Source organism: Alteromonas sp. S015 (assembly GCF_036864485.1).
In the GTDB taxonomy this organism is placed as follows: Bacteria; Pseudomonadota; Gammaproteobacteria; order Enterobacterales; family Alteromonadaceae; genus Alteromonas.
Window position 1 is genome coordinate 115,344 of record NZ_JAZETO010000008.1, and the last position, 57,671, is coordinate 173,014.

The 57,671-nt window shown below is 44.6% G+C and carries 46 protein-coding genes and 8 tRNA genes (2 of these 54 cut by a window edge); 40 read left to right on the plus strand and 14 right to left on the minus strand.

Features of this window, described 5'->3' with window-relative positions; translation table 11 throughout:
- The 7 genes from V7R42_RS15650 to V7R42_RS15680 form a co-directional block, all read left to right on the plus strand.
- A protein-coding gene (locus V7R42_RS15650; protein WP_334021166.1) for a RodZ domain-containing protein crosses the window boundary here: on the plus strand, positions 1-712 show its 3' portion. The gene continues 326 nt to the left of window position 1, outside the view; only the last 712 of its 1,038 coding nucleotides appear in the window; its start codon lies beyond the left edge, outside the window; the stop codon is at positions 710-712.
- Positions 713-720: 8 nt separating this feature from the next.
- Positions 721-1,839 carry a flavodoxin-dependent (E)-4-hydroxy-3-methylbut-2-enyl-diphosphate synthase gene (ispG, locus tag V7R42_RS15655; protein WP_334021167.1) on the plus strand — a complete coding sequence of 373 codons (1,119 nt, stop codon included), beginning with the start codon at positions 721-723 and terminating at the stop codon, positions 1,837-1,839.
- An 82-nt stretch (positions 1,840-1,921) separates the two neighbouring features.
- The gene (hisS, locus tag V7R42_RS15660; protein ID WP_334021168.1) at positions 1,922-3,205 is read left to right on the plus strand and encodes a histidine--tRNA ligase; all 1,284 of its coding nucleotides are present in this window, start codon (positions 1,922-1,924) and stop codon (positions 3,203-3,205) included.
- Positions 3,206-3,217: 12 nt separating this feature from the next.
- The gene (locus V7R42_RS15665; RefSeq protein ID WP_334021169.1) at positions 3,218-3,838 is read left to right on the plus strand and encodes a YfgM family protein; all 621 of its coding nucleotides are present in this window, start codon (positions 3,218-3,220) and stop codon (positions 3,836-3,838) included.
- A 43-nt stretch (positions 3,839-3,881) separates the two neighbouring features.
- Positions 3,882-5,141, plus strand: a complete 1,260-nt coding sequence (gene bamB / locus V7R42_RS15670; protein WP_334021170.1) for an outer membrane protein assembly factor BamB — start codon at positions 3,882-3,884, stop codon at positions 5,139-5,141.
- A gap of 317 nt (positions 5,142-5,458) precedes the next feature.
- The gene (der, locus tag V7R42_RS15675; protein ID WP_014979823.1) at positions 5,459-6,904 is read left to right on the plus strand and encodes a ribosome biogenesis GTPase Der; all 1,446 of its coding nucleotides are present in this window, start codon (positions 5,459-5,461) and stop codon (positions 6,902-6,904) included.
- A gap of 305 nt (positions 6,905-7,209) precedes the next feature.
- Positions 7,210-7,389, plus strand: coding sequence for an exodeoxyribonuclease VII large subunit (locus V7R42_RS15680; RefSeq protein ID WP_334021171.1), 180 nt, complete (start codon positions 7,210-7,212; stop codon positions 7,387-7,389).
- Here V7R42_RS15680 and V7R42_RS15685 read toward each other — a convergent pair.
- Together V7R42_RS15685 and xseA are read right to left on the minus strand one after the other, a co-directional pair.
- Positions 7,386-8,396: a hypothetical protein gene (locus V7R42_RS15685; RefSeq protein ID WP_334021172.1), complete on the minus strand. Its 1,011-nt coding sequence runs from the start codon at positions 8,394-8,396 to the stop codon at positions 7,386-7,388. The two genes, V7R42_RS15680 and V7R42_RS15685, sit on opposite strands and share 4 nt — an antisense overlap.
- Before the next feature lie 162 nt (positions 8,397-8,558).
- Positions 8,559-9,911 (minus strand): exodeoxyribonuclease VII large subunit, encoded by a 1,353-nt coding sequence (gene xseA, locus V7R42_RS15690; RefSeq protein ID WP_334021173.1) that lies wholly within the window; start codon positions 9,909-9,911, stop codon positions 8,559-8,561.
- A 100-nt stretch (positions 9,912-10,011) separates the two neighbouring features.
- Between xseA and guaB the strand changes: the two genes are divergently transcribed.
- The 3 genes from guaB to V7R42_RS15705 all read left to right on the plus strand — a co-directional run bounded on the left by guaB (position 10,012) and on the right by V7R42_RS15705 (position 14,124).
- Positions 10,012-11,481, plus strand: a complete 1,470-nt coding sequence (guaB, locus tag V7R42_RS15695) for an IMP dehydrogenase (RefSeq protein WP_334021174.1) — start codon at positions 10,012-10,014, stop codon at positions 11,479-11,481.
- A 70-nt stretch (positions 11,482-11,551) separates the two neighbouring features.
- Positions 11,552-13,129 (plus strand): glutamine-hydrolyzing GMP synthase, encoded by a 1,578-nt coding sequence (gene guaA / locus V7R42_RS15700; protein WP_334021175.1) that lies wholly within the window; start codon positions 11,552-11,554, stop codon positions 13,127-13,129.
- Between the two features lie 395 nt (positions 13,130-13,524).
- Positions 13,525-14,124 (plus strand): hypothetical protein, encoded by a 600-nt coding sequence (locus V7R42_RS15705; protein WP_334021176.1) that lies wholly within the window; start codon positions 13,525-13,527, stop codon positions 14,122-14,124.
- Positions 14,125-14,343: 219 nt separating this feature from the next.
- On the opposite strand, the gene V7R42_RS15710 is transcribed toward V7R42_RS15705, so the two are convergent.
- On the minus strand, positions 14,344-15,165 hold the full coding sequence (locus V7R42_RS15710) for an SDR family oxidoreductase (protein ID WP_334021177.1): 822 nt from the start codon (positions 15,163-15,165) through the stop codon (positions 14,344-14,346).
- Between the two features lie 75 nt (positions 15,166-15,240).
- Positions 15,241-16,389 carry an iron-containing alcohol dehydrogenase gene (locus V7R42_RS15715; protein WP_334021178.1) on the minus strand — a complete coding sequence of 383 codons (1,149 nt, stop codon included), beginning with the start codon at positions 16,387-16,389 and terminating at the stop codon, positions 15,241-15,243.
- A 159-nt stretch (positions 16,390-16,548) separates the two neighbouring features.
- Here V7R42_RS15715 and V7R42_RS15720 point away from each other — a divergent pair, with 159 nt between their 5' ends.
- From V7R42_RS15720 to V7R42_RS15735, 4 genes are all read left to right on the plus strand, one after another.
- Positions 16,549-17,418 (plus strand): AraC family transcriptional regulator, encoded by an 870-nt coding sequence (locus V7R42_RS15720; RefSeq protein WP_334021179.1) that lies wholly within the window; start codon positions 16,549-16,551, stop codon positions 17,416-17,418.
- A gap of 214 nt (positions 17,419-17,632) precedes the next feature.
- Complete coding sequence (locus V7R42_RS15725) at positions 17,633-18,826, plus strand: MFS transporter (protein ID WP_334021180.1); 1,194 nt, start codon at positions 17,633-17,635, stop codon at positions 18,824-18,826.
- Positions 18,827-19,035: 209 nt separating this feature from the next.
- On the plus strand, positions 19,036-20,658 hold the full coding sequence (locus tag V7R42_RS15730) for a methyl-accepting chemotaxis protein (RefSeq protein WP_334021181.1): 1,623 nt from the start codon (positions 19,036-19,038) through the stop codon (positions 20,656-20,658).
- Between the two features lie 143 nt (positions 20,659-20,801).
- Positions 20,802-21,704, plus strand: a complete 903-nt coding sequence (locus V7R42_RS15735) for a histone deacetylase family protein (RefSeq protein ID WP_334021182.1) — start codon at positions 20,802-20,804, stop codon at positions 21,702-21,704.
- Between the two features lie 86 nt (positions 21,705-21,790).
- Here the strand turns inward: V7R42_RS15735 and V7R42_RS15740 are convergent, their stop codons facing one another.
- From V7R42_RS15740 to folD, 6 genes are all read right to left on the minus strand, one after another.
- On the minus strand, positions 21,791-22,798 hold the full coding sequence (locus V7R42_RS15740; protein ID WP_334021183.1) for a phospholipase A: 1,008 nt from the start codon (positions 22,796-22,798) through the stop codon (positions 21,791-21,793).
- 29 nt (positions 22,799-22,827) lie between these two features.
- Complete coding sequence (locus V7R42_RS15745; protein ID WP_334021184.1) at positions 22,828-23,676, minus strand: MBL fold metallo-hydrolase; 849 nt, start codon at positions 23,674-23,676, stop codon at positions 22,828-22,830.
- A 36-nt stretch (positions 23,677-23,712) separates the two neighbouring features.
- Positions 23,713-25,431: a proline--tRNA ligase gene (locus tag V7R42_RS15750; protein ID WP_334021185.1), complete on the minus strand. Its 1,719-nt coding sequence runs from the start codon at positions 25,429-25,431 to the stop codon at positions 23,713-23,715.
- A gap of 182 nt (positions 25,432-25,613) precedes the next feature.
- Complete coding sequence (gene tsaA, locus V7R42_RS15755; protein WP_334021186.1) at positions 25,614-26,333, minus strand: tRNA (N6-threonylcarbamoyladenosine(37)-N6)-methyltransferase TrmO; 720 nt, start codon at positions 26,331-26,333, stop codon at positions 25,614-25,616.
- A gap of 235 nt (positions 26,334-26,568) precedes the next feature.
- On the minus strand, positions 26,569-27,147 hold the full coding sequence (locus V7R42_RS15760; RefSeq protein WP_334021187.1) for a DUF1415 domain-containing protein: 579 nt from the start codon (positions 27,145-27,147) through the stop codon (positions 26,569-26,571).
- A gap of 105 nt (positions 27,148-27,252) precedes the next feature.
- A complete protein-coding gene (gene folD, locus V7R42_RS15765; protein WP_334021188.1) occupies positions 27,253-28,107 on the minus strand; it encodes a bifunctional methylenetetrahydrofolate dehydrogenase/methenyltetrahydrofolate cyclohydrolase FolD in 855 nt (284 codons plus the stop codon).
- Between the two features lie 524 nt (positions 28,108-28,631).
- Here folD and V7R42_RS15770 point away from each other — a divergent pair.
- From V7R42_RS15770 to dapE, 15 genes are all read left to right on the plus strand, one after another.
- Positions 28,632-28,708, plus strand: a tRNA-Pro gene (locus V7R42_RS15770).
- 24 nt (positions 28,709-28,732) lie between these two features.
- Positions 28,733-28,809: transfer RNA gene (locus tag V7R42_RS15775), tRNA-Arg, on the plus strand.
- Positions 28,810-28,897: 88 nt separating this feature from the next.
- Positions 28,898-28,973 (plus strand) — tRNA-His (locus V7R42_RS15780).
- Between the two features lie 7 nt (positions 28,974-28,980).
- A tRNA-Leu gene (locus V7R42_RS15785) sits at positions 28,981-29,065 on the plus strand.
- Positions 29,066-29,107: 42 nt separating this feature from the next.
- Positions 29,108-29,184, plus strand: a tRNA-Pro gene (locus tag V7R42_RS15790).
- Positions 29,185-29,353: 169 nt separating this feature from the next.
- A tRNA-His gene (locus V7R42_RS15795) sits at positions 29,354-29,429 on the plus strand.
- Between the two features lie 6 nt (positions 29,430-29,435).
- Positions 29,436-29,520, plus strand: a tRNA-Leu gene (locus V7R42_RS15800).
- 42 nt (positions 29,521-29,562) lie between these two features.
- A tRNA-Pro gene (locus tag V7R42_RS15805) sits at positions 29,563-29,639 on the plus strand.
- 350 nt (positions 29,640-29,989) lie between these two features.
- Positions 29,990-31,294, plus strand: coding sequence for a trigger factor (gene tig / locus V7R42_RS15810; protein WP_014950148.1), 1,305 nt, complete (start codon positions 29,990-29,992; stop codon positions 31,292-31,294).
- Between the two features lie 98 nt (positions 31,295-31,392).
- A complete protein-coding gene (gene clpP / locus V7R42_RS15815) occupies positions 31,393-32,022 on the plus strand; it encodes an ATP-dependent Clp endopeptidase proteolytic subunit ClpP (RefSeq protein WP_321824667.1) in 630 nt (209 codons plus the stop codon).
- 75 nt (positions 32,023-32,097) lie between these two features.
- Positions 32,098-33,372 carry an ATP-dependent protease ATP-binding subunit ClpX gene (gene clpX / locus V7R42_RS15820; protein ID WP_014950146.1) on the plus strand — a complete coding sequence of 425 codons (1,275 nt, stop codon included), beginning with the start codon at positions 32,098-32,100 and terminating at the stop codon, positions 33,370-33,372.
- A gap of 341 nt (positions 33,373-33,713) precedes the next feature.
- Positions 33,714-36,065, plus strand: coding sequence for an endopeptidase La (lon, locus tag V7R42_RS15825; RefSeq protein WP_334021189.1), 2,352 nt, complete (start codon positions 33,714-33,716; stop codon positions 36,063-36,065).
- Positions 36,066-36,387: 322 nt separating this feature from the next.
- On the plus strand, positions 36,388-36,660 hold the full coding sequence (hupB, locus tag V7R42_RS15830) for a nucleoid-associated protein HU-beta (RefSeq protein ID WP_012518978.1): 273 nt from the start codon (positions 36,388-36,390) through the stop codon (positions 36,658-36,660).
- A 313-nt stretch (positions 36,661-36,973) separates the two neighbouring features.
- A complete protein-coding gene (locus V7R42_RS15835) occupies positions 36,974-38,866 on the plus strand; it encodes a SurA N-terminal domain-containing protein (RefSeq protein ID WP_334021190.1) in 1,893 nt (630 codons plus the stop codon).
- 519 nt (positions 38,867-39,385) lie between these two features.
- Positions 39,386-40,561: a succinyl-diaminopimelate desuccinylase gene (dapE, locus tag V7R42_RS15840; RefSeq protein ID WP_334021191.1), complete on the plus strand. Its 1,176-nt coding sequence runs from the start codon at positions 39,386-39,388 to the stop codon at positions 40,559-40,561.
- Between the two features lie 216 nt (positions 40,562-40,777).
- On the opposite strand, the gene V7R42_RS15845 is transcribed toward dapE, so the two are convergent.
- The 3 genes from V7R42_RS15845 to V7R42_RS15855 all read right to left on the minus strand — a co-directional run bounded on the left by V7R42_RS15845 (position 40,778) and on the right by V7R42_RS15855 (position 44,538).
- A complete protein-coding gene (locus V7R42_RS15845) occupies positions 40,778-42,565 on the minus strand; it encodes a lysophospholipid acyltransferase family protein (protein ID WP_334021192.1) in 1,788 nt (595 codons plus the stop codon).
- A gap of 166 nt (positions 42,566-42,731) precedes the next feature.
- Positions 42,732-43,529, minus strand: a complete 798-nt coding sequence (locus V7R42_RS15850) for a UDP-2,3-diacylglucosamine diphosphatase (protein ID WP_334021193.1) — start codon at positions 43,527-43,529, stop codon at positions 42,732-42,734.
- Positions 43,530-43,632: 103 nt separating this feature from the next.
- A complete protein-coding gene (locus V7R42_RS15855) occupies positions 43,633-44,538 on the minus strand; it encodes a LysR family transcriptional regulator (RefSeq protein ID WP_334021194.1) in 906 nt (301 codons plus the stop codon).
- Between the two features lie 104 nt (positions 44,539-44,642).
- On the opposite strand from V7R42_RS15855, the gene V7R42_RS15860 reads away from it, so the two are divergent.
- From V7R42_RS15860 to V7R42_RS15875, 4 genes are all read left to right on the plus strand, one after another.
- The gene (locus tag V7R42_RS15860) at positions 44,643-45,542 is read left to right on the plus strand and encodes a bile acid:sodium symporter family protein (protein WP_334021195.1); all 900 of its coding nucleotides are present in this window, start codon (positions 44,643-44,645) and stop codon (positions 45,540-45,542) included.
- 142 nt (positions 45,543-45,684) lie between these two features.
- Positions 45,685-46,515 (plus strand): SDR family oxidoreductase, encoded by an 831-nt coding sequence (locus V7R42_RS15865; RefSeq protein ID WP_334021196.1) that lies wholly within the window; start codon positions 45,685-45,687, stop codon positions 46,513-46,515.
- A gap of 188 nt (positions 46,516-46,703) precedes the next feature.
- A complete protein-coding gene (locus tag V7R42_RS15870; protein WP_334021197.1) occupies positions 46,704-47,834 on the plus strand; it encodes a phosphotransferase family protein in 1,131 nt (376 codons plus the stop codon).
- Positions 47,834-48,586, plus strand: a complete 753-nt coding sequence (locus V7R42_RS15875; RefSeq protein WP_334021198.1) for an SDR family oxidoreductase — start codon at positions 47,834-47,836, stop codon at positions 48,584-48,586. Before V7R42_RS15870 ends, V7R42_RS15875 begins: the two co-directional genes overlap by 1 nt.
- A 182-nt stretch (positions 48,587-48,768) precedes the next feature.
- Here the strand turns inward: V7R42_RS15875 and rpsT are convergent, their stop codons facing one another.
- Positions 48,769-49,032, minus strand: coding sequence for a 30S ribosomal protein S20 (rpsT, locus tag V7R42_RS15880; RefSeq protein ID WP_014950134.1), 264 nt, complete (start codon positions 49,030-49,032; stop codon positions 48,769-48,771).
- Between the two features lie 450 nt (positions 49,033-49,482).
- On the opposite strand from rpsT, the gene murJ reads away from it, so the two are divergent.
- The 7 genes from murJ to pilV all read left to right on the plus strand — a co-directional run.
- Positions 49,483-51,042 (plus strand): murein biosynthesis integral membrane protein MurJ, encoded by a 1,560-nt coding sequence (gene murJ / locus V7R42_RS15885; protein ID WP_334021199.1) that lies wholly within the window; start codon positions 49,483-49,485, stop codon positions 51,040-51,042.
- A gap of 120 nt (positions 51,043-51,162) precedes the next feature.
- Positions 51,163-52,083, plus strand: a complete 921-nt coding sequence (gene ribF / locus V7R42_RS15890; RefSeq protein WP_334021200.1) for a bifunctional riboflavin kinase/FAD synthetase — start codon at positions 51,163-51,165, stop codon at positions 52,081-52,083.
- Positions 52,084-52,352: 269 nt separating this feature from the next.
- Positions 52,353-55,172, plus strand: a complete 2,820-nt coding sequence (gene ileS / locus V7R42_RS15895) for an isoleucine--tRNA ligase (protein WP_334021201.1) — start codon at positions 52,353-52,355, stop codon at positions 55,170-55,172.
- Positions 55,165-55,713 carry a signal peptidase II gene (gene lspA, locus V7R42_RS15900; protein ID WP_334021202.1) on the plus strand — a complete coding sequence of 183 codons (549 nt, stop codon included), beginning with the start codon at positions 55,165-55,167 and terminating at the stop codon, positions 55,711-55,713. Before ileS ends, lspA begins: the two co-directional genes overlap by 8 nt.
- A gap of 14 nt (positions 55,714-55,727) precedes the next feature.
- Positions 55,728-56,195 (plus strand): FKBP-type peptidyl-prolyl cis-trans isomerase, encoded by a 468-nt coding sequence (gene fkpB / locus V7R42_RS15905; RefSeq protein ID WP_334021203.1) that lies wholly within the window; start codon positions 55,728-55,730, stop codon positions 56,193-56,195.
- Positions 56,196-56,197: 2 nt separating this feature from the next.
- Positions 56,198-57,142, plus strand: coding sequence for a 4-hydroxy-3-methylbut-2-enyl diphosphate reductase (ispH, locus tag V7R42_RS15910; protein WP_334021204.1), 945 nt, complete (start codon positions 56,198-56,200; stop codon positions 57,140-57,142).
- Positions 57,143-57,527: 385 nt separating this feature from the next.
- Positions 57,528-57,671, plus strand: the 5' end (the start) of a protein-coding gene (gene pilV / locus V7R42_RS15915) for a type IV pilus modification protein PilV (protein WP_334021262.1). Its footprint extends 507 nt past the window's final position; the window shows 144 of its 651 coding nt (coding positions 1-144); it begins with the start codon at positions 57,528-57,530; the stop codon falls past the right edge of the window.

The window sequence follows — 57,671 nt, forward strand, 5'->3', positions numbered from 1 at the left end:
AAAGCGTGTCGCAAAACAGACACACGATGACCGATGGATGATGGTAACGTATGTTATCTTACTTCTTATCATTGCCGGTGTTGTCGTATGGTGGTACCAACAGCCAAGTGACGACAGAGTCGCTGAGCCGCCACTGAGCGAGGCCGTTAAGCGAGAAGCCGCCAATACACGGGCTCCGTCCCCCAATACAGGAGTGGGAAGCCCGATAAATGACACGTCTTCGTCGCAAAACCAAACAGTCGGAAGCAATCAACTAGACATGGGCGTGAACAATAGTACAGATTCAGATCCCAGCGACGCGCTAGACGAACAAAACAGTGGTTTTGCCCCAGACGGCAGCTTAAATAATGGCGCGATTTCTACACCAGATACGGAGGTTAATGACAGTAATAACCTTACCGCTCTGGTCAACTCTGATGCCAGCAACGACCCCCAACCTAATTTGAATGTAAATAGTAAATTTGATGCAGAGCCAATTGCGATGGTCTTCACTTTCGATGAGGACTGTTGGGTTAACATTAAAGACGCGTCAGGTGAAGCTATTGCCTATGGGGTAAAGCTAAAAGGACGGGTTATGGAAATTCAAGGCGTTCCTCCTGTTGAAGTTACGCTCGGAGCACCGGATAATGTGCGCATATCAGTTAACGGCGAGTCTGTTGATATTTCTTCATATCAAAACGGTAGAACAGCTCGTTTCGCACTTCCTTTATAGGTAATTAGATGTTTGCAGAAAGCCCTATTAAGCGCAGAAAGTCTACGCGTATTAATGTAGGTAACGTTCCCATTGGTGATGGTGCTCCCATTGCTGTTCAATCTATGACAAATACCCGCACTACGGATGTGGCTGCGACTGTCGACCAAATAAATCGTATCGTCGCAGTGGGCGGTGAGATCGTCCGTGTATCCGTGCCCACGATGGAAGCGGCTGAAGCATTCAAAGAAATCAAAAAGCAGGTGAGTGTGCCACTCGTGGCAGACATTCACTTTGACTACCGTATAGCGCTTAAGGTTGCCGAATACGGCGTGGACTGTTTGCGAATTAACCCAGGCAATATTGGCAACATGGAGCGCGTGCGTTCTGTGGTAGATTGTGCAAAAGATAAAAATATTCCTATTCGCATTGGTGTTAACGGCGGCTCGCTAGAAAAGGATTTACAAGAAAAGTATGGAGAACCAACGCCAGAAGCACTTGTGGAATCCGCTATGCGCCATGTCGACATTTTAGACAAACTTAACTTTGACCAATTCAAAGTCAGCGTAAAAGCGTCAGATGTGTTCTTGGCAGTAGGTGCCTATCGTTTATTGGCACAAAAAATAGATCAGCCGCTGCACTTAGGCATTACTGAAGCAGGCGGCCAGCGTGCTGGTGCAGTAAAAAGTGCAGTAGGCCTTGGAATGCTTCTAGCGGAAGGTATTGGCGATACACTCCGGGTTTCGCTAGCGGCCGATCCGGTAGAAGAAATCAAAGTAGGCTTTGATATCTTGAAGTCACTGCGAATTCGCTCTCGCGGTATCAATTTTATTGCTTGCCCAAGTTGTTCAAGACAAGAATTCGATGTTATTGGCACAGTAAACGCTTTAGAACAACGATTAGAAGATATTCTTACACCAATGGATGTTTCTATCATCGGTTGTGTAGTTAACGGTCCAGGGGAAGCAGAAGTGTCTGATTTGGGCCTTACTGGCGCACGTAATATGAGTGGGCTATACGAAGACGGCAAGCGCGTCAAAGAGCGACTTCCTAACGACGACCTTGTCGATAAACTTGAAACCAGAATTCGCGCAAAGGCGTCGCGTATGAGTGAACAAAATAAAATTCAGGTATCAGTTAAAGACTAAGACATTTTTTGTTCATTGTTGTTTACTCCCAAAGCCCCTATAATGCGGGGCTTTTCACTATTTAGCAGTATGAGAATTTCACGTGGCTAAGACTATTCAGGCAATTCGAGGCATGAATGATTGCCTACCGGAGATTTCCGGTACATGGCAAAAGGTAGAATCTGTACTTCGTCAGGTTGTGGCGAGTTATGGTTACCAAGAAATACGTACTCCCATCGTTGAAAGCACCGACTTATTCAAGCGTTCCATCGGTGAAGTGACCGATATCGTTGAAAAAGAAATGTACACCTTCGAAGATAGAAATGGCGACAGTTTAACGCTGCGCCCGGAAGGTACGGCAAGTTGCGTGCGCGCAGGAAACGAACACGGTTTATTGTACAACCAACAGCAACGTCTATGGTACATGGGACCAATGTTCCGTCATGAACGTCCTCAAAAAGGGCGCTATCGCCAATTCCATCAGTTCGGTGTAGAGACCTATGGAATGGACGGTCCTGACATCGACTTAGAGGTGATTCTTCTTAGTGCGCGTTTTTGGAAAGCGTTTGGGATTGAGCAGCACGTAAAACTGCAAATTAATACCTTAGGTTCAAACGAAGCGCGTGCGGCATATCGTGATACGCTGGTCGAGTTTTTAAAAGAGCGTGCTGATCAACTAGACGAAGATTCACTTCGTCGTCTTGAGACAAACCCACTTCGTGTGCTTGATTCCAAGAACCCTGAAGTTCAAGCTGCTATCGCCGAAGCGCCTGCGCTAATCGATCACCTCGATGACGAATCTAAAGTACATTTTGAAACTTTGTGTGCGCGCTTAACGCAAGCGGGCATTGAATTTGAAATAAACCCGCGTTTAGTGCGAGGGTTAGATTACTACAATCGCACAGTGTTTGAGTGGGTAACGGATAGCTTGGGTGCGCAAGGTACCGTTTGTGCAGGTGGTCGTTACGATGGCTTAGTAGAGCAACTAGGGGGCAAAGCAACGCCTGCGGTTGGCTTTGCTATGGGTATTGAACGTTTGGTATTGTTGTTAACTACGTTAACAGAAGAAGGTCAGGATACGAGCTTCGCAGACGTCTATGTAACAGCAATGGGCGACGAGACACAGCCTTACGCGATTGAAGTGGCGGAACATCTTCGAAATACGCTGCCTAACGCACGTATTATGATGCACTGTGGCGGCGGCAACTTTAAGAAACAACTAAAGCGTGCAGATAAAACAAGTGCACGTATAGCGCTGCTTTTAGGTAATGACGAAATGCAGTCTCGCGAAGTGGGTGTAAAACCGCTACGCGATGGTCAAGAACAAGTTACAGTTAGCTTTGAAGCCTTATCTGATAAGGTTGCAGAGATGCTGAGCGCAAAATAAAAAGAGGACATCATGGAACAGTTCGCAACAGAAGAACAACAAGTAGAAGCGATTAAACGTTTTTGGAAAGAGCACGGTACGGCGATTATCGTTGGGGCTGCACTTGGTCTAGGTGGGCTTTGGGGCTGGAGAGCGTATTCAGAGGCTCAAATTGAAAGTAAAGAGGTCGCATCTGTCGCGTATCAAAATGCTGTTGAGACTTTTGGTACTGAAGGCAGTGACGCAAAAGTTAACGCTTTTATAGAAGAAAATAAAGATAGTGGTTATGCGAGCATTGCGAGCCTTCTTGCAGCCAAGCAAGCGGTTGATGCGGGCGATTTAGATGCAGCAGCATCACACCTTAATCACGTTGTTACCTTTGCCGAACATGATGAATTGAAAGTACTTGCCTCACTTCGCTTGTCTCGTGTGCAAATTGAAATGAACCAGCTGGACGCGGCGTTGTCTACGCTTAGCAATGTAACAAATGACGCATTTTCAGCAGAAGTTTCTGAATTAAAAGGCGATGTGTATCAAAAACAAGGCAAGTTTGACGATGCTCGTTTAGCTTATTCAAATGCGTTAGAAAAAAATGCCAACAATCCGCTTTTACAAATGAAGTTAGACAACCTATCGGTATCTGCTGCGCAGTAAGCGAAACCTTCGGGCTGGTATACATAATAAAGAGGTACGCAATTTGTTTCACAACACGTGTGGTCGTAAAGGCCGATTTGTTCGCACGATAGGTATGGCACTCGCGGTGTCTATCACAATGTCAGGCTGCTCAACCATTTCAGACTGGTTTGCAGATGATGAAGAACTAGAAGTTCGTCGTTTAAAGCCTATTGAGGCTAAATTTACACCTAAACTAGCGTGGGATCGCGATATTGGTGATGGTGTTAATCACTACTTCTCTCGTCTTCGCCCTGTTTTTGCCTACGACAAACTTTATGCCGCTGACCGTCATGGCGCTGTTGTCGCGATGGACCCTACGACGGGTAAAGTGTTGTGGGAGAAAAATTTCGCACAGTTTCGTTCTGAGGGGATGCTAAGCTCAGTCACTAATTTATGGCGCAGTGGCGAGACTGCACGTATTGGTGGTATCGCTGTGGCAGACAGACACGTATTTATCGGTACGGAAAATGGCTATATAGCCGCGATGGATGCAGAAACCGGAGAATTGGTTTGGGACGCTTCGATTCCCGGTGAAATTTTAGCTGCTCCGGCTGCCGATGAGGGTATCTTGGTCGTTAATACAGGGGCTGGGAGCTTATTTGGCTTCAATACACGAACCGGTGAACAATTGTGGAGACACGAAGGCGATACGCCTCCGTTAACATTACGCGGAATATCCGGCCCAATCGCATCAAACGGCGGCGCTATTATTGGTACGCCAACCGGTAAGATTCAGGTTAACCTTATCGAAACGGGTGTACTTGCATGGGAAACGGTCATTGCAACGCCTTCTGGTGCAACAGAGCTAGAACGTATTGTTGATATTGATACAACGCCAGTGCTATTTGGTGGCACGGTGTACACCGTTTCCTATAACGGTGAATTAGCGGCAGTGGAGCTGCGTTCAGGCCGTGTTATTTGGAAACGTGAATATGCATCGTTTCGCAATCTGAATATTGACGGTAATAAGATTTTCGTCGTAGATAACAATTCTAACGTTTACGCTCTTGATAGACGAAACGGTGTAGAGCTGTGGTCTCAAGGATTACTCAAACATCGTTCACTCACCTCCGCTACACCGTTCGGCGATTATGTAGTCGTTGGTGATAACTGGGGCTTCTTACACTGGATTGAGCAAGAAACCGGTCAAGTTGTTGCACGCCTCGATGTGGGTGGCGACGATGAAGACGACGCAATCTATGCTGCTCCCTTGAAAGTTGAAGATAAGATTATAGCGGTAACACGAAATGGCGTAATAGCTTCGGTGCAAGTTCCGAAGTAACAGGACCCCATCGTTAATGTTTAAACTGAAAGGCGTTTCAAGCTTCACTTGAAACGCCTTTTATTTTTTACGCGCCACCTTCACTTGTTGCGCGGATTGGTATTACTCATTGTCCTCATTATCAATGGAATTAAGGTTTTTCCTGCGATACCGAACCCCATTGGTATTAAGTAGTGAACAAGGTATAATGCGCCCATTCTCAAAAGCCTCATAGTAATCCACCCATCGTTAGAGAATACTTCTCCCAAACGTTGCTTTTAATACGTGGTGTATGTGGTTTGTGCTTTTTAGCTTTCATGACCCTTAGGATCTGATAAATGTTACCCGTTGTTGCTTTGGTTGGCCGACCTAATGTTGGTAAATCAACCTTGTTTAATCGCCTTACAAATACTCGTGATGCTCTTGTTGCAGACTATCCGGGGTTAACTCGCGACCGTAAATACGGCCAAGCGAAATTTGAAAAGCGCCAGTTCATCGTAGTGGATACCGGCGGTATTACAGGCGATGAAGAGGGCATTGATGCTGAAATGGCACAGCAGTCTTTGTTAGCTATTGAAGAGGCTGATGTTGTTTTATTTCTGGTTGACGCAAGAGCAGGTATGTTGCCAGCAGACCAAGGCATAGCAGATCACCTCAGACGCATAAACAAGAAAGTGTTTGTTGTGGCGAATAAAGTGGATGGAATTGACGGCGATAGCGAAAGTGCTGAATTCTACTCGTTAGGTCTAGGAGACATAAAGCAAATTGCTGCGGCTCATGGCCGTGGGGTTAGTCAGTTGCTGCAAGATGCCCTAAAGCCACTTGAATCTGACTTTCCTGACATGGAAATTGTTGATGAAGAGCCGGAGGAAGAAGAAGATGCTGAAACGCAGCGACAGCGCTTACAAGAGCTGCCTATCAAGCTTGCAATTGTTGGTAAGCCCAATGTAGGTAAGTCGACACTTACAAACCGAATTTTGGGTGAAGAGCGCGTTGTCGTATTCGACATGCCTGGTACCACCCGTGACAGCGTATACATTCCTATGGAAAGGGATGAGCGAGAATATATCTTAATTGACACCGCAGGCGTAAGAAAGCGCAAGAAGATCAGTGAAGCCGTAGAAAAGTTCTCAATAGTAAAAACCCTGCAAGCCATTGAAGAAGCGAACGTAGTGTTATTGGTTATCGATGCTAGGGAAGGTATTACAGACCAAGATTTAAGCTTATTAGGTTTTGTCCTTAATTCAGGACGTTCATTAGTTGTTGCTGTAAACAAATGGGACGGACTAAGTACTGACGTGAAAGATGATATTAAACGCGAGATGGATCGTCGATTGGGTTTTATCGACTTTGCCCGAATTCATTTTATATCAGCGCTTCATGGCTCTGGCGTTGGTAATTTATTTGAGTCTGTACAAGAAGCCTATATGAGCGCAACTAAGCGTATCAATACCGCGCTGCTTACACAGATAATGGAAATGGCTCAGGATGATCATCAACCTCCGCTTGTTCGTGGTCGTCGGGTGAAAATGAAGTACGCCCACGCAGGGGGGTACAACCCGCCAGTAATTGTTATCCATGGTAACCAAGTAGATGATTTACCAAGTTCTTATAAGCGTTTCTTGATGAATTATTTTAGAAAAGCGCTAGAGATTATGGGTACGCCTATCAAGATAGAATTCAGAGAGGGCAATAACCCATTTGAAGGTAAAAAGGCCAACTTGACGTTAGCGCAGCAGCGCAAGCGTCGCCGTATGATGTCATATTACAAAGATAAAAAATAAATCTTAAACGCGAGGACGCTATTTTTGTCTTGTAGAGATAGCGCCTCTATTTAATTGACTGCGTCATAATTACAATCAGATTGTATTCTTTTCCCGCCTTTTCTATTCCTGTATTCCCGCGCTTCGCTAGGAAACTTGCCAGCGCCTTCTGAGTGGGCAATTATCTATGCGGATTGGTATAAGCACATACCTTTATACTCAACGCGCACCTTAGTATTCAAGAGATTGCAACAAGTCAAAGTTTTGGATCTATTTTTGCAAACATTTTCGAGTTAGTGGACAACGAGCAGTGTTTGGGAGTAATAGTGTCAGTAGAGAAATTGGTAGAAGTCGCTAAACCACTTCAAAAAAATCAAATGTATAACTGGTTTGATAGGTATAAATCAAAAGAACAGCAAAAAGTGTATATTCTCAATAGCAAGCCAGAAGAAACAGCAAGATTAAGCTTATCGCTTGTCAAACGGCTTACCGAGAGAAAAACTTAACGTGGGCTATTTAAAAGTAAAGAGCGCACCTTCTTCATCATTTCAGACTCTTGCGGAACTTGAACATTAACGATCAACTGATTGACAATGCTATCTGAAAAGTCAGGAGGAAACGTCGTAGATACTTTTACAATTTTATCTTGTAGCCTGAATACATAAGTCGTCGCGTAGATAGTTGGCGATGTTTCCGATACCGCGCTGAGCCCCAACCTCCATCCTTTCAACGAGCTATTTACCTCATAGCGTGAGGCTGGGCTAAGTTGAGACAAGGTCAAATGTTGTAAATCGGCCGTAGCACTGGCTTTTTGTAGATCATTTTGTAATTGTCTAGGAAGCAATTCGCTCTCGCTTGAAGAGAGCTGGTCTAAGAATGGATATACAATTACATCAACAAGCGCATCTTCAAACTCTGGGTGAACATAGCGAGTAATAGCGCCATTAAAGGGGTCTGCGTATAACTGGGTATCTAATTTAGTGAATTTGCCAACAGCGTTTGGTACCTGTAGACCGACCTCATAATCACTAGCTTCTAGAGCGTTAAATAAAAACTGACTGGTAAACAAACCTGCATGTTTTGCATGCAAAAGCCAGTGAGTAATCAGCGATTGAGCTTCTTCTTCAACGATACCCGTTTCCGTTTTCACATCAGCGTTTCCAACAACATCCGCATTAAATGAAGATGAGTCAATTTCTATTCCGCGCCACTGTAAAGTGAATTCAGCAAATTGCTTCGCATGTTGCTGATGCTCGCCGGGCATTGCACCAACGTTTGCAATCAATAACTCGTAATCGTTTCCTTCGCCATAAGGAAGTAGATGACTAAATTCTCCTGATTCGCTGAGGATCTTGATAAACCGATCGGGCGAAATAGCGTCTTCAAAACAACGGTTGGCGGTTTGTTGGGCGCTGACCTCGCTCAATGCTCGCTGCGACTCGCAAGCCTTAAGTAACGTATCGCTTGGGTAGGTTGAAAATACGGAAACGGGTTGGTTTACCATAGAAGCCATAGAAATGCCTGGTGCTAATGAAAAAACACCTACGCACAACGATGTCGCAAGCTTTAGGACAGAATACTGCGGCGATTTCAGGCCCAAAAATGCATGAGCCCGTTGGTAAAAACAGAAAGATAAAAATGTGTTTACATGAACGGGCATAATACTAAAGGCTACCTATTGCCGCTGAATGTTTGTCACTGTACTGGTTATTTCACCATCAGTCACCCTAGTTTTTATCTCATCGCCTAGATTTATTTTATTCACGCTATTAATAGCTGCTTCGTCGGTAAACGTAATGCTGTAACCACGTGCTAGTGTCGAAAGAGGGCTTACGGATTGTAAGAGGCCTACTTTACTGCCAAGTTCACTTTTCTTGCCTTTTATAAGGGCATTCACACTTGAGATAAGCTTGGTATTAGCGTAGTTAAGTTTATCTTTTGCACGCGCTACATTTGCCGATGGCGATTGATGGTTCAATCTAGACGCTAGCGTATGCAGTTGCTTCTCTGCTTTAGCTAGATCACTTTGCATTCTATGCGTCAAGCGAAGTTGTAGTCTGTCTAACGTTTGCCACTGCGTCTGAATGCGGCTTTGTGGATGCAATGCATTTAGCCGTTGTTTTTTCAATATTAACTGCTGTTTGCTGGTTTGAAGGTACTGATGAATTGCCCGTGCTAAGCGTTGTTTTTGCTGATGCAACATTTGATAAAGCGCGGTCGAGTCTTGGCTTAAGATTTCTGCCGCAGCAGAGGGGGTAGGGGCACGCACATCAGCTACGAAGTCACTAATGGTAAAATCTACTTCATGGCCTACGGCGCTAACAATAGGTAAGGTACTTGCGGCAACTTCCCTTGCTAGGCTTTCATCGTTAAAACACCACAAGTCTTCTAATGAACCTCCGCCTCTTGTAAGTAATAATACATCGACTTCTGCGCGTCTGTTAGCTGTTCTTAGTGCGTTAATAAGCTGTAGCGGCGCTGTTTCACCCTGTACCATAGAAGGGTAAACGACGACTTCGGTTTGTGGGCTTCGGCGTTTCAATACACTCAATACATCGTGAAGTGCTGCGCCACTTGACGAGGTTATTACGCCAATGCGGTTAATACGCTCAGGTAATGGGCGCTTATTAGCAGTTTCGAACAATCCTTCACTGTTAAGTTTGAACTTCAAGGCTTCAAACGCTTGCTTAAGCGCCCCTTCACCGTCACTTTCCATGTGCTCGACAACAAGTTGATAGTCACCGCGTGCTTCGTAAAGGCCTACTGACGCGCGTACAAGAATTTTATCGCCTTCTTTAGGCCGAATGCGTACGTTACGATTAGAACCTTTAAACATAGCCGCGCGCACCTGCGCTTTGTTGTCTTTCAGCGTGAAATACCAATGACCTGATGCCGCCGCAACGAAATTGGATATTTCGGCAGACAGCCAAATAAGGCCTATTTCACCCTCCAACACGGTTCTGGCTAAGCGGTTTAGCTTAGTAACTGTTAAAATTTGTCGAGACGTAGATGGCGAATTTGTAAACATAAAAAAAATCACTGGGTTTAATACATTTAGAGTTTACCTGAAAACTAAAAAACACTACAATTGCGCCGCAATTAACCCTCAACTGAATAGGTGTTGTTGCATGCTACGTATCATCCAAGAAGCCCTGACGTTCGACGATGTGTTGCTGGTTCCCGGCCACTCGACCGTCCTCCCTCACACAGCCAACTTACAAACGCGTCTTACACGCGGTGTAACGCTAAATATTCCAATGGTGTCTGCTGCCATGGACACGGTTTCTGAAGCCCGTCTAGCTATTGCGCTAGCCCAAGAGGGTGGTATTGGTTTCATTCATAAAAACATGAAGCCCGAAGAGCAAGCCAAACACGTACGTGAAGTTAAGAAATACGAAAGTGGTGTGGTATCTGACCCGGTAACGGTTGAAGAGAATGCGACCATTGGTGAAGTTATCGCGCTTTCTAAGCGTCTTGGTTACTCTGGCTTCCCGGTGACTGACAAAGATAATAACCTAATTGGTATTGTGACAGGCCGCGATCTTCGCTTTGAAAAGCGTTTGAATTTGCCTATTAGAAACGTAATGACCGGTAAGGATGATCTGGTTACCGTTAAAGAAGGTGCGAGCTCTGATGTGGTGTTAGACCTTATGCACGAGCACCGCATTGAAAAAATTCTTGTCGTCGACGACGCGTTTAAACTAACAGGTCTCATCACCGTTAAAGACTTCCAAAAAGCTGAAAACAAACCTAATGCATGTAAAGATTCGCTTGGCCGCCTTCGCGTTGGTGCAGCGGTAAGCGTTGGTCCAGGTACAGACGAACGTATAGCTTTACTTGTGGAGGCAGGTGTTGATGTTTTACTTATTGATACTTCACACGGCCATTCGCAAGGTGTTATTGACCGCGTTAAGAAAGTACGCGCTGACTATCCTGAAGTTCAAATAATCGCAGGTAACGTTGCAACGGGCGACGGTGCAAGAGCACTTGCTGACGCGGGCGTAGATGCGGTTAAAGTAGGTATTGGCCCTGGTTCAATTTGTACAACCCGTATTGTAACCGGTTGTGGTGTGCCTCAAATTACCGCGGTATCGGATGCTGTAGAAGCGCTAAAAGATACTGATATTCCAGTTATCGCTGACGGCGGTATTCGTTTCTCGGGTGACATCGCTAAAGCATTGGCTGCTGGCGCAAGCTGCGTGATGGTTGGCAGCATGCTAGCGGGTACAGAGGAAGCGCCAGGAGAAGTCGAACTTTTCCAAGGCCGTTATTACAAGTCATATCGCGGTATGGGTTCACTAGGCGCTATGGATCAAAGCCATGGTTCATCAGACCGTTATTTTCAAGAGTCTGATAACGCGGAAAAACTCGTACCAGAAGGCATAGAAGGCCGCGTAGCGTACAAAGGTCCAATTGCTAATATTATCCATCAGCAAATGGGCGGCTTGCGCTCAGCCATGGGCTTAACGGGCTGTGCTACCATTGAAGAGCTCAATACCAAGGCACAATTTGTGCGCGTAACCTCAGCCGGAATGGGTGAGAGCCACGTTCACGATGTAAGCATTACCAAAGAAGCGCCAAACTACCGTTTAGGTTAAGGCGACCGACGACTGCGAGGCTGGTACTACACCAGCCTTTGTTCTTTTATTTAACGGGTAAAAATAAAACATGACCACAAATATCCACGACCAACGCATACTTATTTTGGATTTTGGCTCGCAATACACGCAGTTGATAGCACGTCGCGTTCGCGAAATTGGTGTTTACTGTGAGCTTTGGGCTTGGGATGTGACCGAAGAGCAAATTCGCGAATTTAATCCACAAGGGATTATTTTGTCAGGCGGCCCAGAGTCAGTAACCGAAGAAGGCTCACCACGCGCGCCAGAATACGTATTTGAAGCCGGCGTACCAGTGCTAGGCGTGTGCTATGGCATGCAAACTATGGCACAACAGTTAGGTGGTGGCGTACTGGGTTCTGACAAGCGTGAATTTGGTTATGCGCAAGTAGAAGTAATTAAGCCAAGCCCGCTGCTAGATAAAATTGAAGATGCTATTGGCGATAACGGCGCAGCGCTGCTTGACGTATGGATGAGCCACGGCGATAAAGTGGCAGCTATTCCCGAAGGGTTTGAAACCATTGCGCAAACCGCCTCATGCCCGCATGCGGCAATGTATAATGCAGAGAAACAATTCTATGGTGTGCAGTTCCACCCAGAAGTGACGCATACTCGCCAAGGTATGCGTTTACTTACACACTTTGTGATGGATATCTGTAAGTGTGAAAAGCTGTGGACCGCTGGCGCCATTATCGACGATGCTATTGAGCGCATAAAAGAAAAAGTGGGCGATGAAGAAGTTATTCTTGGCCTTTCAGGCGGGGTAGATTCTTCAGTAACAGCAATGCTGCTTCACCGCGCGATAGGTGACAAACTTACTTGTGTATTTGTAGACAACGGCCTACTTCGTTTAAATGAAGCTGATCAGGTTATGGAAATGTTTGGTGACCACTTCGGCCTTAACATTATCCGTGTAGACGCTGAAGCGCGTTTCCTTGATCGCCTAAAAGGCATTGAAGATCCAGAACTTAAACGTAAAGCAATTGGTAATGAGTTCGTTCGTGTATTTGACGAAGAAGCGGGCAAGCGTGAAAACGCCAAGTGGTTAGCACAAGGCACCATTTACCCTGACGTGATTGAATCAGCGGGTTCTGCAACGGGCAAGGCGCACGTAATCAAGTCGCACCACAACGTGGGTGGCCTTCCAGAAGATATGGAGCTAGGTCTTGTTGAGCCACTGCGTGAACTCTTTAAAGACGAAGTACGCAAAATTGGCCTTGAGCTAGGTTTACCGTACGACATGCTTTACCGTCACCCGTTCCCTGGTCCGGGTCTAGGTGTTCGTGTACTTGGTGAAATCAAGAAAGAATATTGCGACCTACTTCGTCGTGCGGACGCTATCTTTATTGAAGAGTTGTACGCAGCTGACTTATACCAAAAAGTAAGCCAAGCGTTTACCGTATTCCTTCCAGTGCGCTCAGTCGGCGTAATGGGTGATGCGCGTAAATATGACTGGGTAGTAAGCCTGCGTGCAGTAGAAACCATCGACTTTATGACGGCACATTGGGCACATTTGCCATACGACTTCCTAGGTAAAGTGTCGAATCGCATTATTAATGAAATTGACGGCATAAGCCGCGTAGTATACGACATTTCTGGTAAGCCACCTGCTACGATAGAGTGGGAGTAGTTATTTAGTTAGTCGTGTTGCTAAAGGCCGGTTAGTGAACCGGCTTTTTTATGTCAAATGCCCTTGCATAAAAATGTGGATAGATCAATGCGGTTAATGATTTTACCTGTTAATAACTTCCTTCAGCATAAACAGACGATAAGAAAGAGTTCCAAGAGCCGCTTCAGTAACCTCTAAAACACCAAAATAAATTACGGAATGATACATCGTAAAAGAGAATACATACTGTCAATTTTGTTTGCAGTTTTTAATTCTAGTTAGATTCTTGAGTGACAACAAACTGAAACTATTATTTTTTTAAAGTTGGTAATATTTTTGTTTAGAGGCCATGGAGTTTTTCTTAGACTAAAGGATAAAGTTATGACAATAACGGAAGTGGTGAGATTGGATTTAAATTGAGGGGATTTGATAGCAAAGTAAACACGCAAGAGATATTCCTCCGCACTCAGGATAAAGATAGTTCTGGCAAGAAAAGAGTAGAACTAAAAACAGGAGTGCGCTGGTCTTCTGAGAACCAATTTGTTTTTACTTACGACCCTTATACCGGTAAGTTGGCAATAGAAATTATAAATGACCTGAACCCCGATGGATTCGTATTTAGTCAAACAATATCTGATGTTTGGCAAATTAATTCTCTCAAGCTAGACGTTGCTGATAGAGATGGCGATGAAATAAAATTCCAAAGTTTAAACGTAAATGGCTCAGCTATAGACCTGACTGAAATAATGTCCGATCTTGGTAATACTAGGTTTAATGATTACGTTATCACTGATCTTGCTGATATAGGTAGTGGTGTTTTGAATATATCGGGAAGCTTTTCGTTAAGCGGTAACTTTTCAAGTCAGGAGAATAGTTTAATTGCTATCTACGCACGTGGAATAGCTGCTGAAAGGTCGGACTTCAAACCTGTTCCAGCACCTCCTGTTGTCGCACTTATTATTGGCGGCGTCATTGCTTGTTTATGGAACCGGCGCCAAAAACGTTTAAAAAACTAGTGAAATAAAATGCGTTTTGTTTTTTCACTGCGATGTTATAAGACCATCTTAACAATTCTGTTTTGAATAAGGCACTATTGCTCATAGCTTTCTAATAAAAGCCTTTTGGTATTATATGTTGCTACAGCGCTTGCGAAATGTACGATAAGAATGCCAGTCAAAAGGGTGACTGGCATCCTTTATGGGTAATACTCCACTTAAAAAAATACAAAAGGCTCACTAGCCGGCATCTAAAGGGTTTACCCAAAGCTGCTCATCACCTTTTACAGTCCAAGAGCGTTCTTGAAGCATTTTAATAAAGGGTTCCATTTCGGGGGGGCATACGTTACGGAATTTAGAGTTCTCTTCTTCGGCAACGCGCACAAGATCATCTATTTGTTGCTGTGGGTCGAGTTGATTAGCCATTAATCTCGCCACATCTTCCATTACTGAAACAGGTAACGTTGTTGTTTCGGGGTTGAACCAGGTGGCCATTGTGTCTTCTGCACGATCGTTAAATCCGGTTTGATAAGCGCCGGGCAATACCGAACAAATTTCAATACCAGAACCTTGCAGTTCTACTTTCAACCCTTCAAGCAAACTTTCTAGCGCGTGCTTAGTCGATGCATATACAGAAACCGTGGGGACAGTCATAAGTCCAACGGTTGACGTTACAGTGACAATCTTGCCTTTTCCTCGCTTGGCCATTTGAGGTACAAAACCTTGAATCATGGCAAGGGTGCCAAAAACGTTTACTTCGTAGTTGTGTCTTACGTTTTCTAGCGGTATTTCAGCGGCAGGACCGCCTTCAATGACCCCAGCGTTATTGATCAATACATCGATTTCGTGCTTGAACGCTGCTCGACGCTGCGCTTCATTTGTAATGTCAAGGACAATTACATCCAGCGCTATGCCGCGTTGTTCGGCCTCGATAAGCAGCTGCGTTTTTTGGGGGGGATAATGGACTGCTGCAATAACGTTGTGACCATTAGAAGCCAACTGAAGTGCTGCTCCTTTACCAAAACCAGACCCAGCACCGGTAATAAGTATACGTTTAGACATTCGTACTCTCCATCTTGCAAAAATAACCTTGAACAAAAGAAAGGCACAAACAGAGTTGTACCTTAGCAAACAGTGTTATGCAATTGCGCTATTGAGTATCTGACGAGCCTCAGATAGCGTAACGCTCTGGTTTTCGGTGAGAGCGGTAAGGCCGTGACTCTCAAGCTTAGTAAGAACGGCTTCAACTGCTGCATTTTTGTCACCGCTGTGTTCGGTTAGTTGAGTTGCCACACCTAGATCATGATAGAAACTTTCAATTGCATCGATGGTGCGTTCAGCTAAATCAGAACCAGCAACAAGGTTAAATACGTTCTTGCCCATTTGCTCTAGCTTTTCACGCTTGTACTCAATTTGATTGCGAAGCAATGAAGGTTGAATAATGGCCAGTGAACGAGCATGGTCAACATGCCAAAGTGCCGTCAACTCATGGCCTATCATATGCGTTGCCCAATCCTGCATAACCCCTAACGAAAGTAATCCGTTTAGAGCTTGGTTTGCAGTCCACATAAGGTTAGCGCGCCATAAATCATTGTCCCGCTCGGCGTAGCTTTCCCCGAGGGTTTTAAGCGCGCGTAAAAGTGCTTCAGAATAGCCGTCTTGTACTAAAGCGCCTTCAGGCTTAGCAATATACTGTTCACAAACGTGAACCCATGCGTCAACAATGCCGTTGATTAGCTGCTTTTCAGGCAGTGTTTTCATCACATCTGGATCCATTACCGCAAACTGAGGCTGAACAGATTCTGAGGCAAATGCTAGCTTTTGTTGTGTTTCCTGTTTTGTGATCACTGAGTTACCGTTTGATTCTGAACCAGTTGCAGGGATAGTCAGGATCACGCCGATGGGGGTAGCAATTTCTGGCTTATAATCGCCAGTCAGAATGTCCCAACCATCCCCGTCATAGTGGGCTGCGGCGGCTGCGTACTTTGCACCATCAATAACCGACCCTCCACCGACAGCAAGAATAAAGTCTATATTTTGCTCTTTTATAAGAGCAACAGCTTTATCCATGGTTTCTTTTGTAGGGTTAGCCTCAACACCAGAGAACGCTACCCAAGTATGTTCGCTAAGCGCATTTTCTACCTGTTGGTATACGCCGTTCTTCTTCACAGAGCCGCCACCGTATACAACGAGTATCTTCTTCGAAAGCGCGATTGCATCAGTAATACTGGCAATTTGGCCTTGGCCAAAGAAAATTTTGGTTGGGTTTAGGTACGAAAAGTTCATGTTTGACCTCGTTGTTTTCTAAATTAACGTTCAAATTATTTACAATGTGTGCATAATAGTCCTCATGAAGTGACCTTAAAAGGTCAATAAATCCAATTAGCATGACTAATCCTACAAACATGAGGCCTCTAGGGGAAAATGATATCGTTGAAATCTCTTATGCAAAGATATGTGGAAGTAGAAGGCCTTCACGATTTAGAAGGTGATTACCCTACTAAAATTGAGAATGTGCGCTTTTATAGAAGCGCTAAGGGGCATGCGCGACAACCCACAATGTATAAGTCGGGGCTTATTGTGTTAGGCCAAGGGCAAAAAGCACTCTATGCCGGAGGAAATCGCATTCCTTACGGAGCGGGTGACTGCTTAGTCATGGGGGTACCTATGCCCGTGGAGTGCGAAGCGTTTCCTAATGAAGATGAGCCCTTGCTTGGTTTAGGTATAGAAATACCGCTGCCTATTTTGCAGAAGCAAGTTACTGCAATAAAAAGTCACTCTGCACAAATACACATGATGAGCAGAGGCAATGAGTCAAGTATTCGTAGGGAACCTATTGATAAACACTTTGAGAAAGCCTGTATTCGCTTGATGGAAGCACTTTGCGACGATCTTCAGGCAACAGCTTTGGGGCAAAATTTACTTGAAGAAGCAGTGTTTTTCGCACTGCTGAGCAATAGCGGGGATACATTATTTACGCTTGCAGACCAAGAGGGTAAATATGCGCGCATCGCCGCTATTCTGCAACATATTCACACCCACTATTCAGGAGCGTTAAACGTTGGGGAGTTGGCGTCTACCGCTAGTATGAGCATTTCTGCTTTTCACAGTGCCTTTAAAGAGGTTACGCTTGAATCACCAGTGCAGTACATTAAAAAAGTACGCTTGAACAAAGCGCGCGAATTAATTTGTTTTGAGCAAAAGAGAGTCAATGAAGCAGCAGACCTTGTTGGCTACTCAAGTGCCGCGCAGTTTAGTCGAGAGTTCAAGCGCCACTTTAATCAAAGCCCTAAAGAGGCATCATTTAGCGCGTAGCCTTAATTTCTTTCCGTTAAATCCTTCACCGCCAAAATGCAAAATTGTAGCTTTAGTCATGTTAATTGGCTTTATGGGTGTTAATAGCGGGTCTTTAAAAGACTAATATACAACCTTCTGTAGCTCAGCTACCACTAATCACCTCAACAGAGTCAAAGGTAGTGGGTCTGTATATTTGTTTTATTCAGTAGAATATTAAAGGGTAATCGCAAAAATGAAGCATCCAATTAAAGTTGAGCAGATAGGAATTCTTGCGCTCACTCTAGGCGCATTTACGCTGGGTCTAGGGGAGTTTGCAATGATGCCTATGCTGCCCTTATTTTCCGAGTCTTTTTCGGTGACACCGAGTGAGAGTAGTTACGCAATCAGTGCATATGCACTTGGTGTAGTGATCGGAGCCCCTGTGTTTATGCTCTTAACATCTAAGATGAACAAGCGAGCATCGTTAATACTGTTCGCATTTATGATGGTTATCTTCAATGGCTTAGGAGCATTTGCTCAGTCGTTAGATCAGCTGGTGATTACACGTTTTCTTAGCGGGTTGCCCCATGGCTGCTTCTTCGGTACTGCAGCTATTGTCGCGGCAAAAATGTCTAGGTCAGGCCAGACGTCGTCGGCAATAGCTAAGGTCTTCCTTGGACTTACCGTGGCCATGATAGTGGGTGTGCCAGCGGCAACCTTAATTGGTCAGAACATCGGGTGGCGAGCCTGCTTAGTGCTTATAGCATTACTGTCTCTAGCTTCGCTGCTGTTGCTTCGAAAGCTACCAGATATCACGGAAACGCAGCAATCAAACATTAAAGATGAATTTGGTGTACTTAAAAATAGTGCTGTGTTGTCGGTATCATTAGTTGTTATTGTTGGGTTTGCAGGCATATTTTGTATTTATACATATGTTGCAGATACGATATTGGCACAAGGTCAATTTCCTGAATATACCGTTTCAATCGCAATGGCAATGTTTGGTATTGGCAGTACTGTGGGCAATGTCGTGTTGAGCAAAATAGGTGATCGCTATCCTCTCGCCACGGTGGCTCTTACATTAAGTGTGGCTGCCGTATTTTCGATAATATTTGTAGTGGTACATGACAACCTGCTTTTGTTATATGGTGTAGTTTTCTTTATTGGTTGTACCGTGGGACTCGCATCAATCATACAATCTTTAATGATGAGTCTATCACCAACTGGCCATTCTATGATTGGCGCTATTGTGCAGTGCTCATTTAATACGGCTAATGCGATTGGTCCTTGGGCAGGTGGTGTCTACATTGCCTCTGGTGCCAATATTAACCAAGTAGGGAATGTAGCTGCATTGCTGTTTGGTGGCGGCGTGGTTTTATGTTCGTTGAGTACGTTAATCATGAATAAAAAGCGAGGCTACGAAGGACTTAACCAGGCCAGTAGCTAAGCTTACCTTTAGAAACGGGGCATGATTTGCCCCTCTACTCTTTTATAAAAATATTGCTGTTAAAACAACGATATAGTTGTTATGTAGTGCGTGCGGTATGAGTTGCTATATGTTGGTATGTAATTTAATACTCTGGATGTAACCGTGGTGTCATAAAAATATCATTTAATGGCGACGTCCTTCTTTAAATTTATACTATAGGTTAAGCCGTGTTCAATTACACAAGCATCAGCCGTTTGGTGATGACGCCTGTTCTCGCCAGCTTTTTAATTCTTGTACTATTAAACGGTGCCTCAATTCTAAAGTCTTTCTCGTTACTTAATTCATTCGATGAGTTAGAAAACACCCTCGTGCAGTCAGAGCGAGACGTCAATACCACGCTCAGTACGTTCAAAACCCAAGTCCAAGAATGGAAGAATGTATTGCTGCGTGGTCACAAAATAGACGACAGAGAGAAATACTGGGAGCGATTTAAACAGCGTGAAACTGACATCACTCGCCAGTTTGACCTGATGCTATCAAGTGATGTGATAAGTGAAAGCGTAAAGTCTGATATTAGGCAATTTCAAAAAGCACACGCGATAATGGCCCAAAAATACCGGGAAGGATACGATGCATTCATTAACTCAGGATTTGACCCAAAGGTTGGCGATAGCTTTGTGCGCGGTATTGATAGGGAGCCCGCTAAGCTTTTATCAAACATTGCATCAGAAATTGCAGCGGATTCAGCGAATGCGATTGCCGAACTTAAAGCGAATACACGTACTATGCTGTGGATAATTCTACTGGCGGCTATCGCGCTGTCTATACTCGCTGTTGCATATGTTATTGCGCGTTTGCGTTCTCAGGTTATTAAACCAACAAAACAGGTTGCTGCGTGTATATCGAATTTAGCCAATAGTCGCTATGACTATGACTTAACATATTCAAGTGATCATGAACTGGGCATGCTGGCAGATTCTGCACGAGCATTACAATATAAATTAAAGGACTCAGTTGCCCAACTGCAACAGGCAGAGCGAGAAATAGAAAAAGCGTTTGGTACATTGGGTAATGTTAGCCAATCTATTATGGAGGGCGCGAATGGACAGCGCGATGCGTCACGCTCTCTTGATAGCAGTACGGATAAGTTGAGAGAGATAGTTCAAAACTTAGTTGCGATTACTGACCAAGTTGCTGTAGCGACCAATAACTCTGAAAAGAACGTAGCGAGTTGTTATGCCACGTTCGAAAGCGCCAATGCAGGCTTTAAGCAGCTAGCTAAAACGGTAACTGAATCAAGTAATATCGTGTCAGAACTGCAAAGCCGAAGTACCAATATTTTGAAAGTTGTAAACGTGATCAATGAGATTGCTGATCAGACAAACCTGCTTGCTCTAAACGCTGCTATTGAAGCTGCTAGGGCGGGTGAGCATGGCCGTGGTTTTGCTGTGGTAGCTGACGAGGTTCGGGCACTTGCAGCTAAAACGCAACAGTCGACAAAAGAAATCAACGATATATTAAGCAGCTTTGAAGCTGAAGCAAAAAGCGCAGTAACCGCAATGTCGTCAGGCAAGCAGTTATCTGACAGCAACGCGGCAGAGGCCGCTACGGCGCTTGAAACACTCAATAACGTGGTGAGGGATATTCAAGAGACTGCCAGCGTTGTTGTGGCGCTTAACGAAGCGGCAGATGAACAAGAGGCTGTATTACAGCAGGTGGAAGTTATTATAAGTAACGTTGTGACATCATCTGAAAAATATCACCAGCTTGCGCAGCGTGATGATATGTCTCGCTCGATGAAAAGTATGTCAGAGAACGTGGAAAAGGTGGTGAACAGTTTGACCCGGTAATGGTGTTTTGTCAGTATTAAGGGCAGTCGGCGTAGATAATTACCCACTCAGCGAGACTTAAAAAGGAGTGCGTCTACCATGTTCGCGCTTTTTTTGTTTTATTTGTTACAAACGAACGCCCCCAAAAATTAGTACTGACAATAATGACAACACCACTCGTATTTCACCCTATTTATAGCCAGCTAGATCTTCCTGAGCGACACCGGTTCCCCATAGAAAAATATGTAGGTATTCGCGATGAATTATTAAATCGTGGCGTGGAAACATCGCGTTTTGTCACTCCATCGCCTGTTAATTTGTCTTTACTCGCTACTTATTACGACTCGGACTATGTCGATGCGCTCACTACCGGCGCACTAGATAAAAAAGCCATGCGCCGCATAGGTTTTCCATGGTCGCAGCAGCTGATTGAACGTACCCGTACTGCCGTGGCGGGTACCTGTTTAACGGCCAATCTTGCTCTAGAGCATGGAAAAGCTTTGAATTTAACCGGAGGTTATCATCACGCGTTTGTGGATTTTGGGTCAGGCTTTTGTCTGTTCAATGATTTGTATTTAGCGGCAAAAACTATGCAGCAAACTCCCTCTATTGAGAATGTGCTTATTGTTGATTTAGATGTGCATCAAGGCGATGGTACAGCCAAACTTGCTGAAAATGACCGCGATGTTTTTACTTTATCTATTCATGGCGAAAAGAACTTTCCTCATCGAAAGCAGCGTTCCGACATTGACATAGGACTTGATAAGGGCACTGAAGATGACGAGTATTTAACCACGCTTGAACAAGCGCTAACCATGGTAATGAGACAGTTTCAGCCTGATGCTATCATCTATGATGCAGGCGTTGATGTACATGTGAACGACGATTTAGGCCATTTGCATATATCCACCCAAGGTGTTTATGAAAGGGACAAGACAGTATTTGCTTTGGCTGATCGTTTAGGTGTTCCAATTGCGGCGGTCATTGGTGGAGGATATCAAAGAGATATTGCTGCGCTGGTAGATGTACATATTCAGCTTTATCGCGCGGCTGGCGTGATTGGTTAACCATGAGTGGTGTATAGTAAGAAAAATGCACGCCACACAAAAGTTGCTTGGCGTGCCCACTCTGTGTCTAAGTGATTATTGATTTTTTACAAAAAGTGCAGCTGAAAACCAATACCAATACGTTCTTGTGACCGATTGTAGTCGATAAGTGAATCGCCATAGCCGTTAAAGTACTGCAAAAGTACCTCATAGCGGTCAGAAATAGGATAGGTTAAGTCAAGCTGTATGCTGCCTCGGTTTTCGTCGAAATCAAGGTTGTTTCTCAACAGCGCCAATACCTTGAATGCACCAATTTTCCTGCCATAGCCAAACTCCATTCTACCGTAGTAATCTTGTATATCGGGGTTGTCATCACCGGTCGGATCAAGTGGGTCTGCTTTTTCATCTTCAGGGATGCGGTACCAGGTCTTTAAGTAGTAAATATCATCGTTATCGCTAAAGACAATTGATGCAAAAAGACGGTTCCAGCTTCGAGAGCGAAGCCCGCTCTGACCGTTAGACATATGATTGAAACCGACTTGGAAGGTATTAAATTTGTAGCCAAGTACGGAATAATCCGCAGTTTCCTGCCAAAAAACCTCCGGTTCGTAATTCGTTTCTCGGAAAGGTTTAGAAGCTTCGCTGTTATACAGCTGCCAGAACGATGTTAACGTAAAGCCAAAGTATAAACCGTCGAAACCTGTCTCTTCTAAGTATAGCGGTAGTTTAGCGCTAACCTGAAACTTGGCTTCTTTGTTATCTACATTCTCTTCTGTTAGTTCTTCATTGCCGAACGTATTAGGGTTGGAAACATAAGTGACAGGAAGCAAGTAGTTTTGTCTATGCTGGGTGATAGCAAAAACATTGTCTAGTGCTTCTTTATCACCTTCTAATCGGTCATCTAGTGCACTTTCCGTGATGGTGTCACGTTTGATGATATCGATAACTTCGATACCGCTTTCATCCTGTGATGCTTGATTTTCTTCATTGCCTACAGTGCGCTCTTGTTCACTGTTATCAATAGGTGGCGCTTGTTCGCTTACCGCTTTTTGAGCACAAACAGGCGTACATGCAGCAAGTGCTGCCATAAATACAAAAGGCTTTAACACAGACACCTTTAATTCTCCGTAATATGGGGTTGTTGTTATGCTTTACTGAAGTCCAGTGTTTGGCCTTCTGAAGATGCAAATACTTGTAAATTAGACTCTGCCACTGTGACGTATACATTACAATGGTTTAAGACATCATCTATATCGTCATCGGTGCGTTCTGGATCATGACTATATAGCGCTAATTTTTTTGCATCACATGCCATTGCTAGTTTTACAGCTTCTTCCGCGATAGAGTGGCCCCACCCGTTTTTAGCTGGCATGTCAGACAACATATATTGTGCATCATGTATGAGAAGATCGGCATTTCGAGCAAATTTTGCGAAATCGATAAAATCGGTTTCTTTTTTGTAAGGAGGGTAAAGCTCATTATCTGTTATGTAAGCCAGCTTTGCGTTATCGGCTTCAATGCAATAAGCGCTGCCACAGCCGGGATGATTCATGGCTAGGCGAGTTATGATTGCGCTACCCACTGAAAACCGGTTTGTGGCTTTGGGTATATCGACAAGGGATATGTTAGCTTTCAGCGCGCTTCTGGGTACTGGAAATAACGAACCTTCCATTTGCTTTAAAATTTGATCGGGTTCATCAAGGTAGGTTTGACCTGGATATATGTTGATCTCGCGAGAAGCCTGATAGATAGGCGCAAAAAAAGGAAACCCTTGGATATGGTCCCAATGATTATGACTTAACAATAGATGAATGGGTGTATCTTTTTGAACAAGGCGCTCGCCAAGTGAGCGGATCCCTGTACCGGAATCTAGAATGATATCGGTACCATCCTCAAGCTCAATATGAACGCATGCGGTATTGCCACCATAGCGGACGTAAGCTGCTCCCGGGGTAGGGATTGACCCTCTTACGCCATAAAATGTTAACCGCATACGCCCTCATCTTTATCTAATAAGCGAGCTCCGATGTTAGAGTGCGGCGACAAAATCCTTTGCTGCGCTAAGATCTAACAACTGTTTCTCACCAGTACGTCTATTTTTATACTCAACCTGTTGATTATCTAGATTTCTTTCACCAATAACAATGCTGTGAGGTATGCCAATTAATTCCATATCATTAAACATAACACCTGGACGTTCTTTTCTGTCATCAAATAACACTTCTACGCCAAGCGCAATAAGCGCTTCGTAAAGGGCTTCTGCTGCTTCTTTAATTCGATGAGATTTATGCATATTCATCGGTATCAGTGCAATTTTAAACGGTGCAATAGGGTCTGGCCACTTAATACCAAATTTATCATGGTTTTGCTCGATAGCTGCCGCAACAATGCGAGACACGCCTATACCGTAACAACCCATAGTAAGGGTTTGGTGTTTACCTGACTCACTTAGTACGCCGCAATTCATGGCCTCTGAATACTTGCTGCCAAGCTGGAAGATATGACCCACTTCAATGCCGCGTTTAATATCTAGCGTGCCTTTCCCGTCAGGAGATGCATCGCCCGCTACAACGTTGCGAATATCAATGCTTGCGATATCTCCAGACCAGTTTACGTTGATGTTCATTTTACCGCCTACGCCAGCGCCTGTAGTAAAGTCCGCGAGTGCCGCTGCACTAGCATCGACGTAAGCTGGAATGGGAAGGTTAGTTGCATCTGCAAAATAGGGCACTACACCAAGCAATTCCTTAGCTTTGTCGAATGACGCTTCAACCAATGGTGCTGCCACTGCTTGGATTTTCTCTGCTTTAACATCGTTAAGTTCGTGATCAGCACGAAGTACCAGCGCGACCCAATTGTCTTCTTGTACTTCTTCGCCTTTCTCATTAGTTGCGTTTGCAGCTTTTACCACAACAATTTTCACGGCATTGGTAGTTTCAGTATCAATACTCTTGAGAATCTTTTCGAAATCTTTGCCTTTGGCATCTTTAGTTTCAACGGCCGCACCCGAAGCAACTGCCTTCTCGGGCGCCACAGCTTCAGCCATTTCAACGTTTGCCGCGTAGTCACTTTCGCTTGAGAAAGCGATATCGTCCTCGCCTGATGCGGCAAGTACGTGGAATTCGTGAGAATGGTTACCACCAATTGAACCTGAATCTGCAATGACTGCTCTAAAGTCTAAGCCCATGCGCGAAAAAATGGCACAGTAGGCATCGTACATTTTCTGGTAAGTCTCTTCTAAACAGCTGTCTTCTAAGTGGAAGCTGTACGCATCTTTCATAGTAAATTCGCGACCGCGCATAATTCCAAAGCGTGGGCGTACCTCGTCTCTGAACTTAGTCTGAATTTGGTATAAATTAAGTGGAAGCTGCTTGTAGCTACTAATTTCATTGCGCACAAGGGCAGTAATCACTTCTTCGTGCGTTGGGCCTAGTACAAAGTCACGTTGATGGCGGTCTTTAATACGAAGTAGTTCTGGACCGTACTCATCCCAACGTCCAGACTCTTCCCACAGGTCAGCGGGCTGGACCACGGGCATAAGCACTTCAATCGCGCCTGCTTTGTTCATTTCTTCTCGAACAATATTGGCTACTTTATTAAGTACACGAAGACCAGACGGCAACCACGTGTATAGACCCGAGGCAAGCTTTCTGATCATACCAGCTCTTAGCATTAGCTGGTGGCTGATAACCTCTGCATCAGCAGGTGTTTCTTTCTGCGTGGCAAGCAAATATTGACTAGTGCGCATGTAAAGCAGGTATCCTGTTATAAATGTATTTATGACGGTTAGTGTGATGGTCTTTCGCAAAAGGCAATTCGCAAAACAAAATATAGCGAAATGCTTGAACCGAGATAGGGTGTCACACGTTTGAGCGTATTCTAATTAACTGCGAGCTATTTCGCCACAGACTGTTACCACTAATAATGCAATTATCTTAAATGAACTAGCTCCGTGATCGTAACAATCGCATCTTTTATTTCAAAACCCACATCAATGTCGTATAGCGTCACGCGGTAGGTTTTGTCGTCATTATCAAGCTGTTGTTTATAGGCGGGGCGAGGATCTTGAGATAGTACCGCGGTCACCAAGGCCGAGAAATCACGGTGCATTTTCTCAATGTCGGCAAGCATCGGCCGGATTTTATCAGCGAATAAAACGTCGCGATTAGGAATGGGGCAAATATCGTCTAGGTTATCGCTGGCGCTTGGCACACTATCAGCGTATGCGATATAGGGTTTGATATCGACAAGTGGTGTACCGTCGACGAGATCTACCCCTTCCACCGCTAACTGTGTCAGTCCGTTACGGCTAACCACGCCCTTGTTTTTCACCACAGACATGCCAATCCCGTTAGGTCTGTGGGTACTACGACTTGCCAAAACACCCATAGTGGCATTGCCACCTAGACGAGGAGCTTTTACCGTATTTTTCCAACCGCGTTCTATGTTCTGGTGAAAGATAAAAAGCAGCCATAGGTGACTGTAATTTTCTATTCCTTTAAGCATATTGATATCGTTAAAGCCATCTTCAAAGGTGATCACACCTGGGGCGTTAGCTAGGTTGGGCTGTCTTGGAATAGCAAATTTTTGTTTGAAAGGCGTAGCGACGGTCGCAATAGCCTCAAGAGAAAATAAATTGTGAGTATTCACGTTTTAGCCTTAATGAAGTCAAAAATGTGTCACGTTGTCATATTAGTCACACAATGTGCAGGTAAAGTGACCTTTCAAGTGAAAGCTTGAGTTTAATAAGCATACTGCTTGTTATAAGCGCTGCTTACTAAAGTTCCCTGGAGCGATCCAATACTTTGGGCCTGCTCTCATCACGTGGATTTTCTCCTTTTAGTGTAAGTTTTTTAATTGGCTTAGAAAGGAACCTTCACGTGTGTTAGCGAGCGGGCCTATCTTTTTTTAGCGCATCTAACACACCCTTAAAATAAGGGCAACCAAGTTCTTGTGCTTTTTCAATGTTACGACTAAATATCTTTTCAGCATCTTCTTCTTTTTTCATGTAGCGTGTGATATCCGCTTCACGAATTAGATGTAAAAGCGGGTAGGGCGAACGATTGGTATAGTTTTCAGCGTCGTTTACGTTGCTACCGTCGAACACATAATCAGGGTGGAAACTCGCTAGTTGGTAAGTACCGCTGTATCCCCAGTCATGCAGCATATTATCGCTAATAGCCAGCACATCGAGATATTCGTTAAAATCAGCAATGGTTGAGTGCGTTAGTGCGATCAGTGTTGTAGCTGTTTTGTCGTTCTCTTCTAAATGCCGTAACTCATCGTATAGCGACCGAACGACATTTCCTGCATCGCCTGAAATTACCACACACCGAATTTGGTTTGGCGTTCGTACATAACGCGCGAAGGGGCAAAAGTTGTGTTTTATCACAATATCATCGACCCACTTAAGCGTTGCATCAATTACATGCTCTTCGCACAACGGAAATGTTGGTTCTGTCATAAAAGGTGTTGGTTAATTTAAATCTGTGTTCAAAACGAAAGGAGTATAAAGCGAAAAGGCAGAAAATGAATTTCTGCCTTAACATTTTGGTTGAACCCTTGTGCCTTAAGAATGATATTTCACGTACGCTTCCAGCGTATTTTCTATCAAGCTGGCTACTGTCATGGGGCCAACGCCGCCTGGCACAGGGGTTATCCAGCCTGCTCGCTCTTTCGCTTTTTCGAAATCAACATCGCCAACCAGTGAACCATCGTTAAGGCGATTAATGCCCACATCAATAACAATCGCCCCCTCTTTTACCCAGTCGCCCGGAATAAAGTTAGGTTTACCTACTGCGACTACCAGTAGGTCTGCACGCTGAACGTGACTTTTTAAATCTTGAGTAAACTTATGACAGGTAGTCACGGTGCAGCCTGCTAACAGTAATTCCAAGCTCATCGGGCGACCGACGATATTCGACGCACCTACAATGACCGCGTCTAAACCTTTTACTGGGCGCTTCGTAGACTCAATCATGGTCATAATACCTTTGGGCGTGCAGGGACGCAGCGCAGGAATGCGCTGTGCAAGGCGGCCAATATTATATGGATGGAATCCGTCTACATCCTTATGCGGGTGAATACGCTCTAGCACTTTTTCTGCATTCAATCCCGCAGGCAAAGGAAGCTGCACCAGAATACCGTCTATCTCTTTGTCGTTGTTTAGCTCGTCCACTAAATTTAGCAAAGTTTCTTCTGTGGTATCAGAAGGAAGATCGAAAGAGCGTGAGACGAACCCCACTTCCTCACATGCTTTTCGTTTATTGGAAACATAAACTTGAGACGCAGCATCACTGCCGACAAGGACAACGGCAAGACCTGGCTGTCTTTTACCTGCTTGTGTAAGCGATTCAACGTAGGAGGATACGTGCTGGCGAACTTGTTTGGCAATTAATTTGCCGTCAATAAGATGGGCGGTCATGGTTTTTTACGATTCTTATATGGTTAAGTGGTCAACAAGTGCCCTATATTGTTTCATAAAACAGCACTAATACTCTAGTAGTTATTACCTCGCTGTTATTCGCCGCATTTGCTTGCGAATGAGCAATCTTCCGTGGGACGCAATATAATGACATTAGCACTTTGCATTGACAGCTTAGGTACAAAAACTTGGGCTTGGTTAGCAGAAAAGCGCAACACGTTTACCCGTATGCTCTAAATAATATAGTCTAAGCCACCGAACAACGCCTTTGCCTTTCACTTGTTCGTTATCGGGCAATTGTCTATAAAAAAGAATTCCTGATGTTTACTCTAAACAAAGGGAATTATGAACAACAAAAGCCTGGGATATGTCTTTTTACTGTATAAAAAAACGTGAGAATGGATGCTTTGTGAGCGGTTGTCGATTTAAATTAAAAAAGTGTTTGACGAGGTGGGGGGATGTCAGTAATATTCGCACCCCGTAACGGCACAGACGGCGAAATGCCTGATGGTCGCTACATCAGTCGGTGAGTGGCGCAGCTTGGTAGCGCACTTGTTTTGGGTACAAGGGGTCGCAGGTTCAAATCCTGTCTCACCGACCATTTTTTGCAGCGAAGATTCGCCAAGCGCCCGTAGCTCAGCTGGATAGAGCAACGGCCTTCTAAGCCGTGGGTCGCAGGTTCGAATCCTGCCGGGCGCGCCATGCGAGTCAGGTAGGCCCTGATAGCAAGGCTGAATTTTTAAAGTTACACTGCTAAAATAAAGCAGGTAAGTTGCAAACACACCCTATGGTGGGCGTAGCTCAGTTGGTAGAGCCCCGGATTGTGATTCCGGTTGTCGTGGGTTCAAGTCCCATCGTCCACCCCACTTTTTTGCGGAAGTGGTGGAATTGGTAGACACGCTGGATTTAGGTTCCAGTGCTTCACGGCGTGAGAGTTCAAGTCTCTCCTTCCGCACCATATTTTCAAGCTTTATCAAAAGCTTAGCGTAAGCATTCCTGTCGGTGAGTGGCGCAGCTTGGTAGCGCACTTGTTTTGGGTACAAGGGGTCGCAGGTTCAAATCCTGTCTCACCGACCATTTATGCTTTTTCGATTCTATAGAGAACTTAAATCAACACGAGATAAGCGCTCGAGTGTTTTAGGTATGAGTCGAAACTGACTATCAAGCAATTAAGTAATATCCTGACAGCTTGATTGACGTTTATGTGTTTCTCGATTCACGCATAAGCATAAACAGGATTACTATGGTGGGCGTAGCTCAGTTGGTAGAGCCCCGGATTGTGATTCCGGTTGTCGTGGGTTCAAGTCCCATCGTCCACCCCACTTTTTGCGGAAGTGGTGGAATTGGTAGACACGCTGGATTTAGGTTCCAGTGCTTCACGGCGTGAGAGTTCAAGTCTCTCCTTCCGCACCATATTTGAAGTTTATTCAGCGCTTCTCAATAAGATATCTCTGTCGGTGAGTGGCGCAGCTTGGTAGCGCACTTGTTTTGGGTACAAGGGGTCGCAGGTTCAAATCCTGTCTCACCGACCACTATCTTTCTTCTCTCAATCTATCCTTTGTTCAGCGAATTCGCCCAAACTCCCTATTTATTGTTTATTTGCGCCATAAGTTTCGTCATTTGGTTAAAATGCGTTCAAATGGTTGTTACAAACTTATGTTTGCCTCTCGACTCTTGTGGTATGCGGCTGTATACTACCGCGTCTTTTTTTAACCAGTACGTTTGTTTCGGGTTGGGTTTTTTTGCACAATATTGTGTCCTGACTCTGATTTTATAAACGTCGAATAATGACCTCTACCCCGGAGTGATATGCAACTACTGCATGACGGGAGAGGGGATTGAGAACAAAACGCCTGTAAAGGCGTATAGTTGAGGTAACATAATGCAAGTTTCAGTCGAGACGACCCAGGGTTTAGAACGCCGTCTTACTATCACCGTTCCAGCTGACACGGTTGATTCAGCAGTTAAGTCACGTCTACAGCAATTGGCGAAAACACAACGCATCAATGGCTTCCGTCCAGGTAAAGTTCCTGTAAACGTAATCAAAAAGCGTTTCGGCCAAGCTGTTCGCCAAGAAGTTGCTGGCGATGTTATGCAGCAAAACTTCTACCAAGCAGTGATCCAAGAAAAAATCCAGCCTGCCGGTATGCCGAAGTTTGAACTGACTAAAGACGAAGATGGTCAGGATCTAGAATTCACAGCATCTTTCGAAGTTTACCCAGAAGTAGAAGTGAAAGGTGTTAGCGATATCGAAATCGAAAAGCCAGTAGTAGAAATTACTGACGAAGATCTAGATAACATGATGGAAACACTTCAGAAGCAGCACGCAACTTGGAAAGAAGTTAAGCGTAAAGCGAAGAAAGACGACAAAGTTATCATCGACTTCGTTGGTTCTATCGACGGTGAAGAGTTTGAAGGTGGTAAAGCAGAAGACTTCGCTCTTGAGCTAGGTAAAGATCGCATGATCCCTGGTTTCGAAAAGCCACTTGTTGGCGCGAAAGCGGGTGAAGAAGTGACTATCGAAGTAACTTTCCCTGAAGACTACCACGCAGAAAACCTAAAAGGTAAAGATGCAGTTTTCCAAACTACCGTTAAGAAAGTAGAAGGCCTAAACCTTCCAAAAGTTGACGAAGAGTTTGCTAAACTATTCGGTGTTGAAGAAGGCGGTGTTGACGCGCTTAAAGCAGAAGTTCGCAAGAACATGCAGCGTGAACTAAACCAAACGCTAAAAGCGCAAGTTAAAGAAGACGTTATTGCTAAGCTAGTTGAAGCTAACGAGATTGATATTCCTCAAGCGCTTATCGATCAAGAAGTAAACGCGCTTCGCGAGCAAGCTAAACAACGTTTCAGCCAACAAGGCGGTGGTCAGAACCTTCCAGACCTACCTGCTGAATTGTTTACTGACAACGCTAAACGTCGCGTATCTATTGGTCTTCTTCTAGGTGAAGTGATCAAGCAGAACGAACTTAAAGCAGACGAAGCTAAAGTTAACGAGATGATCGAAACGGCTGCTTCAGCGTATGAAGATCCGCAAGAAGTTGTTGATTACTACAACAACAACCAAGAGCTTATGCAACAAATGCAGAACGTTGCACTAGAAGAACAAGCTATTGAGTGGGTTCTTGAGCAAGCAAAAGTTACCGAAGTAACTAAAGCTTTTGACGAGGTTATGAACAAACAGGCGTAATTTTTTACTGTCTGATTGACATTACTTGTCAGCAACTGCTTAAATGCTCGGAGCCTTCCGAGCATTTTTGTTTTTAACGCTAGATAATCAAGGTAGCTATGACTAATACCCCGTTTGACCCAATGAATGCACTTGTTCCTATGGTTGTTGAGCAAACCTCTAAAGGTGAGCGCTCATACGACATTTATTCTCGCCTATTGAAAGAAAACGTCATTTTCTTAGTAGGACAAGTTGAAGATCACATGGCCAACCTCATCGTTGCTCAAATGTTGTTCTTAGAAGCTGAAAACCCAGAGAAAGATATTTTCTTATACATTAACTCACCAGGCGGTTCGGTAACTGCTGGCATGGCAATTTACGATACGATGAAGTTTATCAAGCCAGACGTGAGTACAGTATGTATGGGCCAAGCTGCAAGCATGGGCGCATTTCTACTCTCTGCAGGAGCTAAAGGTAAGCGTTATTGTCTACCTAATTCGCGTGTAATGATTCACCAACCGCTTGGTGGTTTCCAAGGTCAGGCATCTGATTTTGAAATACATGCGAAGGAAATCCTGTCTATTAAAGAAAAGTTGAATCGCCTAATGGCAGACCATACCGGTCAAGACTATGAAAAAGTCGCGCGAGACACAGACCGAGATAACTTCTTGAGTGCATCCGAGGCGAAAGAATACGGCCTTGTTGATCAAGTTTTAGCAAATCGATCTGACGTAGCCGCAACTAAGTAGTATAGTTATAGATGACCCGAGCCAGTGCACAGCACGTTTTTGGTTTTCGGCTCGGGTAAGGCAGAGGCAAAAGTAATGAGTGATAAGCAAAGCGGTGACGGTGATAACAAGCTACTGTACTGTTCGTTTTGTGGCAAAAGCCAACACGAAGTAAGAAAGTTAATAGCAGGCCCGTCGGTATTCATTTGCGACGAGTGTGTTGAGTTATGTAACGATATCATTCGCGAAGAAATTAAGGAAATCGCGCCTAAGCAAAAGCAGGACGCTTTACCTAAACCAAGTGAAATTCATGCTCACCTAGACGATTACGTTATCGGGCAAGAACATGCAAAGAAGGTATTATCAGTAGCGGTTTATAACCACTACAAGCGTTTGCGTAACGGTGATGTGCACGAAGGCGTAGAGCTTGGCAAAAGTAATATTTTGTTAATAGGCCCCACGGGGAGTGGTAAAACACTGCTAGCTGAAACCCTAGCGCGTTTACTCGACGTTCCATTTACCATGGCTGACGCAACCACGCTAACGGAAGCCGGCTATGTAGGTGAAGATGTTGAAAACATCATCCAAAAGCTACTTCAAAAGTGTGATTACGACGTTGAGAAAGCACAACGCGGTATCGTTTATATAGACGAAATCGACAAGATTTCTCGTAAGTCAGATAACCCTTCAATTACTCGTGATGTATCGGGTGAAGGCGTTCAGCAGGCACTGCTTAAATTGATTGAAGGCACGGTCGCGTCAGTTCCTCCGCAAGGTGGACGCAAGCATCCTCAGCAAGAGTTCCTGCAGGTTGACACGTCTAAAATACTGTTCATTTGTGGTGGTGCGTTTGCGGGTCTCGATAAAGTTATCGAGCAACGTGCACAGAAAGACACAGGAATAGGCTTTGGTGCTACGGTTAAGTCGAAAGACAACAGTAAGCAAATTAGCGAGTTATTCAAGCAAGTTGAGCCTGAAGATTTAGTGAAATATGGTTTGATACCAGAATTCATTGGTCGTCTACCGGTTGTGACAAGCCTTGAAGAGTTGAATGAAGAAGCGCTAATTCAAATTTTACGCGAGCCCAAGAATGCAATCACCAAACAGTATGGTGCATTATTTTCGATGGAAGACGTAGAGCTTGAGTTCCGCGACGATGCACTTAACGCTATTGCTAAAAAGGCAATGGATCGTAAAACCGGTGCTCGTGGTCTCCGTTCAATCGTTGAGGCGGTTCTGCTTGATACCATGTACGACCTCCCTTCAATGGAAGACGTAAGTAAAGTTGTAATCGATGAGACGGTAATTCGCGGTGAATCAAAACCTATCTTGATTTACGACAGCAACGAAAAGAAAGCCGCCTCTGAATAGATGTTGGTTTTCTGAAAAAAGGCCCTAAAGGGCCTTTTTTTGTTTTTCACAGTCAAAGTTTCAGACTTCGTTGTCTAATCTGAGCTACGTTCAACCAAAGGGTATACCTTGAAAGTGGGTGATATTTGAGCGGTTAAAACAAATCTCGCTATCCTTTCTACTAGATTTTTGAGTTTAGTATTGCCATTCGAGGTAAAATCGATAATGGTTATACTGAGGTCAACAGGCCCTGGAGCAGGGAAGGTAAGGTTAAGGAATTAACACACTTTAATAAGTTTAGATTGAACTTTGCTCTTGCATCCCCATATAAAAATGACATTTCAAACTAATTGAGAACAAGTATGACAGTTGAGCGTGAAAATCGCATTGAAATTCCTGTGCTTGCCTTGCGGGACGTGGTTGTTTACCCGCATATGGTCATACCCCTATTTGTTGGGCGTGAGAAATCAATTCGTTGCCTTGAAGCGGCAATGGATAATGACAAACAAATTTTCCTTGTAGCACAAAAAGACGCAGGTTTAGACGAGCCTGCAGCAGATGACATTTATACCGTCGGTACCATTGCTACTATTCTACAACTTCTAAAGCTGCCCGATGGTACGGTGAAAGTACTAGTAGAAGGAAGTGTACGTGGCGAAATCGAAAGTTATAAACAGTCAGAGCCGTTCTTCGTTGCAAACGTAGATAAGTTAACCGACGAAGATATTGATGAGAACGAGCAGGAAGTGCTTATTCGCTCTGCGGTTTCCCAATTTGAAGGTTACGTAAAGCTCAACAAGAAAATTCCACCAGAAGTACTGACTTCACTTAATGGCATTGAAGATGCGGCGCGCTTAGCGGATACCATGGCTGCGCACATGCCTCTTAAGCTTACTGAAAAGCAAAAAGTGTTAGAGATGCATGGCGTAAATGAACGTCTTGAGTACCTTATGGCACTGATGGAAGGCGAGATTGATTTGCTGCAGGTCGAAAAGAAAATTCGTACTCGCGTTAAAAAGCAAATGGAAAAAAGCCAGCGTGAATACTATTTGAATGAGCAAATGAAAGCCATCCAGAAAGAACTGGGTGAGCTTGACGACACGCCCGATGAATTTGAAGCGCTGTCTAAAAAGATAACCGACGCTAAGATGCCTAAAGAAGCGGAAGATAAAGCGAAAGCTGAACTTCAAAAGCTTAAGATGATGTCACCAATGTCTGCAGAGGCAACAGTACTTCGAAGCTACATCGAATGGCTCACAAATGTGCCTTGGAACAAGCGCTCGCCTGTAAAAAAAGACCTTTCTCGTGCAGAAGGTGTGCTAAATGAAGATCATTACGGTCTTGAGAAGGTGAAAGAGCGCATTCTTGAGTATTTGGCGGTACAACAGCGTGTTAAGAAGCTCAAAGGACCGATTTTGTGTCTTGTAGGTCCTCCTGGTGTAGGTAAAACCTCGTTAGGCCAATCAATCGCTAAGGCTACGGGACGCAAATATGTGCGTATGGCGTTAGGTGGCGTACGTGACGAAGCTGAAATCCGCGGTCACCGTCGCACATACATTGGCTCGTTGCCAGGGAAGCTAGTGCAAAAAATGGCGAAAGTGGGGGTTAAAAACCCGCTTTTTCTACTCGATGAAATCGACAAGATGTCATCAGATATGCGAGGAGACCCTGCGTCAGCGCTTCTTGAAGTATTAGACCCAGAGCAAAACAACAGCTTTAGTGATCACTATCTGGAAGTGGACTATGACTTGTCAGACGTTATGTTTGTCGCCACCTCTAACAGCATGAATATTCCAGGCCCATTACTTGACCGTATGGAAGTAATTCGTCTATCTGGTTACACAGAAGATGAAAAGCTCAATATCGCTAAAAATCATTTAATTGGTAAGCAAATGGAGCGCAATGGCCTGAAAGCGAAAGAGTTGGAAATCACCGATTCTGCCGTTATCGGGATGATTCGATACTATACCCGTGAAGCTGGGGTACGAAGCTTAGAGCGCGAAGTGTCTAAGGTGTGCCGTAAAGCGGTTAAAGATATTCTACTCAAAAAGAGTAAAGACAAAGTAGTCGTAACACAGGATAACCTTAAAGATTATCTTGGTGTTCAACGCTTTGATTATGGTAAAGCCGACAAAGATAATCAGATAGGTCAAGTTACAGGACTCGCTTGGACACAGGTGGGTGGAGACTTACTGACCATAGAAACTACGTCTGTCCCTGGTAAGGGCAAAATGACGTCTACCGGTTCTCTAGGTGATGTCATGCAAGAGTCGATTAAGGCAGCCATGACAGTGGTAAGAAGTCGCGCAGAGAAGCTTCGTATTAATGACGACTTCTATGAAAAACGCGATATTCACGTGCACGTTCCTGAAGGCGCGACGCCGAAAGACGGACCTAGCGCGGGTATAGCAATGTGTACTGCGCTTGTCTCTTCACTAACCGGTAACCCTGTGAAGTGTGATGTAGCTATGACGGGCGAGATTACTCTTCGTGGTGAGGTATTGGCTATTGGGGGACTGAAAGAAAAATTACTGGCGGCACATCGTGGTGGCATTAAAACTGTCGTTATCCCGAAAGACAATGAGCGTGACTTAGAAGAAATTCCAGACAATGTTAAGAAAGATTTATCGATCCATCCGGTTAAGTGGGTTGATGAAGTTCTTGATATTGCACTGCAGGAACCGGTAGAAAATTTCGAGGTGGTTAAAAAATAACTTAATCAACAGGCTACAATCCTTTGTTTTTAAAGGCATGTAGCCCTTTATTTGCTATAAATCTGCAATAATTGAACAAAAAATGTGCATTGGGCGAAAGAAAAGCTTATTTTTTTAAAATTAGGGCTTTCAAGTCGCAAAAGTTGTGTTACCTTTAAGTGGTATTCGCTTGAAGCCTTGCCACAAAAGGGATTGCAGCGATTCATTAATAAAGTTAATTATTTGTGACTGAAGCTTGATGTTAATGATCAAGCTTGCTATAACGTTCAAGCAAAATCGTTTTGGACAAACAGTATAATAACAATCGAAGGGGATCATAATTGTGAACAAGTCTCAACTTATCGACCAAATCGCTGCTGGTGCAGACATTTCTAAAGCAGCTGCTGGCCGCGCTCTTGACGCATTCACTGACTCAGTAACTGCGGCGTTAAAAGACGGCGACCAAGTTGCACTAGTAGGCTTTGGTACTTTCTCAGTTCGCGAACGCTCAGCTCGTAGTGGCCGCAACCCACAAACTGGTGAGACTATTCAGATTTCAGCAGCGAAAGTTCCATCTTTCAAAGCTGGTAAAGCACTGAAAGACGCTTGTAACTAAGCAACAAAATTATAGAAAAAGGCGATGGCTAGTCCATCGCCTTTTTTATTTCTAAAACAAAGAATTCAATATTGGGGTCAGAGTAACGACTCTGACCCCAATATTTTAAGAGTAGAAATAACCCTTTGAGGCTTGAAGAGTTTTACACATGTCCTCGCAATGCAAGAACTTAACGAAAGACAGTACAAATTGTGTGTTTTGGTCGTTTATATTCAGCGGCATTGGGTTATAATCAGCGCTTATTTTACCTCGCACTCACGGGTTTGTGATGGTTCGAGGTAACGGTAGTAAGCAACGGAGTTGAAGAACAATCATGCTAGAAAGAATCAGAGAAGGTTCTCAAGGCCCTTGGGCGATGGCGATTATTGCGCTTATCGTTTTGAGTTTCGTATTCGCAGGTGTAGGTAGCTACCTAACATCATCAGGTTCTACTGCAGTAGCGACTGTTAACGGCGAAGAAATTTCGGCACAAGAACTAGAGCGTGCATACCAAAATCAGCGTGCACAAATGGAGTCACAATATGGTGAAAGCATCGCACAGCTTTTCTCTAGTGAACAATACCTCGCAGATTTCAGAAAAAATGTACTAGATAGACTTATTGCTGAAAAACTCATTCAGCAACAAGCGGCAGACATGGGATTACGCGTAAGTGACGAACAAATTCGCGAGACTATAGTGCAAATGCCTGAGTTTCAGTTTGGCGGTAAATTCGATAATGATCGCTTCCAAGCTATTCTTCGCCAAAACGGCTTCCAAGCAGCTGATTTTCGCGATTATCTCCGTGTCCAAATGACACAAAATCAGTTGGCCGCAGCATTAACTAATTCTTCATTCGCATTAGATGGGGAAGTACAGCAGGCGAACGCGCTTCAGCGTCAAACTCGCGATGCAAAATACGTATTAGTTAGCTCAGATGAGTTCGCTGATTCAATTGAAGTGACAGACGCTGACGTGGAAGCGTTCTATAACAACAATATCGCATCGTTTGACACTGATGAGCAGGTCAAGCTTGCTTACGTGAAATTAAGTGTTGATGACTTAAAAGACCGCGTTTCGGTTGATGAAGAAGCGGTGCGCACTTACTATGAAAATAACGTGGCTAGCTACGGTAAAGAAGAAGAGCGCCGTGTGTCTCATATTCTTATCGAAGCCGGTGATGACGTCGATGCTGCGAAAGCAAAAGCAGAATCATTGAAGGCTGAATTAGATAATGGCGCAGACTTTGCCGCCCTTGCTGAAGCAAATTCTGATGACACGTTTTCTGCTGAGAACGGCGGTGATCTAGACTTTATCACGCCAGAAATGATGGACCCCGCGTTCGACGACGCCGCCTTTGCTTTAGAAAATATTGGTGATGTGTCTGATGTGGTAGAAACCGACTTCGGCTTTCACATCATTAAGTTAACAGATCTAAAAGAAGCGCAAGTGAAGTCATTCGAAGAAGTAGCTGGTGAAATTCGCGATACGCTTCTTTATGACGCGGCTATGGAAAAGTTCTTTGAGCTGCAAAATACGCTAGCTGAAATAGCGTTCGAAGTACCTGACACACTGGAAGATGCAGCAAATGCGGTTGATTTACCTGTCCAAGAGTCTGTGTTATTTAGTCGCAACACAGCACCTGCTGAGCTAAGCTTCCCGGGTCTTTTAGACGTTGCTTTCTCTTCTGAGCTGGTTGATGAAGGACTTAATAGCGATATCATAGAGCTTGATGATGAAACGGTTGTTGTTGCGCGCGTTGTTGAGCATCAGCCTCAGCGTACTCAATCTCTTGAAGAAGTACGCGAAGGCATCGAAGCCTCTGTTAAGGCTGAAAAATCAAAAGAAGCTGCAGAAGCTTGGGCGTTTGATATCGCACAAAAAGTGCGTGCTGGAGAAAGCGTTGAAAGTGAGCTAGCTGAAAAGTCTGTGTCTTGGGAAATGGCAGCTGCTGTTCCGAGAGCGGGCGGTACGCTAGCACGCGCACTGGTCGATACGCTTTTCTCTCTTGCTCTGGAAGGCGACGATAAGGTAGATGTTGCGACAACGGTAAGCGGTAATGTAGCTGTAGTTATGCTTGAAAACGTTAACCCAGCACCAGAGCTTGAAAGTGATTTGAGTGAAAGCCTGAAACAGCGCCTTGCTCAGGTACAAAGCCAGCGCCTGTATCAGCAGTATGTTGATGCGCTTCGCGCAAACGCTGAAGTGACCACCTCACAACCACTATAAGTGCCACCGCGCTACAGCAGCTGCTGTGGTAAACAGTGACATTATGTAATAATAAAAGGCCAGCTTCCGATTGATGCTGGCCTTTTTGATCCGGCAACGTATTTGGATTGTTACCTTACACACCTTAGTTCGTTAAGAACAGCATCAGTGTATAAAATGCCGCAATGACGCCTGACAACACAAATATGTACAGAAATCCTTGCTTGCCTTGTTCCAGAGTGTATTTATTGGCTTGTAGATAGCCAAACCAGAGCAGTGACAAAATAAGTGGTATTAAAACAATAATTTTTAACACAGTAATACCTTTCTTTAAGTTGTGTTCTAGTTATAACAACGTGCGCTAATTTAGACAAATCTTAACACGCTAGCCCCAGTTGCCCTATCTTCCATAATTGGTCTTCTTCTATATTTTCAGCTAGATCACGCAGTTCCGCTGTCATGGCATTGTCGTAAATCTGTTATTCGTGTGTCACTTTACACTTGTGTAATAGACCTACGTTTTATAAAGGTCTTTTATGCATGTCGATTCAGCCTTTACCTTCTATCGCGCCAGCTCGCAGTATTCATTTTGCTGAAGTGTTAATGGCAAGAGCGTCGATTACCCCCGTAGACGCTGGTTGCCAAAGTTATCTAATATATAAGCTAGAACAGCTCGGTTTCGCCTGTGAAAAGCATTCAATAAATGGGGTGAATAATCTCATCGCAAGGTGGGGGCAGGGCCCGATTAACTTTGCATTTAGTGGCCATACCGATGTGGTTCCGCCAGGTCCACTTGATAAGTGGAAATCACCGCCTTTTAGCCCCCTAATTAGCGAAAATAAACTGTACGGGCGCGGTGCTGCAGACATGAAAACAGGCATCGCGGCCATGTTAGCAGCAACAGAGCGAACCGTAGCCTCTTTAGACAATAGTAAAGTGTCTTTCTGGTGGCTAATTACCAGCGATGAAGAAGGGGAAGCGGAATGGGGATCCAAGTGGATCGCTGAACATTTAGCATCACAAAACGTGAAACTTGATATGTGCTTAGTGGGTGAGCCGTCGGCATCTACAAAAACTGGTGATACGATTAAGATAGGGCGCAGAGGTTCACTTTCTGGCACTATCCATATTGTAGGAAAACAAGGGCATGTGGCCTACCCAAAGACAGCGGTGAACGCTATCCACAAAGCGAGCAGGGTGATTAATGCGCTTACACAGTATCCATTTGATAAGGGGAGTGATGATTTCCCTGGTACTACGCTTCAAATTACACATATGGATACAGGAAGCTTCACCGATAACATAGTACCTAGTGCGGTGCGTATTGAATTTAACGCTAGATATTCGTGGCAGTATGATCAACAGAGCTTATCGGCGCTACTATGCAGCATTATCAATAGCGTTGATACAAAAGCTGAAGTGAGCTTTTCCAGACCGTGCGAAGCCTATCTAAGTAAACCTAAAAGCAATGCTGATAGTTGCTTAATTGCCTGCGTTGAAAAAGCGATTAAGGGCGCCACAGGTCGTTACCCTGTTATCAGTACATCAGGCGGAACTTCTGACGGGCGTTTCTTTGCTAGTGAACACACGCAAGTGGTAGAAGTTGGCGTACCAAATACAACTATTCATCAGGTAAACGAACACATTCATGTATCTGATTTGCTCACGCTTGAAGATATTTATACCGATATCCTTAGTGATATTTGCGGTAGTTAAATACGTTTTATATTCGACATTGAGTGTTAAAAAAGGAGCGTTAAAGACGCTCCTTTTTGGTTTTTTAATAGTGGTAATGCAAAACTAGCTTACACATTGGAATCGTTGACGTGGTTCACGTATTTAGGCTTAAAGCTACCCTCAACGGGTAGCTGCTTATATTTATGTTCGTCCGTGTCTTTATCAGCATTTTCCCAGCACATTTGCGTATTTATTTTAGGCCGTGGCTTTAAGCTGAATGTCGGTTAAATAGCGTTTTCGCTTCTTCTCAGTCAGCGTTTGCATATCAACTACGACGAGCCCGTCGATACAGTCATTAAAATCTGGGTCGACATTAAAGCCTAAGAACGCCACACCGCCGTCCTTGGCCACTTCAGAATATTGTTTGTACAGTGTTGGTACGTTTACGCCCATGTTAGCCAGTAAGTGTTTCAGCTGGGTAAATTCAGCCTTGTAATCGTTACCTGTGAATTGGTGCAATGCCTCCTGTGTCATTTGATAAGGACGTTTACAAGTTGCTTCGCCGAACTTTGCGGGAAAGTACGTGGAATAAAATTGAACCAATAAATCTTTAGCGGGTTCGGGGTAGGCATTACTGAGTGACACCGCGCCAAACAGGTAACGATATTTAGGGTATCGGCTTAAAAATGCCCCAATTCCAAACCACAAATAATCTAAGCTGCGCTTTCCCCAATAGCGAGGCTGCACAAAGCTTCGCCCTAGCTCTAAGCCTTCTTTAAAAAGTTTGTCGTTGTTTTTACCATAGTTAAACAAGGTGGCGGAATAAAGCCCGGTAGGATGGTCTGGCGCAGTCAAAAGCTCAGCATCGCCAAAGCGATAGGCGCCTACAATTTCCAAGTCGTTGTCATCCCAGAGCACGAGGTGGTAATAGTGGGAGTCGTATTGATCGATGTCTCTACGCTTATTGGTACCTTCGCCAACGGCTCGAAACGCGACTTCTCGTAGCCGGCCAATTTCTCGCATTATCGGAGAGCAGCTTTTGTGCTGGTATAAGTAAATAGACTTTCCGTCGCCAGTTTCACCTAAATGTTCGCAGTCTCGCATCGCGCGGGCCAATTCTTTTCTGTCTTCTGGCATAGCAATGGACGCCTGAGTTTCAAATACACCTCTCTTGTTGCTGCCAATGCGATACAGATGGCGCTTAAACAGTTTTACCTGCTCTTTTAGCGATATGTTGGTTTGTTGATATGCCTCAAAGGGAATGAGTTCACCAATGCGCATAGGCAAGTGCTTTTTGCGCTGTTTGAACATCTCTTTAACTAACAGTGCGGTGGCTAATGGCTTGTATACCATGGACACGCCATAAAAAAGCGGGCTATTCTTCGCGTCTATATAAACCGGCAATATCGGTGCTTTTGCTTGTTTTGCAATGCGTAAAAAGCCTGTGTGCCATCTGGTGTCGCGAACACCTTGTGGGCGTAATCGAGAAACTTCGCCAGCAGGAAAAATCAGTATAGCGCCGTCGCTGTTAAGGTGTTTTTGGATTGCCGATAAATGCTGTTTTGGTGTGCCACCCTGCATATTGTTTACAGGTAGCAGCATATCGTGAAGCGGTTCAATGGCCATAAGCATTTCATTGGCGACCACCTTTAAGTCGTTACGTACTTCGCTAACCAGCTTTATGAGCGCAAGGGCATCGAGTGAGCCAATCGGATGGTTCGCAATGATCACTACTCTGCCTTCACTTGGAATGCGTTCTTTTTCTACATCGCGAGTTGAATAGCTAATATTGAAATATTCCAGCACTTGCTCTACGAAATCGATGTCCTCGTAGTGTGGATAGGTTTCACCGAATTCGGTAATTTCACGTTCATGGAGTAGGTGCCTTAAAACGAAAGACAGTGACTTAAATAGGATGGGGTTATTCGCTACTTGAGGGTAATGCTTGTTCAATACATCGTTTACAGTAAACATAGAACCTGTTTCTCTTCCGGTTTTGGCGAACAATAGCAGGGCAATGTGACGTTTTTCACACAGTTTCATGGCAGTTATTTGACAGTGTTAAAATATTGTAAATTAGGCGTGTTAGCCTTCGATGTAGAGAAAAGGTCAACAGGCTCTAGCCATGATGAGAGTAATTGAAAATAATGTGTAGCTTAACGACTAGTAAAAGTCAGGGGCCGTTGAAGCCCCTTTTGCGTAATGGTAATTATGCTGCTTTTGAGCGGGAGGTTTTGGTAGTGATTAATGTCACGCTAGCAGACTCTAGTGAATCGAGATAATGGACTAGGGATAGATTACCGTTCAAATCTTCTGTTAGTGCACTGCAGTTTTCTATCCAATCGCCATCGTTAATGTAGTGGATGCCGTTTTCAGTGCTGCTTTCAGGGTGGTGAATATGTCCACACACTACGCCATCAAGCCCCATTTCATCGGCGCGCTTGCAGCATGCTTCTCGATAACGAGCGATGGCATCATTCGCACCCTTAATGTGTTTTTTAATATAGCCTGCAAGTGACCAGTATTCTCGCTTGCGCCACGCGCGTAGGCGATTGAATTCTCTATTTAGAAAAAGCAAAAGGTCGTAACCTTTATCGCCAATCCACGCATGAAACTTGCCCATGGTCACATCGCCATCGAACTGATCGCCATGTAAAACTAAATAACGCTTTCCCTGTGCAGTGATGTGTACCAGCTCTCTCTCAATTTCAATATCACCAAACGCCATGCCAGAATATGACTGAATTGGTTCATCGTGGTTACCCGGTAAGTACACCACACGCGTACCTTCCTGGCTCATTTGCATGAATTTATGCATGACTTGATTGTGCGTCTTTGGCCAGCGAAATTGCTTAGTCATTTGCCACATATCAATGATATCACCCACCAAATAGAGGGTGTCTACAGTGATACTATCAAGGAAGGAAAGTAAGTATTCAGCTTTGCAGTCGCGATTTCCCAAATGGATATCTGAAAGCCAAAGCGTACGGTAGTGTGTCTTTTTCATAGCGGTTTCCCAAAGCGATGCCTTGGACCGTCACTATAGGTTTGCAAATTGACACTACCGTGACGCTTGCTTGACCATTGTGTTACAGCAACACCAATACGCGCTATAACCCCAACTTATTCGCCACTTCTAAAAGCTTATCTCGCATCCATACATTCACCAAGTCTTCATCGGCGTGTTTGTGCCAGTACATGTGTACGGGAAGTGGGGGGACGTCAAACGGAAGGGGCAAAATCTCGATATCGAATTTATTACTGAATTGTTGGGCGAATCGCGCTGGCATGGTCAGCAAAAGATCACATTGGCTAACTACGTTAACAGCGGCAAAGTAGTGTTCACACTGCAATGCGATGTTGCGATGCAAATTGTACTGAGCAAGGGCTAGATCTACCGTATCTAATTTAGAGTCTTTTAAAGATACAAGCGCATGTTGTGCAACTGAGTAGCGCTTAATACTCGGGTTATCTACGTAGCTATTGCTATGTGCGCATACCACGACAAACGTTTCTTCACAGATAAACTGAGAACAAATGTCACGGCTGGTGGGAACTAACGCGTCAATTACGATATCAAGCTCTTTAGCGGCTAATGCGGGAGCAAGCTCTGGCCAGGTAACCTGTCTGCTATTTACCGTGATATTGGGAGTATGTTTAACAAGCTCAGGAATAAGCACAGGAAAAAATATAGATTCTAAAATATCTCTCAAGCCAAGGTTCACTTGACGGGGTTTATCACTTATATCAAAGCCCACTTTACCTTTTAACGTGCTTTCAAGGGTTTCGATTGATTTCACAACCGATGCAATAATGCCTTGGCAAAATGGGGTAGGCACGACTTGTCGCCCATGGCGAGTAAACAGTGGGTCATCAAATTTCTCTCGCAGGCGACCTAAGGCGTGACTCACTGCAGGCTGGGTAATATGCAGTGCGTTGGCGGCTTTCGTAATGCTGCCGTGTTCGTAAACCGCGCGCAGCACAACAAACAAATTTAGGTCTAATTTTCCATGCATATTATTTATGGGTTTCCATAATAAGGCATCATTTTTATTTATTGTTAAACAGGGTACACTGGCTTAAATGTTAATAAAAGGTTTCTTTTGTAAGGGGCGTGTGCATGCAGGCATCTGTACTTACCGAGGTGTTGTTACCTCTCGCGTTGGCATTTGTTATGTTTGGTATGGGGCTAACGCTAACCGTTGCTGATTTTGCCCGATTACTTAAAGCGCCTAAAGCAGTAATAGCGGGGTTTATAGGGCAAATTATATTGCTGCCTACGTTGGCGCTAGGACTGTGCTTCGTTTTTGGTCTACCCGATTATATTGCGGTTGGCGTTATGGTTTTAGCGGCGTGCCCTGGCGGCACGACCAGTAACTTAATCAGCCACATTGCAAAAGCAAATCTGGCCCTTTCAGTAAGCTTGACCGCTATTTCTACCATCGCTTGCGTTTTCTCAACGCCCTTCATCATTCAATTTGCTCTTGATTACTTTGTAAAAGAAAACGCGCCAGACTTTTCTATTATCCAAACCGTGATCGGGCTGGTTGGTATATCAATTGTACCGGTCATTTTAGGCATGACCATTCGTCGCTTTAACAGCAGGTTTGCTACTAAAACTGAAAGCTTCTTTCGGCAGTTTTCTATGTACTTCATGTTGCTCATGATTGTGGGCGTGCTGGTGTCGGAAAGACATAGCTTAGCCGCGTCCCTTGAAAGCGCGTTTTTGGTTTGCTTAACGTTAAATTTATCATCGGTATTGTTAGGGCTCGGGCTTGCTAAGGTCTCTAGTCTGGCATTTAAAGACTCGCTCACACTGGCCATTGAGATAGGGGTACAAAACGCAGCGCTTGCAATGTTGATATGCATTACCTTTCTAGACGCGCCCGACTACGCAATTGCGCCGGGTGTATATGGTATAGCAATGTACATCGGGCCCGCACTATTGGCCCTGTGGGAAAAACGAAAAATGCGGCATGAACAGCTATCAGTGTCACTGCAAAAGAGCGAATCAGTTTGATGGTATAGATAAGGCGAACACTTAAAGAAAGCAGCGAATAGCTGACAAAGCGCCCATTACAAAAAAGCGCAACTATACGAAAACGCCTACACAAGAACAAAGAAGCAAGAATAAAGAAACAAGAACAGTTAGGAAACACATCATGCGCGTATTGATTACCGGTGGCGCTACCGGCTTAGGTCAGGCCATTGCCTTTAAGTGGGCGGAAAAGTGGGCAGGCAAAGACGAGGGGGTAGATATTTGCGTTGCCGACATTAACCAAGAAAGAGGCGATGAAACGGTAAATGCGCTTTCCGCCCAAGGTGCCAATGCGTTTTACATCCATTGCGATATAACCTCTGAAAGTGACGTTCAAACGTTAGCGCACACCTTGGAAACTCGCTGGGGCGGTGTTGACACTGTGTTTAACAATGCGGGTGTTGCTTCTGGTGGCAGCCTGTTAGATGAGGACATTGAGCAGTGGCAGTGGGTGTTTGATATTAACGTGTTAGGCATGGTGAGAGTCAGTCGTGCACTCTTACCTTTAATGCGAGAGCAAGGCGGTGGCTATTTCATTAATATTGCATCGCAAGCAGGGCTAACGCCTATTCCTTATATGGGAAGCTATAACGCGGTTAAAGCCGCAGTCGTGTCGTTTTCTGAAACCATGAAGTTGGAGTTAGCGCCTGACAATATTGACGTTAGTGTAGTTTGTCCAAGCTTCTTTAAAACAAACTTAGATGAGTCGATGCGTAGCAGCAATGCTGCTTCGCACAAGATGCTTAATAAGTTCTTTGCCAAAGCAGACATGACGAAAGAAGACGTGGCCGAGTCCATCTATCAGCAAGTCAATAAAAAGCAGTTTCTAATTCTTACTCATAAGCTGGGCAAACGCGCTTTCCTGTTAAAGAAGCTGCTGCCAACTCAGCGTTATATCAATAATATGCTCAATCAAACGAAGATGATGAAGCGTGCAATGGAAAAGCAGAGTTGAGTAAAGCGGGAACGCGCTCACCTATTTTTGTCGTCAAACTATTTGGACTTGATTGTTGAGGTGCACTTTTGCGGTCACAAACAGAAGTATCGTTGAGACAAAGGTTTTGAGTAGGAATTTTAAGTAGGCACTTTGAGTAAGCCCCTTGAAACAGAATTAAAAGAAACAGAATTAATAGAAGAAAAAATATGCAACAACAGGTCGTAGATAAAGCCGACAGCGTGCGTGCGGGCGAAGAACTAAACGTCAATGCTGTACACAATTGGCTTAAGGTACATACTCACGAATCGAATCCAGCTGTGGCAGCCGCCATACGAAGTAGCGATACCCTACCTAAAGTAACCCAATATTCCGGTGGCGCGTCTAATTGGACGTACTGCTTGGAGTATCAAGGTAGTGAGCAAGACCATAGTCAGCAAACGTCATTAATTTTGCGTAGGGCACCGGCAGGTACTAAAGCTAAAGGTGCTCACGATATGGGGCGGGAGTACCGATTACAGCATGCGTTAAAGCCTGTTTATCGCTATGTACCAGAGATGCTTGGACTTTGTGAAGATGAAAGCATCATTGGAACTGAGTTCTACGTAATGGAAAAATTTACTGGTGTAATCCCCCGAAAAAACTTACCCAGAGGTCTAGAGACAACAGAACAGCAAACCAAACAGCTCTGCACTAATTTGCTTGATAGCTTAATTGAGCTTCATAAAGTCGATTATCAAAAAGCAGGTCTCGATCATTTAGGTAAAGGTGCGGGGTATATCGAGCGACAAATAAGCGGTTGGAGTGCGCGATATAGCAAGGCCAAAACTTGGAACGTGCCTTCGGGTAAAAAAATCATGCGTTGGCTAGAAAACAACATGCCAGCTAATGAACGCATTTGTATTACCCACAATGACTTCCGATTTGACAACGTGGTGTTAAAGCCAGATAACTATACGCAAATTATCGGTGTGTTGGACTGGGAACTGGCGACCTTGGGCGACCCGCTTATGGACTTGGGTAATACCTTGGCGTATTGGGTAGAATCTGATGATGATTTTTTAGCACAATCTACACGTCGTCAGCCAACTCACTTACCCGGTATGCTAACCAGAAAGCAGGTGGTTGCGTACTACTGCAAAGAGATGGAGATTGATGTAGATGACTTTACTTTTTACGAGGTGTACGGACTTTTTCGTCTAGCCGGTATTGCCCAGCAAATTTATTATCGCTATCACCACAAGCAAACCAATAATCCAGCGTTTAAAAACTTTTGGATCTTTATTCATTACTTAATGTGGCGTTGTAATAAGGCCATAAAAGCATCAGGAAAACGATAATGACAACAAGACGCAATATTCTGATCACAGGCGCTAGCTCAGGTCTAGGTAAGGGCATGGCGATTGAGTTTGCCAAACAGGGTTGTAACCTAGCGTTATGCGCAAGACGCTTTGAGAACTTAGAAAAATTGAAAGAAGAACTGCATTCAATTAATCCAAATGTTGACGTGTTTATTCGCTCGCTGGATGTCAATGATCATGACGCAGTGTTTGACGTGTTCGATGCATTCAAAGCCGATATGGGGACCCTTGATAGAGTCATTGTGAATGCAGGAATGGGCAAGGGCGCGTCAATTGGCACTGGGTACTTCCACGCTAATAAGCAAACGGCAGTGACTAACTTTGTGTCGGCGCTAGCACAATGCGAGGCGGCAATGGCCATTTTTAGGGCGCAAAATAGTGGGCATCTAGTAACAATTTCATCCATAAGCGCGGTGCGCGGCTTTAGGCGCGCTATGACTGTTTATGCAGCTACAAAGGCAGGCCTAACGTCTATGACTGAAGGTATTCGAATGGATGTAATGAATACGCCGATTAATGTGACCTGTATTCACCCCGGGTTTATTCGTAGCGAAATAAATGAAAAAGTTGAGAAGGTGCCGTTTATTGTTGATACCGATGTGGGCTGCCGCGCCATGGTGAGTGCAATTAATAAAGAAAAAGCGAATGCGTTTGTGCCAAGCTGGCCTTGGGCAATTCTTCACTGGATCATGCGTATCGCACCGGCTAGCTCAATAAGGAAGATGAGCTGATAAGCATATAGCTTGAGTGTGAACACACCGCAAAAACTTTTTATCTAATGATAGAGCTCGCCTGATGGCGGGCTTTATACTTGTAAGTCTAAAGCTTATTCAGAAACAATAAATAAACGTTGATTTGATTACAGGCACAAAAAAAGCGCCGAAGGGCGCTTTTTTACTACTAATCGTAAAGATTAACCTAGTGCTTTGATTTGCGCAGCTAGACGGCTCTTATGACGAGCAGCTTTGTTCTTGTGAATCAAGCCTTTAGTAGCCATTCTGTCAAGTACTGGAGTAGCAGCAGTAAGTGCAGCTTGTGCCGCTTCTTTGTCACCGCTTGCGATTGCAGCGATAACTTTCTTGATGCTTGTACGAGTCATAGAACGACGGCTAGCGTTGTGCTGACGACGCTTTTCGGCTTGGATTGCACGCTTCTTAGCAGACTTAATGTTAGCCAAGGTGTAACTCCCAAAATAAATTCATGTCAAAAACGAGGGTGCGGATTGTGCCTACCAAACGCCCAAATGTCAAACGATTTAAAACTTAAATCATTCCGCATTAAAACGCGCAAGCTATTGAACACAAAGTATGCTCAACACGTTGCACATTCTTTGCGACATTTCTCTGCGACATTTTTTGAAAGAGCTCTATAACGATATTCTTTCAGGACATTTAAGCGATAGACATGCATAAATAACAGCACCCCATATCGGGCGCGGATTATAGCAAGAAAGTTCATAAAGGTGCACAACTATTTTGAATAAATCGTTTCGTAGACCATAGGCTTTCGCTATTATGACTCGCTCGCAACCTTGCGTTGCCTCTTTACGCTTAGCAAATGCCTTTGATTATTCTTCAAGTGGCTTCTGCTTTTCAGCCTATTCTTTACCTCTTATTGGAAGTGTGACGTGTCACGGAAGTTAATAAAATCTGGTCTTATTGTCAGTATTATGACCTTGGTCTCGCGGGTATTGGGCCTGGTACGCGACGTTGTTGTCGCCAAGCTTATGGGTGATGGAGCAGCCGCTGACGTATTTTTCTTTGCCAACAAAATTCCCAATTTTCTTCGTCGTCTATTCGCTGAAGGCGCATTTGCGCAAGCGTTTATTCCGGTATTAACCGAAGTTCATGAGATTGACGATAAAAAGCAACTCAGGGAGTTCGTTGCAAAAGTCAGCGGTACATTAGGCGCTATTGTTTTTGTGGTATCTATTATAGGGGTTATTGCATCACCGGTTTTGGCGGCTTTATTCGGAACAGGGTGGTTTGTGGCGTGGCTCGAAGGAGACGAAGCGGGAGATAAATTTGTGCTCGCGTCGACCATGTTAAAAATTACCTTTCCTTATTTAGCGTTTATCTCTCTGACTGGGTTGGCAGGGGCGATACTCAATACGCTCAATAAGTTTGCGGTTGCCGCTTTCACTCCGGTTTTACTTAATGTATGCATTATTGCATGCGCGATATACTTAGCGCCTACGCTTAATCAACCCGCTTACGCGTTAGCGTGGGGTGTGTTTATCGGCGGTATTGTGCAGTTCTTGTTTCAGCTGCCGTTCTTGTTCAGGGCTGGGCTTTTGGTAAAGCCAAAGTGGGGCTGGCATGACGAAAACGTGGTAAAAGTACGTACCCTGATGATCCCTGCTTTGTTCGGTGTGTCAGTAGGGCAAATCAATTTGTTGTTTGATACCTTCATCGCCAGCTTTTTAGTTACCGGTTCTATTAGCTGGTTGTACTATTCTGACAGGCTGCTTGAATTTCCCCTAGGGTTGTTTGGTATCGCCATCGCTACAGTTATTTTACCTACGCTTTCCCGAAATCACGTAAGCAACAACCCCAAAGCGTTTGCTGCGAATATCGACTGGGCGTTTCGTATGGTGTGTTTATTGGGCATACCTGCTGCAGTGGGGCTTGGCGTGATGGCAAGACCTATTCTGACCGTTATTTTTCAGCGCGGCGCGTTTACTGCAGAAACCGCCATTATGGCGTCTTACTCGCTTACCGCGTACTCGTTTGGCTTGCTCAGCTTTATGCTGGTAAAAATTCTTGCGCCAGGGTTTTATTCCCGCCAAGACACCAAGACGCCAGTGAAATTTGGTATTTGGTGTATGGTCGCAAACATGGTGTTTAACCTTATTTTAGCGATTCCGTTTGGTTATGTAGGGCTTGCTGTCGCTACCAGTATGTCAGCTACGCTTAACGCCGCTTTGCTTTATATAACATTGCATAGACAAGGTGTATTTGCGTTAAGCCGCACATCGGTTTTGTTTATTGCCCGTGTGGTTATTGCAAGTGCTGCCATGGGCGGGCTTATTTATTATCGCGATCAAGGCTTAGCTTTCTTTGAATTGTCTCTTTTCGCCCAAATGTTAGAGGTAGGAATAACCATTTCGCTGTCGGTTATATTGTTTTTGACCACCATGGTGGTGCTAGGTATGCGACCTAGGCATTTCAGAAGCGGCGGCGATTAGTATTCAATGTACGTGAAATAGAGCATGGGGTCAGAATGGCCCGTGTGCTTGGTATTGTGCTCGCGGTCGGCTATAATCGCGAGCTTTGATTTTCTAGCAGTTAAAAGGTAGTGGCTAACAGTGGAATTTATCCGCGGGCTAAACAATGTAAAACCGCACCATAAAGGGTGTGTGCTCACTATTGGCAAGTTCGACGGCGTACACCGTGGTCATCAAGCTGTGTTGGCTAACGTGCTTGAAAAAGCCAAGTCGCTATCACTTCCTGCCACCGTTATGGTGTTCGAACCACAGCCTGAAGAAGTCTTTATGCCTGATAAAGCGCCAGCGCGTATAAGCCCTCTTCGGGAAAAATATGAATTGCTGCGCCAACAAGGTGTCGACAGACTACTTGCTGTGCGATTTAACGCTGAGTTTGCTAGGCAAAGTGCCGATACCTTCGTCCACGATTTATTGGTGGACAAACTGGGGGTTAAATTTCTCGTAGTTGGCGACGATTTCCGTTTTGGCAATGGCCGCAAAGGGGATTTCGAAATGCTTGAGGCCGCAGGTCGCCAATACGGTTTCGAAGTGGTAAGCACCCATAGTTTTACTATGCATGCTCATCGAATAAGCTCAACGGCTGTGCGAGAGGCGTTAGCAGATAGCGACTTTGGACTCTCTACCGAAATGCTAGGGCGCCCGTTTGCTATTCACGGTAGGGTGGTTCATGGCGAGAAAAAAGGCCGCACTATTGGTTTTCCCACTGCGAATGTCATGCTTAAACGCCAAAAAACGCCAATTCACGGCGTGTTCGCAGTTCGTGTTGACGTAGATGGAAAGCACTATAATGGCGTTGCGAATATTGGTACCCGTCCTACTGTCAACGGGGTTAGAAACCAGCTGGAAGTTCATATTTTTGATTTGTCATCCGACCTATACGGCAAGCCTATAACGGTGTTTCCGATGGCAAAAATAAGAGATGAAGTTAAATTTGAGTCTTTTGAGGCACTGAAAGATCAAATTCAAGCAGATGCAGCGCAAGCGCGTCTGTTATTAGCATAGCTAAACGTGATAAAGTCGCGACAAGTTTCTGCGCGTATTTGTTTCATTGAACGCGATTTTTTAAACGTGGATCCTTGTACGCGAAACGCGTAAGCAAGTGACTGTGCTAGAACATATAACGTCAGCCTTGCGCTAGTAAGGACGACACACAGTTTTACGTTGAACCTTTTACATTCAGCGTTTTAATTTGAACATCGCAAAATGAATATCGCCTTCACAATGTGTTAGTGCATTGGGTGAAAATTAAGGTAACCGGATAATACAATTTTATGAGTGATTACAAAGCCACACTGAACCTTCCAGAAACTGCGTTCCCGATGCGCGGTAACCTTGCTCAGCGCGAGCCGAAAATGCTTAAAGACTGGCAGGAAAAAGGGGTATACAGCAAAATTCGTGAAGCGAAAAAAGGCAAAAAGCCATTTATTCTTCACGATGGCCCTCCTTATGCGAATGGCGATATTCACATTGGTCACGCGGTTAACAAAATTCTTAAAGACATTATTGTAAAGTCGAAAAACCTTTCTGACTTTGATTCTCCGTACGTTCCTGGGTGGGACTGTCACGGTTTGCCGATTGAATTGATGGTAGAAAAGAAAGTAGGTAAGCCAGGTAAGAAAGTTACTGCGGCTGAATTTCGTCAAAAGTGTCGCGAATATGCACAAAAGCAAATTGACGGCCAAATGGCTGACTTTAAACGCTTAGGTGTGTTTGGTGAATGGGATAACCCATATAAAACTATGGACTTCAAATCTGAAGCCGACATCATTCGTGCATTAAGTAAAATTGTAGACTCTGGTCACTTAGAAAAGGGCTTTAAACCTGTTCATTGGTGTACAGATTGTGGTTCGGCACTTGCTGAGGCAGAAGTTGAATACAAAGACAAAGTATCGCCTGCTATCGACGTTAAGTTCCCAGTAGCTGATGTGGCTGCTATTGCAGAAGCGTTTGGTGTGTCTGAAGGTGACTTAACCACACACAAAGCAGGTGTAGTTATCTGGACTACCACACCGTGGACACTGCCGGCCAACCGAGCAATTAGCTTACACCCAGAGCTTACCTATGCGATTGTTGAAGTTCAGCCTTCAAATGAATGGCTAGTAGTAGCGCTGGACCTGCTTGAAAGCTGCATGAACCGCTACGGCGTTGAGGATTTCCGCGAAGTGGCAATCTGTACGGGTGCCGCGCTTGATAAGCTTAAGGTTAATCACCCATTCTTAGACCTGGAAGTACCGCTAATTCTAGGCGACCACGTTACGACTGAATCTGGTACAGGCTGTGTACACACAGCGCCAGCCCACGGTGTAGACGATTTCAACGTGGGTAAGCAGTATGATATCGAAGTGTATAACCCGGTTGGTAACAACGGTGTTTATCTTGAAAATACGCCTCTCTTTGCTGGTCAGTTCGTATTCAAAGCTAACGATGACATTATCGAAACGGTAAAAGAGAAGGGTAACCTTGTCTTGAACGTAAAATACGAGCACAGCTACCCGCATTGCTGGCGCCATAAAACGCCGATCATTTTCCGCGCTACTCCTCAGTGGTTTATAAGCATGGATAAGAAAGGGCTTCGCGCTGAATCACTTGAACAAATTAAGCAAACTAAATGGATCCCAGATTGGGGCCAAAACCGCATAGAAAAGATGGTTGAAGGTCGTCCAGACTGGTGTATCTCACGTCAACGTACCTGGGGCGTACCTATCCCTCTGTACGTGCATAAACTTACCGGTGAAATTCATCCAGAGTCTTCAGCATTGATGGAAAAAGTAGCGCTAGAAGTTGAAGCTAAGGGTATTCAAGCGTGGTGGGATCTGGACGATGCAGCACTGCTTGGTAGCGAATTAGATAACTATGAAAAAGTGACTGATACCCTAGACGTGTGGTTTGACTCAGGTGTAACACACTACTTTGTTGTCGACCGTCGAGACGACATTCCGGCCTCTGCCGATTTATACCTTGAAGGTTCTGACCAACATCGAGGTTGGTTTATGTCTTCGCTTATGTCATCAACTGCCATGCACGGTCATGCGCCTTACAAAGAAGTGCTAACCCACGGCTTTACGGTAGATGCCCACGGCAGAAAAATGTCGAAGTCAGTAGGTAATGTTGTGGCACCTCAGGAAGTCACTAACAAATTAGGCGCAGATATTCTCCGTCTTTGGGTGGCATCTACTGACTATCGCGGTGAAATTGCGGTATCAGATGAAATCTTAAAGCGTGCTGCAGATGGCTATCGCCGCGTTCGTAACACTGCTCGTTTCTTGCTTGCGAACTTGAATGGTTTCGCTGTTGAAGATGCGGTGGCAGAAGATGATATGGTCGCGCTTGATCGCTGGATTGTTGCTCGCGCTAAGGCACTTCAAGAAGAGCTTATCGAAGCGTATGACAACTACGACTTGCTGGTCGTGTCACAGAAGCTTACGCACTTCTGTTCAATTGAACTGGGCTCATTCTATTTAGACGTGATTAAAGACCGCCAGTACACAGCCAAAGCAGATGGGCTAGCCCGTCGTTCATGCCAAACGGCCATGTATCATATCATTGAAGCATTGGTTCGTTGGATGGCGCCTATTACCAGCTTTACTGCACAAGAAATCTGGGAAACGCTACCAGGTGAGCGCAGCGAGTTTGTATTCACTGAAACCTGGTATGAAGGGTTTAACAGCTTCACGCAAAGCGATACGTTTAACGATGCGCTATGGCATCAAGTGCTAAGCGTAAAAGACGCGGCAAACCAAGCGATGGAGCAGGCGCGTAAAGATGGCGAACTGGGTGGCTCACTAGAAGCGAGCATTTCGCTTTATGCTACCGAGTCGTTGTACAACGTACTCGCGAAGCTAGAAGACGAGTTACGCTTCGTGCTTATAACGTCGGGCGTTACGCTAACCAAAGTTGACAGTGCACCGTCTGATGCAAAAGCGACAGACGTTGAAGGTTTATGGTTGAGCGTTGATAAAGCAAGCGGTGAAAAGTGTGTTCGCTGCTGGCATCACCGAGAAGATGTAGGCTCACATGAAGGCCATGAAGCGCTTTGTGGTCGCTGTGTGACAAACATTGACGGTGATGGAGAAGAACGCCACTATGCTTAAGCTTTTTCGCGAAACGGGCTTGCGTTTTTTGTGGATAAGCGCAGTTGCGTTTATGCTCGACCAATGGAGTAAGTACACGGTTATCGACAGTATGTCGTTGTATCAATCGATACAAGTATTGCCGTTTTTTAACTTTACTTACGTACACAACTACGGTGCTGCATTTAGCTTTTTAGAGAACGCAGGTGGTTGGCAACGTTGGTTTTTTACCACAATCGCAGTGGTAGTAAGTGTAGTTATCTTGTGGTGGCTAAAGCAGTCACCTCGCTCGCAAAAAATGCTGCCAGTTGCATTTGCTTTTATTTTAGGCGGTGCACTGGGCAACGTTTACGACCGCTTAGTCCATGGTTATGTCATCGACTTCTTAGATTTCTACGTAAGCAATTACCACTGGCCTGCGTTTAACATTGCCGATAGCGCAATATTTATAGGCGCGGCTTTACTGATTATCGATATGGGTAAAAATGGCGATAAAAAAAGTAAAGGGAACGTAGCAGACACGCGAGCCGGTGCCGCAGATAATAGCGAAACCATCAAGTAGTATTCGGAAAGGTTATGACAGACTCATTAATAATTGGCGCTGATAACGAAGTTATTCTTCACTTTGACTTAAAGCTAGAAGATGGCTCTGCCGCTGACAGCACTCGGGTAAACAACAAACCTGCCAAAATGGTCATGGGTGACGGCAGCCTTACCCCAAATTTTGAGGCGTGTTTACTTGGGCTTAAGAAAGGTGACAAGAAATCATTCAAATTGGGCCCTGAAGATGCATTCGGTCAATCTGACCCAAACAATATCCATTATATGGATAGAAGCCGCTTTGGTGCTGACTTGAAAGTCGAGGAAGGTATGATCTTAGCGTTTTCTCAACCAGACGGTTCAGAGATCCCAGGTATTATTCGAAGCGCTGCTGGCGATTCAGTAACGGTAGATTTCAACCACCCGCTAGCAGGGCAAACAGTTATCTTTGACGTTGAAATTATCGATGTTAAACCTGGCGTGTCAGCACAGGGTGGAAACTAGTTATGCAAATTCATTTAGCTAACCCTCGCGGCTTTTGCGCGGGCGTGGACAGAGCCATCACCATAGTTGAGCGCGCGCTTGAAATGTTCGAGCCGCCAATTTATGTGCGTCACGAAGTGGTACACAACAAATTTGTGGTAGACGGCTTGCGGGAGCGTGGTGCGCTGTTTGTAGATGAACTTCATGAAGTGCCAGACGACAGCATAGTAATTTTTTCTGCTCATGGTGTGTCGCAAGCGGTAAGGCAGGAAGCGGAGAATCGTGGTCTTAAGGTGTTCGACGCCACCTGTCCACTAGTGACTAAAGTGCATATGGAAGTAACCCGTGCCAGCAAAACAGGCACAGAATGTATTTTAATTGGTCATGCTGGTCACCCCGAAGTAGAGGGTACCATGGGTCAATACAGCAACGAGGAAGGTGGCATTTACTTAGTCGAATCTGAAGAAGATGTGGCTAAACTTGAAGTTAAAGATCAAGCGAATCTTTATTATTGCAGTCAAACAACATTATCGGTTGACGATACAGCCGATGTTATCGATGCTCTTCGTGCTAAGTTTCCCAAAATCAATGGTCCAAGGAAAGACGATATTTGTTATGCCACGCAGAACCGACAAGACGCAGTTCGCGACTTAGCGCAAGACTGTCAGGTGCTTCTGGTCGTTGGCGCACAGAACAGCTCAAACTCGAACCGTCTTCGGGAATTGGCTGAGAAAATAGGTGCGAAGGCATACTTGATCGCCGACGCTAACTGTATTCAAGAAGAGTGGTTAAAAGGTATTGAGCATATTGGCGTTACCGCCGGTGCATCTGCACCTGAAGTGTTGGTACAAGGCGTGGTAAGCAAGCTCAAATCGTGGGGCGCTGTTTCAGCTTCTGAGCGTGCTGGGCGGGAAGAGAACGTAGAATTTGCTGTACCAAAAGAGCTGAGAGTAAAGCAGGTCGTCTAATTTAATGGCGTTATAAAAAAATACCGCACTTAGTTGCGGTTTTTTTATGCCTTTGTCGATTGGACATTCAACAAATTGCGAATGGATAATGATACCTTTAGAAGGTGGCGTTTAAGAATAAAAAGACCATTCGGCTCTAATAAGAATAGTCATTCCTTATATCGAGCTCGTTTACGCCAACGCAGTGTCGTACTTGGTCTGCCTCACTGAGGCACTCACTTGAAAGGTTAGTTGGTTAAGCATATTGTTGGTTGCCTTCTTAGTGAATGGGATCATTGAAAATTATACGTTTTAATAACCAGTGATACCCAGAAATATACGCTTTTGTCTTACTATACTACATTGGTGATAACGCCAATTTAACGTTAGCTATGTGGCAAAAAAGATGATTGCTGAGAAGGTGACAATGAAGCGAGTGAAGGGAAGTCATATTCGCACACAACACGGTGTAGGTCTTATAGAGATCTTAATTACCTTATTTATACTTGCTGTAGGCTTGTTGGGTGTTGCTGCGCTTCAGTTCACAGGC

What these genes read in the sequence shown, in the direction of transcription:
- guaB (WP_334021174.1), top strand. Translation starts at nt 10,012, where the DNA reads ATGCTACGTATCATCCAAGAAGCCCTGACGTTCGACGATGTGTTGCTG.
- V7R42_RS15745 (WP_334021184.1), bottom strand. Translation starts at nt 23,676, where the DNA reads ATGCGGTTAACATTTTATGGCGTAAGAGGGTCAATCCCTACCCCGGGA.
- V7R42_RS15865 (WP_334021196.1), top strand. Translation starts at nt 45,685, where the DNA reads ATGCGCGTATTGATTACCGGTGGCGCTACCGGCTTAGGTCAGGCCATT.
- V7R42_RS15665 (WP_334021169.1), top strand. Translation starts at nt 3,218, where the DNA reads ATGGAACAGTTCGCAACAGAAGAACAACAAGTAGAAGCGATTAAACGT.
- V7R42_RS15870 (WP_334021197.1), top strand. Translation starts at nt 46,704, where the DNA reads ATGCAACAACAGGTCGTAGATAAAGCCGACAGCGTGCGTGCGGGCGAA.
- V7R42_RS15750 (WP_334021185.1), bottom strand. Translation starts at nt 25,431, where the DNA reads ATGCGCACTAGTCAATATTTGCTTGCCACGCAGAAAGAAACACCTGCT.
- V7R42_RS15725 (WP_334021180.1), top strand. Translation starts at nt 17,633, where the DNA reads ATGAAGCATCCAATTAAAGTTGAGCAGATAGGAATTCTTGCGCTCACT.
- xseA (WP_334021173.1), bottom strand. Translation starts at nt 9,911, where the DNA reads ATGTTTACAAATTCGCCATCTACGTCTCGACAAATTTTAACAGTTACT.
- V7R42_RS15845 (WP_334021192.1), bottom strand. Translation starts at nt 42,565, where the DNA reads ATGAAACTGTGTGAAAAACGTCACATTGCCCTGCTATTGTTCGCCAAA.
- V7R42_RS15850 (WP_334021193.1), bottom strand. Translation starts at nt 43,529, where the DNA reads ATGAAAAAGACACACTACCGTACGCTTTGGCTTTCAGATATCCATTTG.
- dapE (WP_334021191.1), top strand. Translation starts at nt 39,386, where the DNA reads ATGTCGATTCAGCCTTTACCTTCTATCGCGCCAGCTCGCAGTATTCAT.
- V7R42_RS15855 (WP_334021194.1), bottom strand. Translation starts at nt 44,538, where the DNA reads ATGCATGGAAAATTAGACCTAAATTTGTTTGTTGTGCTGCGCGCGGTT.
- ispH (WP_334021204.1), top strand. Translation starts at nt 56,198, where the DNA reads ATGCAAATTCATTTAGCTAACCCTCGCGGCTTTTGCGCGGGCGTGGAC.
- tig (WP_014950148.1), top strand. Translation starts at nt 29,990, where the DNA reads ATGCAAGTTTCAGTCGAGACGACCCAGGGTTTAGAACGCCGTCTTACT.
- clpX (WP_014950146.1), top strand. Translation starts at nt 32,098, where the DNA reads ATGAGTGATAAGCAAAGCGGTGACGGTGATAACAAGCTACTGTACTGT.
- clpP (WP_321824667.1), top strand. Translation starts at nt 31,393, where the DNA reads ATGACTAATACCCCGTTTGACCCAATGAATGCACTTGTTCCTATGGTT.
- V7R42_RS15685 (WP_334021172.1), bottom strand. Translation starts at nt 8,396, where the DNA reads ATGGCTTCTATGGTAAACCAACCCGTTTCCGTATTTTCAACCTACCCA.
- V7R42_RS15710 (WP_334021177.1), bottom strand. Translation starts at nt 15,165, where the DNA reads ATGTCTAAACGTATACTTATTACCGGTGCTGGGTCTGGTTTTGGTAAA.
- V7R42_RS15875 (WP_334021198.1), top strand. Translation starts at nt 47,834, where the DNA reads ATGACAACAAGACGCAATATTCTGATCACAGGCGCTAGCTCAGGTCTA.
- der (WP_014979823.1), top strand. Translation starts at nt 5,459, where the DNA reads ATGTTACCCGTTGTTGCTTTGGTTGGCCGACCTAATGTTGGTAAATCA.
- V7R42_RS15760 (WP_334021187.1), bottom strand. Translation starts at nt 27,147, where the DNA reads ATGACAGAACCAACATTTCCGTTGTGCGAAGAGCATGTAATTGATGCA.
- ispG (WP_334021167.1), top strand. Translation starts at nt 721, where the DNA reads ATGTTTGCAGAAAGCCCTATTAAGCGCAGAAAGTCTACGCGTATTAAT.
- lon (WP_334021189.1), top strand. Translation starts at nt 33,714, where the DNA reads ATGACAGTTGAGCGTGAAAATCGCATTGAAATTCCTGTGCTTGCCTTG.
- V7R42_RS15720 (WP_334021179.1), top strand. Translation starts at nt 16,549, where the DNA reads ATGCAAAGATATGTGGAAGTAGAAGGCCTTCACGATTTAGAAGGTGAT.
- guaA (WP_334021175.1), top strand. Translation starts at nt 11,552, where the DNA reads ATGACCACAAATATCCACGACCAACGCATACTTATTTTGGATTTTGGC.
- V7R42_RS15715 (WP_334021178.1), bottom strand. Translation starts at nt 16,389, where the DNA reads ATGAACTTTTCGTACCTAAACCCAACCAAAATTTTCTTTGGCCAAGGC.
- fkpB (WP_334021203.1), top strand. Translation starts at nt 55,728, where the DNA reads ATGACAGACTCATTAATAATTGGCGCTGATAACGAAGTTATTCTTCAC.
- lspA (WP_334021202.1), top strand. Translation starts at nt 55,165, where the DNA reads ATGCTTAAGCTTTTTCGCGAAACGGGCTTGCGTTTTTTGTGGATAAGC.
- ileS (WP_334021201.1), top strand. Translation starts at nt 52,353, where the DNA reads ATGAGTGATTACAAAGCCACACTGAACCTTCCAGAAACTGCGTTCCCG.
- V7R42_RS15735 (WP_334021182.1), top strand. Translation starts at nt 20,802, where the DNA reads ATGACAACACCACTCGTATTTCACCCTATTTATAGCCAGCTAGATCTT.
- V7R42_RS15860 (WP_334021195.1), top strand. Translation starts at nt 44,643, where the DNA reads ATGCAGGCATCTGTACTTACCGAGGTGTTGTTACCTCTCGCGTTGGCA.
- V7R42_RS15835 (WP_334021190.1), top strand. Translation starts at nt 36,974, where the DNA reads ATGCTAGAAAGAATCAGAGAAGGTTCTCAAGGCCCTTGGGCGATGGCG.
- folD (WP_334021188.1), bottom strand. Translation starts at nt 28,107, where the DNA reads ATGACCGCCCATCTTATTGACGGCAAATTAATTGCCAAACAAGTTCGC.